Source organism: Roseovarius sp., assembly GCF_040223625.1.
In the GTDB taxonomy this organism is placed as follows: Bacteria; Pseudomonadota; Alphaproteobacteria; order Rhodobacterales; family Rhodobacteraceae; genus Roseovarius.
In genome coordinates this window covers 1-56,148 of record NZ_JAVKFX010000045.1, presented here as the reverse complement: position 1 = coordinate 56,148, position 56,148 = coordinate 1, and the positions used below count along the sequence as shown (strand labels likewise).

Below are 56,148 nucleotides of genomic sequence, written 5' to 3'. Positions count from 1 at the left end.
TGCTTCGGATTCAACTGCGTTAATTCCCGGAAAGGTTTTCTTAACTTCTGACATGGATAGTCGACATGACGGAAAGAACAAGTCTGAAGGTCTTTCGTTGATGACAGGAAGAATTCTGATTGTCGACGCGCTGGCAACCAACCGGATCGTGTTGAAGGTGACGCTCTCGGCGGCGTTCTACCGCGTGATCCAGGCCGGCAGCGGCCATGACGCGCTCGGGCTGGCCCGCCGGGCCCGCCCCGACGTGGTGATCGCCGGCGACCTGCCCGACATACCCCTGGCCGAATTCGCCACGGCGCTTCAGGCTGCCACCGGCACGCCCGCACCGCCCCTGGTGGCCCTCCTGCCAGACGATCACGGCGGCCGCCGCATCGGCGCGCTGCGGGCGGGCGCCGCCGACGTGATCACCAAGCCCTATGACGAGAACGTGCTGCTGGCCCGGCTCCGCTCGATCATGCGGCACCGCCAGATCGACAGCGATCTCGGGATGCCGGCCGACACCTTCGACGCCCTCGGCTTTGCCGAGGAACCGGCGGCGTTCCAACCGCGGCAAAGCGTTGCCGTCCTCGCCGCCACCCGCCCGCAGGCCGAGGCGCTGCGCGCCCGCCTTGCCGCCGGCACCGCCCATGACATCATGGCGCTCGGCCTCGACGAGCCCGGCACGGCCAAGGCGCTTCGGCGCCGGCCGGACGCCATCGTCCTGCAGGTCGGCTCCCGCAACACCCGCCCGGGCCTGAGCCTCCTGGCCGAGCTTCAGGCCGCGCCCAGCACCCGGCGCGCCCGCGTCCTGGCCCTGCTCGACCCGGATGTGATGCACCTTGCCGCGCCGATCCTCGACATGGGCGCGCATGACGCCCTGCCCGACACCACCGACGACCTCGAACTGTCGCTCCGCCTGTCGTTCCAGCTCTCGCAGAAATCGCGCGGCGACGCCCTGCGCCACAAGCTCGAGGACGGGCTCCAGGCCGCCGTCAGCGACCCGCTCACCGGCCTCTACAACCGCCGTTACGCGCTCAGCTACGTCAAGCGGATGCTCACCGCCGCACAGGACACCGGCCAGACCTGCGCCGTGCTCGTCGCCGATCTCGACCACTTCAAGTCGGTCAACGACACCCACGGCCACGCCGCCGGGGACGCGGTGCTGGCGCAGGTCTCGGCACGGATGCGCGCCGCCCTGCCCGCCGACAGCATGATCGCCCGGATCGGCGGCGAGGAATTCCTGATCGCCCTGCCCGGCACCTCGCTCGCGGAGGTTCGCGACCTCGCCGACCGCCTGCGCCGGGTCGTGCGCGACACGGCGGTGCCGCTGGCCTGCGGCGGGCCGGTGCGGGTGACCGTCAGCATCGGCGCCTCGCTCGCCACGCCGGGTCCCGCAGGGCCGAAGACCGATGTCGCCAAGCTGGTGGCCGAGGCCGACAAGGCGCTCTACGGCTCCAAGAACGGCGGGCGCGACACCGTCACCGTCTGCCGCCGCCCGGCCGCCTGACGTACGGCTCAGTCGCGCTTGTGCCGCCGGTCGCGGCGCTCGGCCAGCCGGTCGGCATAGTCCGCGCGCGCGGCATCGTCCATCTCGGTCAGCCGCTCGATCAGCAACGACTGGCCAAGGCTCAGCCGCTCCTGGAACAGCCCCTGGATGCGCGCCAGCCGCGCCTCCACTGCCGCCGGATCGAACGGCACGGCCTTCAGGTCGGCGATCAGCCCGTCGAACTCCTGCCGGTGCCGGTCGCGCGAGAACGACCCGTCCTTGTAGGATTGCCGGATCTTCACGCCGATGGCGCGCCGGTCCTCGTCGCTCAGCGCGCGGGTCAGCGGCCCGCCCACGGACTCCAGCCGCGGCGGGCCCTTGTGATGCCACTTGCCGCCCGAGAAGAACGCCCCCGCCACCGCGCCCGCCACCAGCAGGTTCAGCCCCAGCGACACCACCAGCAGGATCTTCACCCAGCCGCGCGTCCGGCCCTTTGCCTCGTCAGTCATCACATGCCTCCATCGGCCAGCATGAAGGTCGCGTCGGGGTCGAGGTCGATCAGGTAGGCCGCCTCGCTGCCCGCGATCACCTCCTGCGCCATCCCGGTCAGCCCGGCCGGCGCGCTCACCCCGATCCAGAGCCCGGCCACCGTCGCCGCCGCCAGCCCCGCCATCGCCGGCCAGCCGCCCAGCGCCTGCGCCAGCCGCACCGGCCAGCCGCGTCGCTCCGGCGCCGACACCGCGGCCGGGGCCTTGGCCCGCTCGGCCTGAACCCTGTCGGCATCGGCCATGATCCGCGCCATCAGCGCATCGCCCGGCTCGGGCCGCGCGGCCTTGCCGGCGTCGAAATACGCCGTCAGCGGATCGGTGTTCTCAGGTTCATCCATCATCCGTATACCCCAGGTCATCGCGCCGGGCGGACAACTCCGCCGCCAGCGCCCGTTTTCCGCGTGCCACCAGGCTTTCCACCGCCTCCACGCTGATCTCCATGATCTCGGCGATCTCGGGATTCCCGAGCTCCTCGATATGGCGCAGGATCACCGCCTCGCGCTGCCTGTCCGGCAGCTTGTCCAGCGCGTCCTGCAAGGCATCCGCCCGCGCCCGCTCCTGCAGGCCCTCGGCCGGGCCCGGCCGCTCGTCCTCCGGTTCCGGCGCCTCGTCGAGGCCCACGCCCCGCGCCTTGCGAAAACGGTCGGTGCACAGGTTGGCGGTCACCCGGTAGAGCCAAGTCGTCACCTTCGCCTCGCCCTGCCGCCACTCCGGCGCGATCCGCCACAGCCGCAGCATCGCCTCCTGCGCCACGTCCTCGGCCTCGGCCCGGTTGCCCAGCAGCCGCTGCGCCTGCGCCAGCACACGCGGCACCAGCCGGGCCGTCAGAACACGCGCCGCCACCGCGTCGCCGTTGGCATACAGCACCAACAGCGCCTCGTCGGGAGCGGAACTCTGGTCGTCAAGCGGCATGGTCATCGTCCGGGGCGCGCGCGAGCCTCATGATGGCGGTCGGGGGACAGCCCCCCGCTGCAGCGATGGTGGCCGGAGCGCCCGCCATTGGCAAGGGCGCCCCGGCCTCTGCCCGGTCAGTCCTGCCCGGTTTCCACGTCATCGCCGCGCTTGTGCTTGCCGTGACGCTTGTGCATCCGCTCCTTCATCGCGTCGAACTCCTCGCGCGAGACATTGCCGTCGCCATCCTGGTCGACCTTGGCGAACATCCGGTCGGCCCGGTCGCCGCGCATCTCTTCCAAGGTCAGCGCACCATCGGCATCGGCGTCCTGGCGCTCGAACATCCTGTTCAGGAACCGCTCCCGGCGCTCCGAGGCCCGGGCCTCCATCCGCGCCGACATCTCCTCGCGGGTGATCCTGCCGTCGCCATCGGCGTCGGCCTCGTCGAACCGCGCCTGCATCCGCGCCTGCATCTCCTCGCGGCTCACGACACCGTCGCCATTGGCGTCGAGCTCTTCGAACGAGGGGCGCTTGCCGTGGTGGCCCTTGTCCGAATCGTCGCTCGCGGCAAGGCCCTGCGTGGCGGCAGCCGCCAGGATGGCGGCGCTCAGGCTGGCCATCAGAATACCGTTCTTCATCTCTTCGTCTCCTAAAGATCTGACCTGTATTAGCTCCTGCAACCGGCCGTCCTTTCCGACCGCTTGCATACCCTGAACGGCTGTGCCCGGCCTTTCCGTCGCCGGCAGCGAAAGAAATTCCCGGCAGCCGCCTTTGCGACATCCGGCCGCAAGGACAGACTGCACCCTTCCAATTCCCGCCCCCATCGCCCAATTCTGGAAGTATCGCGAACGAGGCCCCTCATGACGGACAAGACGATCACCACCGAAACCCGGGAACTCTGGCCGGCGCTGCGCCGCGGCTTCCGGCGCAAATGCCCCAAGTGCGGCTCCGGCCCGATCATGGAAAGCTATCTCAAGGTGCGCGACACCTGCACCGTCTGCCGCGAGGATCTCAGCCATCACCGCGCCGATGACGGCCCGGCCTACCTGACCATCCTGATCGTCGGCCACCTGATGGCGCCGCTGCTGCACGTGTCCTTCACCATGTTCCGGCCCGAGCCGCTTGTGCTCTTCACCATATTCGCTATTGGCTGCGTCGGGCTCTCGCTCTACCTTCTGCCCCGGCTCAAGGGGGCGGTCGTCAGCTTCCAGTGGGCCCGCCACATGCACGGCTTCGGCGAAAAGGCGTAACGGTCCGGTCCAGGGGCCCCGCGCCGCAGGACAGGGACACACGCATCACATGACCGTCGACAAGACCGCCATCCGCGACGCCGCCACCGTGATCGTCCTGCGCGACCGGATGACCGCGCCCAGCGTGCTGATGGGCCAGCGCGGCGCCAAGGCGGCGTTCTTCCCGTCGAAATTCGTCTTCCCCGGCGGCGCGGTCGATGCCGACGACGCGGGCGTGCCGCTGGTCACGCCCCTGTCCGAGACCTGCCGCGCCCGCCTGCGGGACGAAAGCCCCGCCGACCTGTCGCACGCGCTGGCCACCGCCGCCATCCGCGAGCTGTGGGAGGAGACAGGCCTCCTCCTGGGCGAGCCCGGCCAATGGCCCGGCACGCCGCACCCCGACTGGGAACGCTTCGCCGACACCGGCTACCTCCCCTCGGCGCTCGGCATGCAGTTCTTCTTCCGCGCCCTCACGCCCCCGGGCCGGCCCCGCCGCTTCGACGCGCGCTTCTTCCTCGTCGATGCCGACCGGATCGAGGGCGACCTCGACGACTTCTCCGCCGCCTCCGAGGAACTCTCGCATCTGCAATGGGTGCCGCTGGCCGAGGCCCGGGCCCTCGACCTGCCCTTCATCACAGAGGTGGTGCTGGCCGAAATCGCCGCCAGCGCCCGCACCCTCACGCCGCCGCCCTCGATCCCGTTCTTCAAGAACGACGACGAGGAAAGCCTGTTTCTCAGGCTCCGCGGCGTGGCGCCGGTGGACTGAGCCCGCCGCTCAGCGCGGCATCAACCGTTCCAGCCCGGTGCCGTTGTCCCATGTGCCATGCAACTCGGGCCCGGTGACCACGTAGATGATCGGCGTCGCCGCACCCCAGTCCACCGTCACGATCCGCCCCTGCACGTTGCCGCGCCCCTGGTAGCTGCGCCCCTCGATGGACCAGTAGATGTCCACCTCGCTGCCCTGCTGGACGATCTCGGCCACCCCGGCATAGGCGCGCCCGTCCGGGTAGCGGCCCTGCGCGGTGTATTGCCCCGCGATGTCGAGGATCTGGGCATCATGCGCCGTGGTGGCGGTGCCCAGCGTGGCCAGCACGGCGGCGGCGAAAAGGCGGCGGGTAAGCATGGCGGGCGTCTCCGGTTACGTCGGGGAAGCCTAGCCGCGCCGCGCCACCCTGTCCATCGCCCTCAGGCCCCGGACCAGATCGCGCGGATATGGTCGGGCAGGCCACGGGCGGTGACATGGGCCTCGCGCACGAGGTGGTCGAAATGGGCGGTCAGCGCCTGCACCCGCTCGGTGTCGCGGAAGACCATGTAGTTCTGCCCGATATAGATCGCCGCCAGCAACGGCCCGAAGATGGTGACCGGCGCCGAATAGAGGCGGCGGGCGTCGAAGAGGTAGATGCGCATGCGCGGGTAGAGCTGTTCGATCACCTCGAGGAGGTTGTGCACCTGTTCCTCGCGCACCTCGCGGGGCAGGCCCGCGTAATAGCCCTCGCCGCGCACGAAGGCGTCGATCTCGAAGAGCGGCAGGGCGATCTCGTAATCCGACTGGGTGCGGCGCATCCACGACAGGCGGTCCTCGGAGGCGCCGATGGCCTGGTCGATGCTGCGGCCGAGATGGGGGGCATATTCCCATTCCAGCATGGCGCGGGTCTTGAGCATGTCGGGCAGGCCCGCGGGGACGTGACGGATCTTGTAGCCCGCGGCCTCCTGGTGCCAGCGGAAGATCTGCTCGTCGACCAGCGCCCGGGGCGCCTCGGTCAGCGAGAGGGTGTTGGCGAGGATGTCGGCGGCGGTCTCGGGCCGGTCGGTGAGGCCCAGCAGCCAGTCGGCGGAGACGCCGAGCGCTGCGGCGCATTCGCCCACCACCTGCGCGTTGGGCAGGCGGGCGCCCGAGCCCTTGATGAGCTGCGAGATGGTCGAGCGGTCGACCCCCACGGCCCGGGCCAGCCCGGATTGCGTGGTGCCACGCTCGCGCATCGCCTCGGCAATCCGGTTGCGAAACAGGGTGGCGCGGTCGCGCTTGTCTATGGTTTCCCGCATGTGTTGATAAATATCACCATTGCAGAAAAATGTTAACCGTATTCGGAATATCCTGCTGACATCTTCTGACGTAACGTTTCCGTGAATTGGGGAAAATCCGGAGTATCGAATGGAGACGCGAGCGCGGACGCTTGTGAAAGCTGTGGTGTGGAATGCGATCGGCCTGGGGGTGATGAGCCTTGTCGGCCTCGCGATGACCGGCTCGGCCGCCGTTGGCGGCGCGATGGCCGCGATCAACACCGGCATCGGGCTTACATGCTATTTCGTTTACGAGCGCGTCTGGTCCCGCATCAACTGGGGGCGCGCGCATGGCTGAGACTGTTCGCAGGGAAACCGGCGTCGAGTGGCCCACCATCGGGCTGATGGTTGCCTGTTACGGCGTTTGGGTGGTTGCGCTGACATGGGCGGCGGCGGCCTGGCTGCCGCTGGGCATGGCGCTGGCGGCCCTGGCCATCGCGCTGCATTCCTCGCTCACGCACGAGGCGTTGCACGGCCACCCGTTCCGGAACGAGCGGCTGAACGAGGCGACGGTGTTCCTGTGCCTCGGCCTCTTCATCCCCTACCGGCGGTTCCGCGACCTCCACCTCGCCCACCATGTCGATTCGATCCTGACCGATCCCTATGACGACCCGGAATCGAACTACATGGACCCCGATGTCTGGGCCCGGCTGCCGCGCTGGGGGCAGGTGATCCTGCGCCTCAACAACACGCTGGCCGGGCGGATGCTGTTCGGCCCGGCCCTCTCGGTCTGGACGCTGTGCCGCGACGACTGGCGCGCGGTGCGCAGCGGGGATGGCAAGGTGCTGAACGCCTGGCTGCTGCACCTGCCGGGCGTGGTGCCGGTGGTGGCGCTGGTGATCTGGGCGCCGATGCCGGTCTGGGCCTACCTAATCTCGGCCTACGGGGCGTTCTCGGTCCTGAAGATCCGCACGTTCCTCGAACACCGGGCGCATGAACGGGCGAGCGGGCGGACCGTGGTGATCGAGGACAAGGGGCCGCTGGCGCTGATCTTCCTGAACAACAACCTGCACGTGGTCCACCACATGCACCCCAAGGTCGCGTGGTACCGCCTGCCGCGGCTCTTCGAGGAGAACCGCGAGAAGTACCTCAAGCGCAATGACGGATACTATTACCGCTCCTATGCCGAGATCTTCGCGCGGCATTTCCTCAAGCCCAAGGACCCGGTGCCGCACCCGCTCTGGCCCGCCCCCGGGGGCCGACCGGACCAGCCGGCCGAGTAGCACCGCAACAGCCCCGAAGGAAACTTCGGGGCTTTGTCTTTCCTGACAGGACCTATCAGCAGGGCGGCACCGGGGCCGGAACGCACGGGGCCGCGGGGCGTTTGCCCGCTGACCCCTGTGAAAGGACAGACCATGGATTTCTCGGGCAGAACGGCACTTGTCACCGGTGGCACGCGCGGAAACGGCGAGCGGATCGCCGAACGGCTGTTCCAAGGCGGTGCCACCGTCGCGCTGTGCAGCCGGAACGGGGACGAGGCGGCGGCCGCGGCGGCCCGGCTCGACCCCACGGGCGAACGAGCCCTGGGGCTCGCCTGCGACGTGCGCGACGAAGATGCCGTGCAGGCCATGATCGGCAAGGTCTGCAAGCAGTTCGGGGGGCTGCACCTCGCCGTGAACAATGCCGGCGGACCGCGAGAGGCGCCGCTGCCGATTTACGAGAAATCGGCAGAGACCTGGGCCGAGGTGATCGGCACCAACCTCACCGGGTGTTTCCTGTGCCTCAAGCACGAGATCCCCGCCATCGAGGCAAGTGGCGGCGGGGCGATCGTCAACATGGCCTCGGCCAACGGCATGGTGGGCATGGGCGGGCTGGCCGACTACACGGCGGCAAAGCACGGGGTGATCGGGCTGACGCGCGAGGCGGCGCTGGATTGCGCGGAGATGGGGATACGGGTCAATGCGGTGGCGCCGGGCTTCGTCGATACGCCCGCGATGCGCGAGATGCCGGAAGAGGCGCATGACCAGCTGGCCGCGCTGCACCCGCTGGGGCGGATGGCCCGACGCGACGAGGTGGCCGCGCTGGTGGCGTTCCTTTTGTCCGACGCGGCCGGCTTCGCGACCGGTGGGGTCTATCCGCTGGATGGCGGCTATACCGCGCGCTGAGCCATTGTACGGGGTACAAGCCCTCGCTGGTCTTTGCCGGGAAAACCCGGCATAGGCCTTTGGCATGGACGCCTGGATCTACCTTTCCATCATGGCCGCCGCGTTCCAGACGCTGCGCTTCATGCTGCAGAAATCGCTCAGCATGGGCACGCTCTCCGCGGGCGGGGCCACGTTCGCGCGGTTCTTCTACGCCGCGCCCTGCGCCTTCCTGCTGGCGGCGGGTTACCTGCTGTGGGGCGATGTCACGCTGCTGCCCCTCGGCGGGCTGTTCTGGGCCTACGCGCTGACCGGCGGGCTGGCGCAGATCCTGGCGACGTGGTGCGTGGTGCTGCTGTTCGCCCAGCGCAATTTCGCGGTCGGCATCACCTTCAAGAAGACCGAGGTGATCCAGACCGCGCTGGTCGGCCTGATCGTGCTCGGCGACACTGTCAGCATACCGGGGCTGGTGGCGATCGTCGTCGGGCTGACCGGCGTGCTGGTGCTGTCCGACACGCCCGATCTGCAGGGCGGGCGGCTGAAGCGGCTGATGAACCGGGCGGCGGGGCTGGGCCTCCTGTCCGGCGCGCTCTTCGCGGTCTCGGCGGTGACCTATCGCGGCGCCACGCTGGAAGTGGCGAGCGACGATGCCTTCCTGCGCGCGGTGGTGACGGTCTCGGCGGTGACGCTGTCGCAGACCCTTGGCATGATGCTCTGGCTGCGCTGGCGCGAGCCGGGACAGGTCGGCCGCGTCTGGGCGGCCCGGCGCCGCGCGATCTGGATGGGCGTGGCAAGCCTTGGCGGCTCGGTCGGCTGGTTCACCGCGTTCACCCTGCAGAACGCGGCCTACGTGTTCGCCGTGGGCCAGGTCGAGGTTATCTTTTCGTTGATGGCCTCGGTGCTGGTCTTCCACGAAACCATCACCCGGCGGGAGCTTGCGGGGATCGCCCTGCTGACGGCCAGCATCCTGGCCCTCGTTCTGGTGGGATAGGCCAGGAGCAGCCGGGCAGGCCCCCGGCCCGCCCGGAGGCCGTCAGAACGGCATCGGATGCGCCCGGTGCGCCGCGTCGATATCGTCGAGCACCTCGTCGCCCAGCGTGATCGCGTCGCTGCCGATCGCCGTCATGAGCTGCTCCTGCGTCGTGCAGCCGAAGATCACCGAACACATGAAAGGCCGCGTCATGCACCAGGCCAGCGCCATCTGCGTCGGGTCCAGCCCGTGCTTCTCGGCCACCGCCACATACGCCTCGACCGCGTCATACGCCCGGTCCAGCACCCGCCCGCCCAGCGTCGGGTTCAGCTCGATCCGCGAGCCCTCGGGCTTGCGGCCACCCCGGTACTTGCCCGTCAGCAGCCCCTGCGCCAGCGGCGAGAACGCCAACAGCCCCACATCCTCGTTCACGCTCATCTCGGCCATGTCGGTATCGTAAAGCCGGCACATCAGCGAATACTCGTTCTGCACCGACGCCACCCGCGGCCATCCCCGGTCCTCGGAGATCCGCAGCCATTGCGACGTGCCCCACGCGCTCTCGTTCGACAGGCCGAAATGGCGGATATTGCCCTTCTCCACCTGCTTCTGCAGCGCCTCGAGCGTATCCTCCATATGCGCGACCGTCCCGGCCCGGTCCTGCCCCGAGGGGTCGAACGTCCAGTTCTTCCGGAACATGTAGCTGCCCCGGTTGGGCCAGTGGAACTGGTAGAGGTCGATGTAATCCGTCTGCAAGCGGCGGAGCGAGCCCTCCACCGTCTCCGGAATGGTCTTCGAGGAGATCGGCGCGCCATCCCGCACCATCTTCTGCCCCTCGCCCGAATGCTTGGTGGCCAGGATCACGTCCTTGCGCCGGCCCGTCCTGGCAAACCACGTCCCGATGATCTCCTCGGTCCGGCCGATGGTTTCGGGCGCGGTGGGGTTTGTCGGGTACATCTCGGCAGTGTCGATGAAGTTGATCCCGTGATCGAGCGCGGTGTCTATCTGCCCGTGCCCCTCGGCCTCGCTGTTCTGCGTGCCCCATGTCATCGAGCCCAGGCAAAGCGCGCTCACCTCCAGCCTCGTCCGTCCGAGCGGGTTCATCTTCATGTCCCGTATTCCTTTTCCTGTTCCGGTGTTGCCGGGACCCTAGAACAGGATGGCGGGAGGGGGAAACCGCAATATCGGCCCAATATGGGACGGGCGCCATCCTCTCCGCCACGCATCGACGGACCGTGGCGCGGCGACCCGACGCTGGTGTTGGGCAGTTAATGCCGACCAAATACATCCATCATTCGTGCGTGGTGCTCCGATTGCCAAATCGCCGTGCCGTCGGTGCGGCCCACCTCTCGGCGATTGCAGGCAATCGCCTGCCGGCCAGCGGTCGATGCGCGGCGGCGCGCCCTTGGCGCGCCTTTATTCCGCGCAGTCCACCTTCAACCCCCATTGAGAACAAACCACGAACGCACTATTCTTCCCCCATGACCACCGCGCTTCTCACCCGCCGCACCCATCGCACCCCGACCCGCCCCGACCTCACCGTTTTGGGCGCGCTCACCCTGCCGCTGGCCCGCCTGCACGAGCTTTGCGGCCCGGCCCGGCACACGCTGGCCATGCTCATCGCCGCCGAAACCGAGGGCCCCGTCTTCTGGATCGCCCCCGGCTGGTCCACCGATACGCTCAACCCCGACGGCATGGCGGCCTTCGCCCAGCCGAACCGCTTCACCTTCCTCGCCCCTCGCCGCGGCGAAGACCTGCTGTGGACGCTGGAAGAGGTGTTGCGCAGCGGCCTCGTTCCCCTCGCCATCGCCGAATTGCCCGAACCGCCCGGCATGACCGCCGTCCGCCGCCTGCACCTCGCCGCCGAAACCGGCGCGGCCGAGGGGCACGGTCCGCCGCTCGGCCTGATCCTCACCCCGGGCGACGGCGGCGCGCCGGGGATCGAGACACGCTGGCACATGGCCCAGGCCCACAGCCCCGGCGCCCCCGGCTGGGCCCTCACCCGCCGCCGCGCCCGCACCCTGCCGCCGAAAGGCTGGCACCTCGCCGGCCGCCCCCGCCGCTGGCGCCTCTCCCCCGGCTGACACCGGCGCAACCGCCACCCCGGCGGGCAAAAACCCGCCCCCCTTGCCGAAAACGACCGCCCCCTGTCGAATATGCGCTTTCCCTCAGGCCCCAACCTGCCAAGGTAAGCGCATCATGCGCCTGATCATTTCCTTCGCGGCCCTCTTCCTTTCGGTCATTCTTCTCCAGCTCTCCTCCGGCGGGGTCGGCCCGCTCGACGCGCTCTCGGGCATCACGCTCGGCTTCACCACCACCCAGATCGGCCTCCTGGGCTCGGCGCATTTCGTGGGCTTCTTCATCGGCTGCTGGTGGGCGCCCCGGCTGATGGGCAGCGTCGGCCATTCCCGCGCCTTCGCGGCCTTCACGGCGGCGGGCACGATCGGGCTGCTGCTGCACATGCTGATCATCGACCCCTGGGCCTGGACGCTGATGCGCGTGGCCACCGGCTGCTGCGTGGCGGGCTGCTACACGATCATCGAGGCATGGCTGCAATCCAAGGTCACCAACGCCACCCGCGGCCGCACCATGGGCACCTACCGGATCGTCGACATGACCGCCTCGCTGATGGCCCAGCTCGTCATCTCCGTGCTCGAGCCCGCCTCCTACGTCTCCTACAACATCCTCGCGCTGTTCTGCTGCGCGGCGCTCATCCCGCTCACCCTGACCCGCGTGCGCCAGCCGGAAACCCCGGCGGCGCCGCGCCTGAGGCCGAAACTCCTCATCGAATGTTCCCCCCTCGCGGCCGCCGGCGTGCTGGTGGCGGCGGTCTCCAGCGCCTCCTTCCGCATGGTCGGGCCGCTCTATGGCGAGGAGGTCGGCCTCGTCACCGACCAGATCGCCTGGTTCCTCGCCTCCTTCGTCCTCGGCGGGGCGATTGCCCAATACCCGGTGGGCTGGCTCGCCGACAAGTACGACCGCCGCCACGTCCTCATCGGCCTCTCGGTCGCGGCCATCCTGAGCTGCATCGTCACCGCTTCGGTGCAGGAGCTCAGCCCCACCGGCGTCATGCTCACGGCCTTCTTCTTCGGGCTCACCTCGATCCCGATCTACTCGGTCTCCGCAGCCCACGCCAACGACTTCGTCGACAGCTCGAAACGGGTCGAGCTGTCGGCGGCGCTGATGTTCTTCTTCGCCACCGGCGCCATCGCGGCCCCGCTCCTCGCCTCGTCGCTGATCGACCTCTTCGGCCCGGCGGCCATGTTCACCATGATCGCGGTCGCCCACGCCATCCTCATCGTCTACGGCCTCCTGCGGATGCGCCGCCGCAAAGCGCCCGACCGCCGCACGCGCTACGTCTGGTCGCCCCGCACCAGCTTCATCATCGGCCGGCTCACGGGCTCCGACCGCGACCGCAACGGCGACTGATCCCGCGCCCTCTGGCCCTGCCCGCCAAGCTGCGCTAAAGGGGGCGCGCAGCCAACCAAGGGGCAGGACATCACGCCATGGCACGTCACCTGATCACATCCGCGATCCCCTACATCAACGGGATCAAGCACCTGGGCAACCTCGTGGGCAGCCAGCTGCCCGCCGACCTCTACGCCCGCTACCTGCGCGGGCGCGGCCACGAAGTGATGTTCCTCTGCGCCACCGACGAACACGGCACGCCTGCCGAGCTGGCAGCCGCCAAAGCCGGCAAACCGGTGGCCGAGTACTGCGCCGAGATGTGGCAGGTCCAAAAGGACCTCTCCGACGGGTTCGGCCTCTCCTTCGACCATTTCGGCCGCTCCTCCTCGGCCCAGAACACCGCGCTGACCCAGCATTTCGCGGGCAAGTTGCACGAGGCCGGGCTGATCGAGGAAGTGACCGAGAAACAGGTCTATTCCAACGCAGACGGCCGCTTCCTGCCCGACCGCTATATCGAGGGCACCTGCCCCAATTGCGGCTACGACAAGGCCCGCGGCGACCAGTGCGAGAACTGCACCAAGCAGCTCGACCCGACCGACCTGATCGACCCGCGCTCGGCCATCTCCGGCTCGACCGATCTCGAGGTGCGCGAAACCAAGCACCTCTACCTCCGCCAAAGCCAGATGCGCGACCGGCTCAACGACTGGATCGACGCGCAGAAAGACTGGCCGATCCTGACCACCTCGATCGCGAAGAAATGGCTCAACGACGGCGACGGCCTGCGCGACCGCGGCATCACCCGCGACCTCGACTGGGGCATCCCCGTCAAGCGCGGCGCCGAGGACTGGCCCGGCATGGAAGGCAAGGTCTTCTACGTCTGGTTCGACGCGCCCATCGAATACATCGCCTGCGCCGGCGAATGGGCCGAGGCTTCCGGCCGGGGCGAGGCCGACTGGCAACGCTGGTGGCGCACCGACAAGGGGGCCGACGATGTCCGCTATACCCAGTTCATGGGCAAGGACAACGTGCCCTTTCACACGCTTTCCTTCCCGGCCACCATCCTCGGCTCGGGCGAGCCGTGGAAGCTCGTGGATTACATCAAGTCCTTCAACTACCTCAACTACGATGGCGGCCAGTTCTCCACTTCGCAAGGCCGCGGCATCTTCATGGACCAGGCGCTCGAGATCCTGCCCGCCGATTACTGGCGCTGGTGGCTCCTCTCGCACGCCCCCGAAACCTCCGACGCCGAATTCACCTGGGAGAATTTCCAGGCTTCGGTGAACAAGGACCTCGCCGACGTGCTGGGCAATTTCGTCTCCCGCGTCACCAAGTTCTGCCGCTCGAAATTCGGCGAAGAGGTGCCCTCGGGCGGCACCATGGGCGAGCATGAAACCGCCCTGATCGAGGAACTGACGACGAAACTCCGCACCTACGAAGCCCACATGGACGCCATCGAGGTCCGCAAGGCCGCGGCCGCGCTGCGCTCCATCTGGGTCGCGGGCAACGAATACCTGCAGGAAGCCGCCCCCTGGGCGACCTTCAAGGAAGCCCCCGAAACGGCGGCCATGCAGATCCGCCTCGCCCTCAACCTCATACGCGTCTACGCGGTGCTCTCGGCCCCCTTCATCCCCGACGCCTCCGCCCGGATGCTGTCATCGATGAACACGATGGAGACCGGCTGGCCCTCCGACCTGCAATCGGCCCTCGCCACCCTGCCCGAGGGCCACGCCTTCACCGTGCCGGACGTGCTCTTCGCCAAGATCACAGACGACCAGCGCGAAGACTGGGCCACCCGCTTCGCCGGCACGCGCACCTGACACCCTTGCGCGGGCTACGACGCCGGAAATGAGTATTTGACCCAAGAAGAAGCAGGGACCACACCTCTGCTTCTTCTGGCGGGAAATATCCCGGGGGGCCGGCATTGGTGCGCCATTGGTTCAAGCCCAATGGCGGCGGGGCAGCGCCCCCAAGACCTGCGTGGCCCGAACGCAGACCAACCGGATGCGCCGCAGGGCGCACCTGCGGGGCTCAGCCCCCCTCGCCCAGCTCGATCTCGATCTCCCGCGCCTCGCCCTCGCGGCTGAGGCTCAGGCTCACCTTATCCCCCGGCCGGTGCGCCTCCAGCGCCGCCAGCAGGTCGTCGACCCCGCCCACGGGCTCGCCCCCCAGCCCCGTCACGATATCGCCCGGCAGCAGCCGCCCGTCCCCCGACAGCCGCGCCGGCTCCAGCCCCGCGCGCGCCGCCGGTGAGCCCGGCTCGACCCCCAGCACCAGCACCCCCTCCAGCCCCTCGCGCCGGGCCATCTCGTTCACCCGCGGATCATAGCGGATGCCCAGCGCCGGCGGCGCGTAGCGCCCCGTTTCGATCAGCTCCGGCACCACCCGGTTGACCGTATCCACCGGCACCGAGAACCCGATCCCCGCGCTGGCGCCCGACGGGCTGTAGATCGCCGTGTTCACCCCGATCAGCCGCCCCGCGCTGTCCAGCAAGGGCCCGCCCGAATTGCCCGGGTTGATCGCCGCGTCGCTCTGGATCAGCCCGGTGATCGGCCGTCCCGCGGGCGACGGCAGCTCCCGGTCCAGCGCCGAGGCGATCCCCCGCGTCAACGTCCAGTCCAGCCCGAACGGGTTGCCTATCGCCAGCACCGTTTGCCCCACCTGCAAGTCGCCGCTCTCGCCCACCGTCACCGGCGCCGGCAGATCCCGCGCCTCGATCCGAAGCACGGCGAGGTCATGCGACGGGTCGCGCCCCACCAGCTCGGCCGGATAGCTCCGCCCGTCGGCCAGCCGCACCGTCGCGGCCGAGGCGCCTTCGATCACATGCGTATTGGTCACCACGTGGCCCCTGTTGTCCCACAGGAACCCCGACCCCGTCCCGCGCGGCTGCTCGTAGACATTGCGCGACCACGGATCGCGGACCCGCTCGGCGGTGGAAATGAACACCACGCTGTCCCGCGCCGACTGGAAAAGCTCGATCGTCGCCTGCTCCTCGGCCGCCAGGTCGCCCCGCGCCGTCACCACGCGCGGCTCCGCCTCCGGTTCCAGATAGGCCATCCTCAGCGCCGGCATCACCTGGTAGGTGGCCACCACCAGCATCGCGGCCAGCGTGATCATGAGCAGCCTGACGGTAAATCTGTAGGTCATGGAAAACGCACTCCCCCGGCAATGCAATAACGCAGTACGTGGCGCCGGGCGGTGGCGGTTTCAAGCCGCCGCGATGTCCGCGGTGGCGGCGAGGCGGCACCTGCGGGCGGCTTCAAATCCATCGAATGGACCCTGTTTTGCCATTGACCGACCTCAATCAGGGGCAAGGCTTGGCAACGGGGGACATCGTCGGAGGCTGGTTCCATGTTTCGCTGGCGCCAGAACAGAGAGCGTCGCAGGCTCGACATCGTCTATGACAATCCGCGTGCCGCACGGCCGCGGCCGGTTCAGCATCCCTGGACACGACATGGCTACCTCCGCCGCGTCCTTCGCGAAGCCGCCGGAAAGCTCTGCATCCTCGCCTTGCTGCTGATCGCCCTGCTGGCTGCGCGCGGCATGAGTTGAGGCGTTTGCCGCGCCCGATCCGGACCCGCCGGACCGATAAGTACCATGCGCGGGAAATCTGCATGAACGCATAAGCAACCGCTGGGTTTCACGCGATTTGTACGTTGTGCGGCATTCCGCCTTCGCGCCCGCCGGGTTTGGGCTGAAACCTGCCGCCACGTCAGCCGATCCGCCGGCGGCGGTTGCAACCCGGGCCGCGGCCCCATTTCTGTCTCCAGCCTGGGCAACCACTCGCCCCGGCTGAAAGAAATGGAACAAAGGTGAGCTCAATGAAACTCAGATCACTCGCACTCACGACCGCACTGGCCGGCGCGCTGGCCCTTCCCGCATATGCCCAGGGCGTCGGCGGCGTCGGGGCCGATGCCGGCGCCGGCGCGGATGCCGGTGTCGGCGGTGTCGGCGGCGTCGGCGCGGATGCAGGCGTCGGCGCGGACGCCGGTGTCGGCACGGATAGCGCCAGCGTGGGCGCGGACGCCAGCGTCGGCGCCGATGCCAGCGTCGGCAGCGTCACCGGCGACGAGAGCGACACGGCCGACAGCACCGCCGCCAGCACCCTCGAGGAGGACAGCACCACCTCGGCCGCGACGGCATCGGTCGCCACCCAGGCCACGGGCGAACTCAACTCGACGGTCGCCACCGGCGCGAGCGTGATCTCCGCCGATGGCGAGGTGATCGGCCAGGTCAGCGGCCTGCGCACCGACGAGAAGGATGGCAGCACCCAGGCCGTCATCGACCTCGCCGCCGACCTGCAGGGCCCGCTCAGCAAGGTTGCCGTCGAAGCCGCCAACCTCTCGACCGAGGCCGACGGGCAGGTGAGCTACGGCATGACCAAGGCCGAGCTGCAAAGCCACATCGCCGCCGCGGGCACCGCCCGCACCGGCATGTCGAACTAAGGGTCTCTTCCCTGCCGGGCCGCCCGTCCCTCCGCGGTCCGGTCGCGCTGGTCCCGCCTGTCTCCCGGGCGGGGCCGGCCACCTTTGACGGTCGACGCCACCCGGATCAGCCACCAGGCTGCAACAGCGCGCCCCGCTCGAGCCAGAGAAGCAGCCGGTCGACGATCCCGTCCACCGCTTCTGACCGCGCCTGACCGCCCTTCTGCTCCGACAGATCGCTTCCCCCCAACGTAATTGTCTCGTCCTCGACACCCGCCCGCACCCGTGCCGCCAGTGCCGCCCGGTCAAGCGTGCCGTCTAGAAGCGCCACGATCCCGGCAAGCCCCGGCTCGAGGCTCTCGGGCCCGTGCCGGAGCGAGGATAGCCAGGGCTGCCCCGCACCTGCCTCGCACCGCGCCAGCGGCCACACCTCCGGGCGCATGTCCGACGCCCGCCCGGTGCGCAGCGGAACCGACGAGACCTCCACCTGCCCGCCCGCCACCAGCCGGAACAGCGCCTCGCGGATGCCCTCTTCAGCAGGGCCGCCCGCCGCGCCGCCCCCCGACGCCATGCCATCCACAAGCTCGCCCAGCGCACATGTCCCCGGAAACGCCCCCTCCAACCTGTCCAGCAAAGCCGCCGACAGCGGATCGCTCACCGCAAACGCCTGACCGCCCGCGATGAAGACATCCCTGCCCGCCCCGCCCTCCGCCGCATCCCGGCGCCACACGGTCGAGAAATGCAGCCCATCGAGGTGCTCCGCCCCCACCCGCCGGGCCGCCTGCCCCCCGGCCCTCACCAGCAGCGACTGGATCGGCCCCGCGCGCCCGTCACGCCCCGCAGCTTGTCGCAAACCGATGCGCTTTGCCAGCCGCCCGTACTTCCGGGCCACACCTGCCCAAATCTCGCCACATTTCCCGACAAACAGGCTTCCCGTGTGTGTCAATAGTCGATAACATTCGTAGGAATTGTATTGCCCGGCCCGACCAACATCCGGACAGCACCGGGCAGTGTGCCGCGAAAGACCGTCCTTAAGCGGCGGCGCGGCACGGTGTACGAGGGAGGGTGAGATGCGTTTCGTCACGGTGCCGCACGCGCATAGCGACCGGCCTCTCCCCTTCGCATCAGAGAAGATCGAGAGCAATTTTTTCGGCCCCGGCACCCTATGCCGCGGGCCAAGGACGGGCATCCGTTGAGCGGTGGCAGTTGAATTCAGACCTTTCCCGTGAACGTGCCGGCGAATTGAACGCGGGGCCGCCTGGCCCCTGACCTGAACACGGCGATCCGGGCGGATCGCTCTGATGGAGGACGGCACGTGACACATGTGGGTCAGCCCGCAACGGCGGGGTCGAAGGCAGGCGCAACCCGGCACACGGGAACATTGTCCTTCAGGCACAAGGCCGGCACCTCCACGGCCGTCTCGGCCATCGCGCTCGCCGCCGCCCTCGGCGTCGCCCCGGCGCCCGCATACGCCGCCTGCGACACGACCACGCCCGCGAGCGGCGCCACCGTCACCTGCGATGCCGTCACCACCGAGACAGACGCCATCACCGCCCCCGGCGCCACCGACGTGACGGTGAACTTCGACCCCAACGCCACGCTCCAGACCGACACCAGCCCCGCCATCGACCTCGGCGGCGGCGCGCTGATCGACATGTCGGACGGCGCCCGGATCTCCGATTTCGACCCCGCCACCCTGCCGGCCCCCATACTCGACACCATCGAAGGCGACTTCGCCGGCATCACAGACCAGGCCACGCTCGGCGCCCTCTACGACTCGCTTCAGGCCGAAAGCCCCGTCCGGCCCGCCCCCGGCGCGGCCACGATCGAGCTTGGCGCCGGCGACCCCGAGGCGCTGCAGACATCGATCCATGAAATCACCGCCAAGGTGACGGTCAACAAGGCCAAGATGGCCGACCTGACGATGAACGCGATCAACGCCTATATCGACGGCACCGGCCCCGATCCGCGCACCCCCTCCGGCCCCGCCACACCCACCCCGCCGGCCTCGGCGACCGGCCGCAACACCGTCTTCATCGACGGCGGCACCGTGCTCTCGGCCGGGGCGGCCGGCGTCCGGGCCCCGGATGCGCTGGCGGTCATCATCACCGGCGACGGCGCCATCTCCACCCTGACCGAGAATGCCCCTGCGATCCTCGTCGAAGGCCCCGGCGCGCTCGACGTCGTGCTGGCCGACGGCTCGGTCTCGACCTTCTTCGACGGCTCGGCGGGCCTTGCCCTGCCGTCCGACAATTCGGCCATGAGCGTCATCATCTCCGGCGACTCCCGCATCACCACCGCCGGCGACAACGCCCCCGCCATTCTCGGGCCGGGAGCGAACAGCGTCTTCAACCTCGAGATCGACCGCACCGCGACCGATGCCGTCCCGACCATCGCCACCTTCGGCGACGCCTCGCCCGGCGTCCTGGTCCACGGCACCGGCGGCTCCACTGCAACCCTGCAATTCGTGGGCGACGGCCCCGGGCCCAACCCCGCCTTCCAGACCAGCGGCATAGACTCATCGCTGATCGACATCGACCTGGGCGTCAACTCCAGCCTGAACCTCACGGCCGAGGCGCTCAGCTTTGGCACCTTCGGCGACGGCTCCGGCGTGTTCGACCTCTCCGCCGGCGATAACAGCGACCTCCTGGTCTTCCTGCTCGACACCAGCCTCACCTCCGAGGGCGACAACGCCACGCTTCTCGAAACCTCCCGCGGGGAAAGCGCGATCTCCAACCTCGCCGTGATCGACAGCACCCTGACCACGGAAGGCGACGGCGCCGCCGGCATCGTCAGCCGCGTGACGAACGGCGGCGACACATCGAGCGACACGTACTTCCTCGCCAACGTCACCATCGACACAGGCGGCGACGATGCCCCCGCCTTCCTTGTCGAGGAGGGCGGCGAGGCATCGACACGCACGCTCACCATCGACGACAGCAGCTTCACCACGGACGGAACCGACAGCCCGGCCGTGTCCCTGTCCGGGTTGGGCGACGGCTCGGCAGTTGAAACGACGATCACGAATACGACCATCTCGACCACCGGGACGAATGCCGGGGGCCTTTTCGTCGGCGGCGCCGGCGAGAGCTCTGCCTGGAGCACCACCCTCTCCGATCTCACGGTCACCACGACGGGCGACGGCTCCGGCGCCATCACCCTCCTGGGCGTGGCAAACGACAGCAGTGTCGCCTCCTTCGACGCCGCGAACCTGACCCTGTCCACCGAGGGAAACAATTCCGTCGGCCTGCTTGCCGTGCCGCTGCGCGGCCCCGGCAGTCTCAGCACCACTGTTGTCGACCTCCTCGATATCTCGGTGACCACCCAGGGGACCGGTTCGTCGGGCATCATCATCGGCGATGCAGCCCTATATGACGGCGCGGCCCCGAATATCGACCAGACCAGCCTTGCCTACGCCGTCTCGGACCTGACCATCGAGACGGAGGGCGACGCGGCGGACGGTCTCGTCCTCTATGGCCTCGGCGCCGGCGCCACGGACAGCGACGCGACCTTCGCGGTCACCGACGTCACCGTGACCACCACCGGCGACCGGGCGCGCGGCATCGTGCTGGACATCGGCAGCACCGGCGCCACCGGCAGCGTGTTCACCACGGCCGCCGAGAACCTGTCCATCACCACCTCCGGCACCGAGGCGCATGGCCTTGTCATCGGCGAGGGGCTCGGCGCCGACATGTCGGAAATGGGCACCGACAGCGTGCTGGCCGTGAGCGATATCACCTCCACCACCACCGGCGCCGGCGCCGCCGCGCTCCTGCTGAAAGGCGGCACCATGGTCGCGCCGGAAAACAGCGCCTTCTCGGCGTCTGGTATCGGCGCCCATGCCGTGCTGGGCCAGCTCGAGGCGGGCCAGACCGCCGAGATCACGGCACTCGCCAGCACCTCCTACGAGGCTACCGGCCCCGGCGGCTCCGGCATGGCGTTCGAGGGCTCCGGCCCGGATGCGTCCGGCATCGTCACCGTGGCAGAGGGCGCCATGGTCAGCGGCGCGGAAAACGCGCTCATGTTTGACGGCGCCATGGCCTCCGTGCTCGTCGCCGGCACCATCACCGGCGACAGCGGCGTCGCCGTGCAGTTCGACGACCTCGACGACCGGTTCGAGCTGCACGCCACCCACGTGGTCAACGGCACGGTCGAGGCCGACGCCGGCACCGACACCTTCGTGCTGGGCGGCACCGGGGCACAGACCTTCGACCAGGAACTGCTCGGCACCCGGTACAACGATTTCGAGATATTCGAGAAGGAAGACGCCTCCACCTGGACGCTCGCCAACCTCTCCTCGATCCCGCTATGGGAGGTCAAGGAAGGCACGCTCGTCCTCCAGAACGAGTTCATCGACCCGATCGCCCGCGGCTTCACCGTCCGGTCCGGCGCCACGCTGACGCTGGCCAACACCGCCCCCGCCGGCGCCGATACCGGCGCCGACAACCGGTTCGAGATCCACCCTGGCGCCATCGTCAACGGCAATGTCTTCGCGGGCACCGGCACCGACACCTTCGTGCTCGGTGGCCCGGGCACCGACACCTTCGACGTGGCCCTGATCGGCACGAAGTACAACGGCTTCGACAGCTTCCTCAAGGAAGGCGCCTCCACCTGGACCCTGACGGGAACCAACACCCTCGCCGCCCCCTTCCTCGTCAGCGGCGGCACCCTGGTCAACGACGCCACCCTCGCCAACATGATGATGACCGTCGGCCCCGACGGCCGCCTCGAAGGCATCGGCACCCTGGGCGGGCTGACCGTCGACGGCACCGTCGCGCCGGGCAACTCCATCGGCACCATCACCGTCGCCGGCGACGTGACCTTCAACACCGGCTCGGTCTACGAGGTCGAGCTTGCCGCGCCCGACCAGGCCGACCTGATCGCCGCCACCGGCACCGCCACGATCAACGGCGGCGAGGTGCAGGTCACCAAGCTCAGCACCGAGGAAAGCTACCGGGGCGGCCAGAGCTACCGGATCATCACCGCCGACAGCGTCGTCCGGAACGGCGATTTCACCTACGACAACCCGTTCCTCTTCCTCGACTCGGATATCGAGTACGGCGACACCTATGTCGACATCCTGCTGACGGCCGAGGGCATCGGCATGGATTTCACCTCCGTCGCCCGGACCTTCAACCAGGTCCAGTCCGCCACCGGCCTCTCCGACCTCGAGCAGAGCGGCGACGCCCTCACCGTCTACAACGAGCTGCTCTTCCTCACCGACGAGGTCGAGGCGCGCCGCGCCTTCGACCTTGCCTCGGGCGAGGTCCACGCCTCCAGCCAGCACGTGATCGACCAGGCCTTCTCGCTCTTCTCGCGCACCATGGGCCGGCAGGCCGCGGCCGGCCTGACCGGCGTCGGCCCCGGCGGACAGGGCGCAGTCACGCGGCTTTCCTTCGCCGCCGTCGACGACACGTCCTTTCCGGCCCGCAGCCCCAACCTCTGGATCGCCCCGCTCGGCGGGCGCGGCTCGGTCGATGCCAACAACAACGCCGCCAAGCTCGACTGGTGGACGGCCGGCATCGCCGGCGGCTACGAGGGGCCGGTCGACACGGCCAACGGCCACGCCTGGCTCGGCTTCGGCCTCGGCTACCTCTACAGCGAAAGCAACGTCGACGCCCGGCTCTCCAGCGCCGATGCCGACAGCTACAATATCGGCGTCTACGGCGGCTGGTCCGACGGGCCGCTCTCCCTCACCGGAAGCCTCGGCTACATGGCCAGCCGGGTCGAAACCCGGCGGCAGATCGTCTTCGGCGGGCTCAACCGCACGGCGGCGGCCGATTACTGGACCCACACGCTGGGCCTCTCGGCCGAAGCCGCCTATGCCTTCAGCGTCGGCCCCCGCGCACCACCCTCTCGCCCGTCGCCACGCTCGACGCCGGCTGGTCCCGCCAGGACGGCTTCACCGAAACCGGCGCGGGCGCGCTCAACCTGACCGCCACCTCCGAAACCTGGGCACGGCTCGACACCGGCCTCGGCCTCGCCCTCGCCCACACCATGCCCACCCGGCACGGCGAGGCGGTGCTGCAAGTCCGCGCCATGTGGGAGCACGCTTTCGCCGACGTGGTGCCCAGCCAGACGGTCGCCTTCGCCGGCAGCCCGACGGCCTTCACCGTCAACGGCTCCGACGCCGGCCGCGACCGCCTGCGCCTCGGCGCCGGCATCGCCTGGGACGTCTCCGAAACCATGAGCCTCAATGTCAGCTATGACGGCCTCTTCTCGGACAGCCAGCAAAGCCACACCGCCAATATCGGCATCAACATCAGGTTCTGACGTGCAGCATTTCTTCCGCCCCGCCCGCCTGCTCCTCGCGGCCGCCCTCGCCATCGGCGGCGCCTCCCTCTCCGCCGCCCAGGGCCTCCCCGGCGGCGCGTCCTCGCTCAACGAAACCCATGGCGACTGGCGCGTGACCTGCCAGTCCGCCAACGACGCGGTGCGCTGCGCCATCGCCCAGACCCAGGTGCGCGGCGAAGACCGCCAGCGCGTGCTGACCATGGAACTCTCCGCCAGGGAGGACGGCACGGCCGCCGGCGGGGCGTTGCTCCTGCCCTTCGGCCTGAACCTCGACGCCGGCATCACCCCGGCGATCGACGACGCCGCTCCCCTGCCCACGTGGCGCTTCGCCACCTGCCTGCCCCAGGGCTGCCTCGTCACGCTCGACTTCGACGCCGCGACGGTCAGCGCCCTGCGCACCGGCACGGCGCTGCAGCTCCGCGCGGCAGCACACGACACCGGACAGGAAGTGGCCTTCTCGATCTCCCTCTCGGGCTTCGGCTCGGCCCTCGACCGCCTCGCCGAACTGACCGGGTCCTGATCCTGTTGGAGACGGTGGTGGTGCCGGCACACCACCCCCTGCTCAAGTAGCGCCCCGCGCGATAGCACACTAACCCGTGCTCAAGTAGCGCCCCGCGCGATAGCACACTAACCAGCGCTCAAGCAGCGCTCCGCGCGGTAGCACAAGAAAATTGGTGCGGACGGTGGGACTCGAACCCACACGGCACAAGGCCTTCGGATTTTAAGTCCGATATGTCTACCATTCCATCACGTCCGCCAGGGAAGGTGCCCAACATGTGTCACAACCCCGGGCGCATGTCATCACCCCAGCGCGCTACGGCCGCAAGCTTTGTCCCGGGCGCAACATCCCCCGCCTAAAGCTCCTCTTCCTCCGCCTCCAGCACCGGAAGCAGCGCCCGCTCGCCCAGCCACGGGTTCATCTCCAGCGCCTCGCGCAGCACCAGCGCGGCCTCCGCCTTCCGATCGAGCGCCGCCAGCGTCAGGGCCTGCCCCGTCATCGCCGCGATATGGCGCGGCGACAGCGCCAGCGCGCGTTCCAGATCGGGCAGCGCGCCCTCGTAATCCTGCCGGATGAAATTGACAAAGGCCCGCTGGTTGTACCCCTCCGCATAGTCCGGGCAATAGGCGATCAGCGCATCGAAGGCCACGACCGCGCCCTTGAAATCATAGGCCTCGCGCCGGCTCATCCCCTCGTCCAGCAGTTCCTGCGCGCGCTTGTCCGGCGCATCGGCCCACAACTCCCACATCTCGTTGGAAATCAACTTTGCCGACCGCTCGTCGGGCGCCGCCTGCACCCGTTCAATCAAGCCGGTCAGCGCATCCGCGTGATCCGGCGCCGGCGGGCACTCGGCCCATCCCGGCCCCGCGGCCAGAACCCCGGTCAACACGGCGGCGGCAAGCTGTCTCATGCCCACCATTATGGCCCGCCGGCCGCGCAAATCAAATCACGGTTGGCAGCGTGCTCTCCTTCACCGCCTCCATCGCCACGTAGGTCGAGGTGTTCGCCACATGCGGCAGGGTCGAGACATGCTCGGCCAGGATGCGCCGGTAATCGGCCATGCTCTGGGTGCGGATCTTCAGCAGGTAGTCGAAATTCCCCGCGATCATGTGCGCCTGCTCGATTTCCGGCACCTTGAGCACGGCGGCGTTGAATTCCGCCAGCGCCCGCTCCCGCGTGTCGTGCAGCCGCACCTCGACGAAGCTCACGTGATCATGGCCCAGCCGGATCGGGTCGACCAGCGCCCGGTAGCCGGTGATCACCCCCGCCGCCTCCAGCCGCCGAAGCCGCGCCTGCGTGGGCGATTTCGACAGCCCGATCTCCCGCGCGAGGTCGGTGATCGAGATCCGCCCGTCCGCGGCCAGCACGCGAAGAATCGCCCGGTCGAACCGGTCAAGCTGTGCATGTTCATCCTGCATGGTTTCCGCCCGTTTTTCTTCCCATATCGACTGCGGCTTTGAGATTTTCGGGAAAAACTTTAAATCAGGCAATGATAAAATGGGATAAATCACTTCTGCCTTCAGGAGACAGCCTTGCCCTACGACAGCGACACCCGCCGCGCCATCGACCTTGCCACCTATGCCGACGAGGCCGAGACGCTCGACCGGCTGACGGCCCTTGCCGCCCTGTCGGAAGAGGACCGCGCGCGCATCTGCGACCGGGGCGCATCACTCGTCCGCGACATCCGCAACCAGTCGAACCCCGGCCTGATGGAAGTGTTCCTCGCCGAATACGGCCTGTCAACGGAGGAAGGCATCGCGCTGATGTGCCTGGCCGAGGCGCTGCTCCGCGTGCCCGACGCCGAGACGATCGACGCGCTGATCGAGGACAAGATCGCCCCCTCCGACTGGGGCCGCCACATGGGCCATTCCACCTCCCCCCTCGTCAACGCCTCGACCTGGGCGCTGATGCTCACCGGCAAGGTGCTGAAGGACGAGGATCCGGGCCCCGTCAAGGCCCTGCGCGGCGCCATCCGCCGGCTGGGCGAGCCCGTCATCCGCACCGCAGTCGGTCGCGCCATGAAGGAAATGGGCCGCCAGTTCGTCCTCGGCGAGACCATCGAAAGCGCCATGGCCCGCGCCGCCAACATGGAGAAGAAGGGCTACACCTATTCCTACGACATGCTGGGCGAGGCCGCGCGCACCGATGATGACGCGATCCGCTACCACCTCGCTTATGCCCGCGCCATCTCCGCCATCTCCGCCGCCTGCACCAACCGCGACATCCGCGACAATCCGGGCATCTCGGTCAAGCTCTCCGCCCTTCACCCCCGCTACGAGGTGGCGCAGGAAGACCTCGTGATGAACGTCCTCATGCCCCGCCTGCGCTCCCTCGCGCTGCTGGCGAAATCCGCCCGCATGGGCCTCAACATCGACGCCGAGGAGGCCGACCGCCTCTCCCTCTCCCTCGAAGTCATCGAGGCCACCCTCTCCGAGCCCTCCCTCGCCGGCTGGGACGGCTTCGGCGTCGTCGTCCAGGCCTACGGCCAGCGCGCCGCCCCCGTGCTCGACCACCTCTACGACATGGCCCAGCGCCTCGACCGCCGGATCATGGTCCGCCTCGTCAAGGGCGCCTACTGGGACACCGAGATCAAGCGCGCCCAGGTCGAAGGCGTCGACGGCTTCCCCGTCTTCACCTCCAAGGCGGCCACCGACATCTCCTACATCGCCAACGCCCGCAAGCTCCTGTCGATGACCGACCGGATCTACCCCCAGTTCGCCACCCACAACGCCCACACCGCCGCCGCCGTGCTCGACATGGGCAAGGACCAGAAGGACGAGTTCGAATTTCAGCGCCTCCACGGCATGGGCGAGTCCCTCCACACCCTCATCATGAAGGCCGAGCACACCCGCTGCCGCATCTACGCCCCCGTCGGCGCCCACCGCGACCTCTTGGCCTATCTCGTCCGCCGCCTGCTGGAAAACGGCGCCAACTCCTCCTTCGTCAACCAGATCGTCGACGAAGATGTCCCGCCAGAGGAGGTTGCCCGCGATCCCTTCAACGCCGTCAATGACATGGCCGCCCGCCTTTCCCGCGGCCCCGAACTCTTCCTTCCCGAACGCCCCAATTCCAAGGGCTTCGACCTCACCCACCAGCCCACGCTCGACCTCATTGCCGCCGAGCGCGGCCCCTTCGCCACCACCACCTGGGACGCCGCCCCGATCCTCGCGGGCCAGGCGGCCCCCAACGCGCCGCAACCGGTCACCAACCCCGCGGATCCGGCCGACAGCCCCGGCACCGTCGCCACGGCCAGCGAGGCCGATATCGAAACCGCCCTCGCCCACGCCGAACCGTGGGACGCCCCGGCCGAGGAGCGCGCCCGCATCCTCAACCGCGCCGCCGATCTCTATGAAAAGAACTTCGGCGAGATCTTCGCCGTCATCGCCCGCGAGGCCGGCAAATCCCTGCCCGACGCCGTCGCCGAACTGCGCGAGGCGGTCGATTTCCTCCGCTACTACGCCGCCAACGTCCCCGAGGCGCCACCCGTCGGCACGTTCACCTGCATTTCCCCGTGGAACTTCCCCCTCGCCATCTTCACCGGCCAGATCAGCGCGGCACTCGCCGCCGGCAACGCGGTCCTCTCCAAACCGGCCGAGCAGACCCCGCTCATCTCCCACCTCGCCATCCGCCTCCTGCACGAGGCCGGCGTGCCGCAGACCGCCCTCCAACTCCTCCCCGGCGCGGGCGAGGTCGGCGCGGAGCTCACCTCCGATGCGCGCGTCGATGGCGTGGCCTTCACCGGCTCCACCGCGACCGCGATGAAGATCCGCCAAGCCATGGCCGAGAACCTCGCCCCCGGCGCGCCGCTCATCGCCGAAACCGGCGGGCTCAATGCCATGATCGTCGACTCGACCGCGCTCCCCGAACAGGCGGTGCAGGCCATCGTCGAATCCGCCTTCCAGTCCGCCGGCCAGCGCTGTTCGGCGCTCCGCTGCCTCTACGTGCAGGAGGATATCGTCGAGGGCTTCACCGAAATGCTCACCGGCGCGATGGACGCGCTGATCATGGGCACGCCGTGGCACCTCTCCACCGACGTCGGGCCGGTGATCGACGAAGACGCCCGCTCCACCATCGCCGAACACATTCAGCAGGCCCGCGCCGAGGGCCGCCTGATGCACGAGCTGAAAACCCCCAATTCCGGCAGCTTCATCGCCCCGACCCTGATCCGCGTAAACGGCATCGCCGATCTCGAACGGGAAATCTTCGGCCCCGTCCTGCACCTCGCCACCTTCAGGGCCGACGAGCTGGACGCCGTCATCGACGCCATCAACGCCACCGGCTACGGCCTGACCTTCGGCCTGCAGACCCGCATCGACGACCGCGTTCAGCACGTCACCGACCGGATCGAGGCCGGCAACATGTATGTGAACCGCAACCAGATCGGCGCCATCGTGGGCAGCCAACCCTTTGGCGGCGAAGGGCTTTCCGGCACCGGGCCAAAGGCCGGCGGGCCGCATTACCTGCCCCGCTACACCCTCGCCCCGGCCCCGCAACAGGGAAGCGACTGGTCCGGCACCATGCCCCGGTCCGACATCGAAAAGGCCCTCAGCCAAGCCAATACTGGCCGCGACAAGCGCCTCGCCGACCTCGTCCTGCCCGGCCCCACCGGCGAATCGAACCGCCTCGGCAGCTACCGCCGCAACGCCATCCTCTGCCTCGGGCCGGGCGCCGACGCCGCCAAGGCCCAGGCCGAGGCCGTCCGCGCGCTTGGCGGCGCCGCGGTCGAGGCGACGGGCGACATCTCCCCCGACCTGCTGACCACGCTCGACGGCCATGCCGGCGCGCTCTGGTGGGGCGACGCTGAAAAGGGCCGCGCCTACGCGCAGGCGCTGGCCGTCCGATCCGGCCCGATCCTGCCGCTGATCACCGGCCAGCCCGACCACGGCCATGTCTGCCACGAGCGTCATGTCTGCGTCGACACCACGGCCGCCGGAGGAAACGCAGCCCTGCTGGGCGGAGCCGCTTGACGCCGCCCGGCTTTCGCCGCAGCGTAAGCCCATGTTCCCCATCCGCGACCATAACCCGTCGGGGCGCACGCCCTATGTGACCTATGCCCTGATGGCGGCCAATATCGTGATTTTCCTCGCGTATTGGCCGTATTTCACCGATCCGCGCGAGCTCAACGCCTTCTTCTACGAATGGGCGATGGTGCCGGCCATGGTCACGCAGGACGGCACCTACCATACCGTCTTCACCTCCATGTTCCTGCATGGCGGGGTGATGCACCTTCTGGGCAACATGCTGTTCCTGTGGATCTTCGGTGACAACATGGAAGACGAGATGGGGCACCTTGGCTATCTCGCCTTCTACCTCGCCTCGGGCATCGGCGCGGGCCTGGCCCATGTCCTCGCCGCGCCCTATTCGCCCGTGCCCACCGTCGGCGCCTCGGGCGCCATCGCAGGCGTCATGGGCGGCTACCTGCTGCTTTTCCCCAAGGCCAAGGTCGACATCCTCGTCATCTTCATCGTCTTCTTCCGCATCTTCACCATTCCGGCGTGGATCATGCTGGCGCTCTGGTTCGGCATCCAGCTCTTCGCGGGCTTCGGCGCCGACCCGCTGCAGGGGGGCGTGGCCTACTGGGCCCATGCCGGCGGCTTCATCGTCGGCGCGGTGCTGACCCTGCCGGTCTTCCTCGCCCGCGGCGGCACGGCCTTCTGGCAGCGCACCCATGGCCACCCGCCGCACCCGGACGCGGAATACAAGTATGTCCGAAGCAATGTGCCGAAGGTGGGGCGGCGGCGATGATCACCAGGGCCACCTGCCATTGCGGCGCGGTCGAGCTGCGCGTCGACCTGCCCGAGGGCGCGCTCGACAATCCGATGCGCTGCGATTGCAGCTTCTGCCGCCGCCGCGCCGCGCCCAATATCAGCGTGCCTGTGGCCAATCTGGAAATCGTGAAAGGCGCCGAGGCGCTGACGCTCTACCAGTGGAACACCGGCACGGCCCGGCACTGGTTCTGCTCGGTCTGCGGGATCTACACCCACCACCGCCGCCGCTCCGACCCCAATGAATACGGCGTCAATCTCGGCTGCCTCGACGGTGTGAACCCGGCCGATTACGAGCCCATTCCATGGAATGACGGCGTCAATCACCCCTCCGACGCCTGAGCGAGGCCAGCCTGCAAGGGCTGGACGAGCGGCGCGTCACGCGTCGCGGATGATGCCCGCGAACTTGTCGAAGATCGCCTCGTTGGCACAGACCACCTCGCCATGGCCAAGGATGTCGCGATCCTCGCGCAGCGGCTGCACAAGGCCCCCGGCCTCGCGCACGATGATCACGCCCGCCGCAAGGTCCCACGCGTTCAACCGCCGCTCCCAGAACCCCTCGTACCGGCCCGCGGCCACGTAGGCCATGTCGAGCGCCGCCGACCCCCAGCGCCGCACGCCGGCACAGGCCGGCATCAGCCGCGCCAGGTCCTGCAGGGTCTGCGGCAGGTCGCCCCGCCCGCCGAAGGGCACGCCGGTCGCGAAGATCGATTCGATCATCTTGCCCCGGTTCGACACCCGCAGCCGGCTTTCGTTCAGCCACGCGCCCTCGCCCTTCTCGGCCCAGTACAACTCGTCCTTGGCGGCGTCGAAAATGACGCCCGCCACGACCTGCCCCTTGTGCTCCAGCCCGATCGAGATCGCCCAGTGCGGCAGCCCGTGCAGGAAATTCGTCGTCCCGTCCAGCGGATCGACGATCCAGCGGCGGGTGGGGTCCTTGCCCTCCTCCTCGCCACCTTCCTCGGCCAGCCAGCCATAGGTCGGCCGCGCGCCCATCAGCTCTTCCTTGAGGATCTTCTCGGCCGCGATATCCGCCCGGCTCACGAAATCGCCCGCGCTCTTCATCGAGGTCTGGAGGTTCTCCACCTCGCGGAAATCCTTGACCAGCGACCGCCCCGCCTTGCGCGCGGCCTTGATCATGATGTTGACGTTTGCGCTGCCATGCATGGGCGACGATCTCCTTGTATCAGGCCGGGCGTATACGCCGCACGGCCCTGGGTGACAAGGGGCGCCGCCTGCCCCTTTACGCCGCCGCCCCCCGCGCTCTACCATGGGCCGCGACACGCCACATGCCAAGGGAACCCGCCGCCATGGACAAGGTCAGCTTCACCCAGATGAAGGACGGCACCAGGGAAGACTACGAATTCCTCACCGCCCACGAGATCGACCACACCAAACACACCGCCCAACGCCTCCTCAAGGCGCTGGTCGAGCTTGACCAGGGCCTCTCCGGCTACCAGATCACCCGCCTCGGCCACTCGCTCCAGTCCGCCACCCGCGCCTGGCGCGACGGCGCCGACACCGACTGGGTCGTCGCCGCCCTCCTCCACGACATCGGCGACATCTACGCGCCCTACAACCACGACGAATACGCCGCCACCATCCTCAAGCCCTTCCTGCGCGAGCAATGCACCTGGGTCGTCCAGACCCATGGCGACTTCCAGATGATCTATTACGGCCACCACCTCGACGGCGCCGACCCCAACAAGCGCGACCGCCACAAGGGCCACCCCTATTTCGACGACAACGTCACCTTCTGCGAACGCTGGGACCAGGCAAGCTTCGACCCCGACTACGACACCCTCCCGCTCGAGTTCTTCGCGCCCCTGGTCGAGGAGGTCTTCGCCCGCCCCGCCTATGACCCCGCCGTCATCCGCCCCGGCGCCCGCGAACCCCTGACCGACGCGGAGGTTGCCGCAAGCCGCGCCGCCTGACGCCATTCCCGTCTTTCCCTTCGCCCTGTCATTGGGTATGCCGATCCTCGACTGGAAGTAAGCAGCGCGGGGACCGCGACAGATGGCGATGGACAAGACATTCGACGCGACAGAGGCCGAGGGCCGCATCTACGACGCCTGGGAAAACGCCGGCGCCTTCAGGGCCGGCGCCAATGCACGCGAAGGGGCCGAGACCTTCTCGATCATGATCCCGCCGCCCAACGTGACGGGCTCGCTCCACATGGGGCACGCCTTCAACAACACGCTGCAGGATATCCTGACCCGCTGGCACCGCATGAAGGGCCACGACACACTCTGGCAGCCGGGCCAAGACCATGCCGGCATCGCCACCCAGATGGTCGTCGAACGCCGCCTCGCCGAGGAGGGCAACGAATCCCGCCGCGACATGGGGCGCGAGAAATTCCTCGAAAAGGTCTGGGAATGGAAAACCCAGTCCGGCGGCACCATCATCAACCAGTTGCGGCGCCTCGGCGCCTCCTGCGACTGGTCGCGCAACGCCTTCACCATGTCCGGCGCCCCCGCCGCGCCCGAGGGCGAAGAGGGCAATTTCCACGACGCCGTGATCAAGGTCTTCGTCGACATGTACGACAAGGGGCTGATCTACCGCGGCAAGCGACTGGTCAACTGGGACCCGCATTTCGAGACCGCCATCTCCGATCTCGAGGTCGAGAATATCGAGACGCATGGGCACATGTGGCATTTCAAGTACCCGCTGGCGGGCGGCGAAACCTATACCTATGTCGAGCGTGACGAGCACGGGAAAGTCCTCTTCGAGGAAGAGCGCGACTATATCTCCATCGCCACCACGCGCCCCGAAACCATGCTGGGCGACGGGGCGGTCGCCGTCCATCCCTCGGATGAACGCTACGCGCCAATCGTCAGAAAACTCTGCGAAATCCCCGTCGGCCCGAAAGAGCATCGGCGCATGATCCCGATCATCACCGACGACTATCCCGACCCCAATTTCGGCTCCGGCGCGGTCAAGATCACCGGCGCGCATGACTTCAACGACTACGGCGTCGCCAAACGCGGCAACATTCCCATGTACCGCCTGATGAACACCAGCGCCCAGATGCGCTCTGACGGGGCCGACTACGCCACCTGCGCCACCCGCGCCCAGGAAATTGCCAATGGGTCCGACTTCACCATCGAGGAGGTCGACACCCTCAACCTCGTGCCCGACGATCTGCGCGGTCTCGACCGGTTCGAGGCCCGCAAGAAGGTCGTCGAACAGATCACCAGCGAGGGTCTGGCCGTCGAAGTTGTAAATGATCAAGGCGAACCCGAGCCCTTTGTGGAAAACAAGCCGATCATGCAGCCTTTTGGCGATCGCTCGAAGGTCGTGATCGAGCCGATGCTCACCGATCAGTGGTTCGTCGACACCCATAAAATCGTCGGCCCGGCCATCGACTCCGTCCGCAAGGGCGAGGTCAACATCATGCCCGAGCAGGACCGCAAGGTTTACTTCCACTGGCTTGAAAACATCGAGCCCTGGTGCATTTCGCGCCAGCTCTGGTGGGGTCACCAGATCCCGGTCTGGTACGGGTTCGACCTATCCAGCCCCGGCTTCCACGATGACGAGGGCGACGGCACGCTCGACCTCGTCGAGATGCTGCGCCTGCTGAACGAGGGGCACAGCAGCTACCTGATGGAATGCGCGCCCGATTTCGATGGGATCACAAAGGCTTATCACGACAAGCTCGCGTCGCTTCCGGTGCCGCTGCATTCCATGCAGGTGGTCGAGGTCAAGTCGCGCGACGAGGCCCTGCACCGCCTCGCCGAAAGCCTGGCCGAGTACACCGCGTCGCAGGATCCCACGCATCTCGTCTACCCCGTCTGGCAGGACCCCGACGTGCTCGACACGTGGTTTTCCTCCGGCCTCTGGCCGATCGGCACGCTGGGCTGGCCCGAGGACACGCCCGAGCTGCAAAAATACTTTCCCACCAGTGTCTTGGTGACCGGCTTTGACATCATCTTCTTCTGGGTCGCCCGGATGATGATGATGCAATATGCCGTCGTGGGCCAACGCCCCTTCGATCACGTCTATGGTCACGCCCTCGTCCGCGACGAGAAGGGCAAGAAGATGTCGAAGTCCTTGGGCAACGTGCTCGACCCGCTGGAGCTGATCGAGGAATACGGCGCCGACGCCGTCCGCTTCACCCTCACGGCCATGGCCGCCATGGGCCGCGACCTGAAGTTGTCGACGCAACGTATTGCCGGCTATCGGAATTTCGGCACCAAGCTCTGGAACGCCGCCCGTTTTGCCGAGATGAACGGCGCCACCGGCTCCGACGGTCAAATCCCGCAGCCCACCGCTACGGTGAACCGCTGGATCGTTGGCGAAACCGCCAAGGTCCGGGCCGAGGTCGATACCGCGCTCGAGCAATTCCGCTTCAACGACGCCGCCAACGCCCTCTACGCCTTCGTCTGGGGCAAGGTCTGCGACTGGTACGTGGAATTCTCCAAGCCCCTCCTCCTCGACGGGGACGAGGCCACCAAGTCCGAGACGCAGGCGACCATGGCATGGGTCATCGACCAGTGCCTTGTCCTCCTCCACCCGATCATGCCCTTCATCACTGAAGAACTGTGGGGAACCCTCGGAAAACGCGAGAAAATGCTGGTTCACGCCGAGTGGCCGACCTATGGCGAAGAGCTGATCGACCGCGACGCCGACCGCGAGATGAACTGGGTCATCGACCTGATCGACTCGATCCGCTCGGCCCGTGCGCAGGTGCACGTGCCCGTGGGCCTGCATATCCCGATGCTGGTCACCCAGATCGACCCCGCCGCCCAGGCCGCGTGGGACCGCAACGAGGTGATGATCAAGCGCCTCGCCCGCATCGACAGCCTGACGCCGGCCGACAGCCTGCCCAAGGGCTGCATCACCGTGCCCGCCGACGGCGCCAGCTTCGGCCTGCCGCTGGCCGACGTGATCGACGTGGAGGAAGAGAAGGCCCGGTTGGAAAAGACCCTCGACAAGCTCGAAAAGGAACTGGGCGGCCTGCGCGGGCGGCTCAACAATCCGAAATTCGTCGAAAGCGCGCCCGAGGACGTGGTCGAGGAGGCCCGCGAGAACCTCCGCGCAAGGGAAGAGGAAGAGGCCAAGATCCGCGCCGCGCTTTCCCGGCTGGCGGAACTGGGCTGAGGTCGCACCGACGTAATACCGACAAAATACCGACGTTATACCGACGTTGGATTTTGCCTAATTGAACTCGGGATCGCGGCCCGCCATGTTGGCCGCGATCACCTCCATCTGGTCTGCCTTGCCCATCAGACTGGCCTGCTCCCGGCTTTCCTCCAAAAGCACCTCGTCCTCGCCCGCGCCACTCTCGGCAAAACCGATCAACCGCTTCGCCGCCCGCATGGCAGACGGGCTTTTCCCCGCAATCTTCTGCGCGATTTCCTTTGCCCTTTCAAAGGGTTGCTCGTTGATCTCCGTCACCAACCCCCAGCGCTCGCCCTGCTCCGCCTCGATCGGCTCGGCGGTATAGGTCAGCCTCCGAATGACATCCGACCGCGCCAGCTTCGGCAGCAAAACCATCCCGCCCATGTCGGGAATCAGCCCCCATTTCATTTCCATGATCGCCAATTTCGTCCCCGGCGCCGCAATCCTGACATCCGCCCCCAACGCCAGTTGAAACCCGGCCCCGAACGCCACCCCCTGCACCGCCCCGATCACCGGCACCGGCACCTTCCGCCAGACCATGGCAACCTCTTGAAATAGATTGGTATTTCCGTGTGTCCGCGGCATGATTCTGGCCTCCGGATCGCCCGCCGCATGCTTGGCGAAACTCATCACATCCAGCCCCGCACAAAACGCCTTCCCCGCCCCCGAAAGCACCACCGCCCGAATATCCGCCTCCACCAAACTCTCCCCCGCCTCGACGATCCCCTCGGCCATTTCCATGTCGACGGCGTTCATCTTCTCGGGCCGGTTGAGGGTAACAAAGGCAATCTTCTCAATGGTTTCGACGGTCACACGCGGCATGGGGGATCTCCTTCTTCCGCTCCCATCAAACCCCGATTCCCCTCCTGCCGCCATCGAAACGTGACGGCATCCCGCCCTTGCAACCCCGCCAAGTCTGGTCTTATCTCCCGCCATGACAGGACCACGCTATACCGACCTCGTAACCTCCCTCCCCGCCAACGTGCCCTTCGTCGGCCCCGAGGAACAGGAACGCGCCCGCGGCGCCCCCTTCCGCGCCCGCCTCGGCGCCAACGAAAGCCTGTTCGGCCCCTCGCCCAAGGCGGTCGCCGCCATGCGGGAAGAGGCGGCGCAGAGCTGGAAATACGGCGACCCGACGAGCCATGACCTGCGCGTTGCCGTGGCGGCGCATCACGGGATCGGGCTGGATAACGTGCTGATCGGAGAAGGCATCGACGGGCTGCTGGGCTACCTCGTGCGCCTGCTGATCGAACCCGGCGATGCGGTGGTCACCTCCGAGGGCGCCTACCCGACCTTCAACTACCACGTGGCGGGCTTCGGCGGCGAGCTGCACAAGGTGCGCTACCGCGACGATCATGAAGACCCCAACCGCCTGTTTTCCAAGGCGAAAGAGACGGGCGCCAAGCTGGTCTACCTCGCCAACCCCGACAACCCGATGGGAAGCTGGCACAGCGGCGAGACCATCGTGAAAGCGCTGGATCACCTGCCCGAAGGCTGCCTGCTGCTGCTGGACGAGGCCTATGTGGAATTCGCCCCCGAAGGCACCGCCGCGCCGATCGCGGCGGATGACCCGCGGGTGATCCGGATGCGAACCTTTTCAAAGGCTTACGGCATGGCCGGCGCCCGGATCGGCTATGCCATCGGCGCGCCGGACCTGATCCGCAGCTTCGACAAGATCCGCAACCATTTCGGCATGAACCGGGTGGCGCAGGCCGGCGCGCTGGCGGCGCTGAAGGATCGCGGCTGGCTCGATTACGTCTGCCGGAAGGTGGACGAATCGCGGCACGAGATCGCGCGCATCGCCTCGGAAAGCGGCATGGCGGCGCTGCCGTCGGCCACGAATTTCGTGGCAGTCGATTGCGGCCGCGACGGGGCGTTCGCGACGCAGATCCTCGAGGCGCTGGTGACGCGCGGGGTCTTCGTCCGCAAGCCTTTCGTCGCCCCGCAGGACCGGTGCATCCGCATCAGCTGTGGCCGGCCCGAGGACATGGCAGTGCTGGCCGAGGCGCTCCCCGAGGCGCTGGCCGAGACGCGCGGATAACCGCCATCGCGGATTATTGACTCTGACAGGTTTGAGTCGCGCAGTAAGCTTCGGGCCATGAAAAAGGGTACGCTGCCAGAAGCCCCGAATTACACCAATGCCGCGCTGATCATGGCACTGGTCAATTTGCTTTGGATTTTCATGGTCTTGTGGGCCGTCTTTGGCCTGCCCGTGGTGCTGGCGATCAGCTACGGCCTGAACCTGCTGATTACCCGGATCGGGCACCGCGCCTAAGACTCACCCCGCCGCCAGCGTGGCCGCCGCGGCCTCGACCGCGCCCGCCCCGTGGGGAATGTCGAGGGCGGTAAGCCCCGCCTCCATCGTCGCCAAGACGCCGAGGACCATGTGGGCGTTGACGTGGCCCATGTGACCGATGCGACAATAGCCGTCGCCCTTCGGATCCGCCTCCGTGCCCATGCCGAGCCCGATGCCCAGCGTGACCCCGGCCTCCGCCTCCAGCCATTGCCGAAGGCGCGTGCCGTCGGGCGCATCGAGCGCCAGCGAGGTGACGGCATGGCTGCGATGCGCCCGGTCGGCCACGTTGAGCCGCAGCGCCCCCGCCTGCCCCCATGCCTCGCAGGCGCTCCAGATGGCGCGGGCCAGCTTCTCGTGCCGGGCCCAGACGGCCTCGATCCCCTCGCCATGGATCATGTCGAGCGCGGCGCGCAGCCCGTAGACGTGGTGCGTGGGGGCTGTGCCGCCGAAATACTGGTAGAACATCTCCGGTTCCGCCCGAAGCCGCCAGTCCCAGTAGCGGGAGACCCGCGGCAGGGCCGCTCTCGCCTCGGCCGCGCGGGGATTGAAGAACACGAAGCCCAGCCCGGGCGGCACCATGAACCCTTTCTGGCTGGCGGCGACGGCGACATCGACACCCCACGCGTCCATCTCGAACCGGTCGCAACCCATCGAGGCGATGCAGTCGGCCATCAGCAGCGCCGGGTGGCCGGCCGCGTCGATCGCCTGCCGCACGGCGGCGATGTCGTTGCGGATCGAGGTGGAGGTGTCGACATGGGTGGCCAGCACCGCCTTGATCCGGCGGTCGATATCGGCGCGCAACGCCTCCTCGACCCGGTTGGGGTCGATCGGCGTGCGGCGGCCGAAATCGATCAGGTCGACCTCCACCCCCAGCGTCTCGGCGATCTCCGCCCAGCCCAGGCCGAACCGCCCGGTGGCGGGCACCAGCACGCGGTCGCCCGGCGCCACCACGTTGGCGAGCGAGGCCTCCCACGCGCCGTGTCCGTTGGCGATGTAGATGGTCGCGTGCCCTTCTGTCCGCGCCACGCGCCGCAGGTCGGGGATCAGGCTGTCGGTGACGTCCACCACTTCGCCCGCGTAGATGTTGGGCGCGGTGCGATGCATGGCGCGCAGCACCTCCTCGGGCATCACCGAGGGGCCGGGAATGGCAAGGTAGGGGCGGCCGCCTGCATCGCTCATGTCACTCTCCTTCAAGCGTCGGCGGGACTTTACGCCGCGCGCCGGGGGCGTCAATCGGCGATCACACGGGTTGCCTTGCGGTCAGGTTGCCCCTAGATGAACGCGGCCCCCGGGGGCGAGACCCACGGGCAGGACAGGAGAACGGAGCGCACGGACCCTCATGAAGCTGATCAAACGGATTTCCGACTGGGAGCGGGATCTGCGCGCCTACTACAACACCGACCTGTCGACGCCGGAAAACCGGCGGCGGGCAAATATCTACAACCTGTGGTTCGATCATGCGGTCCTGCGCAAGGTGTGGACGAATTTCTTTCCCGTGGCGCCGGATGTCTACCGCTCGAACCAGCCGACGCATGAGCGGTTCGTCAAGCTCAAGGCGATGGGGATCAGGTCGATCCTGAACCTGCGCGGAGCGGGCGGTGCGGCGCATTACCTCGTGGAGGAGGAAAGCTGCCGCCAGTTGGGGCTGAAGCTGGTGAACGTGACGTTTCACGCCCGCTACGCGGCCCCGCGGGAGGATATCCTGAAGGTGATCGACGCGTTCCGGACGATCGAGAAGCCCTTCGTCATGCATTGCAAATCCGGGGCTGACCGGGCCGGTTTCGCCTCGGCGATCTACCTGATCGTGATCGAGGGGCGCCCGGTGTCGGAGGCGCGCCGGATGCTGACGGCCAAGTATATCCACTTCCGCTGGACCAAGACCGGCGTGCTCGATTACATCCTCGACCTCTACGAGGCGCGGCAGGCCGAGACGGGCATTTCCTTCGAGGACTGGGTGCGGTCGGAATACGAATTCCAGGACGTGCAGAAGACCTTCAACGAGACAAAACGGACCTTCTTCTGAGGTCAGTACCGGCGGGCGAGACGTTCCGGCTTCGCGCCCGACAGGTATCGCAACAGGAGCGAGAGATTCCTCGCCCCGCGCCGGAGCCAGCCGTCGCGGCGGTATTTCTCGGCGCTGGTGGTCACCGTGGCGGGCAGAACCGTCAGGCGCCGTCCGAGTGTGCGAGCCAGCGCCACGTCTTCCATCAGGGGAATGTCCCGATAGCCGCCTGTGGCCTCGTACTCGGCCCGCGAGATCAGCAGGCCCTGGTCGCCATATGGCAGGCAAAAAAGGCGCGAGCGCAGGTTGGCCCAGCCCGCCACCATCGCGGCAGCCGTGCCGGACGTATCGAACTGCAGCCGGAAATGCGCGGGCCGTCCGGTGGGCAGGTGGGACAGGACGAGATCGGCCCAGCCCGGCGGCAGCACCGTATCGGCATGGAGGAACAGCAGCCACTCCCCCCGCGCCGCCTCCGCCCCGCGCCGCAATTGTCCGCCACGCGAGGCCGGGCCGGTGACAACCTCCGCCCCCGCCTCCTCGGCGATGGCCAGGGTCGCATCGTCCGAGCCGCCATCCGAGATCACCAGCTCGCGGATCAGCCCCGCCGACAACCCCTCGGCCAGCGCCGGCAGGCTGCGCGCCAGCGCCGCCTCTGTGTTCAGGGTCGGCATGACCACCGACAGTTTCGCGCGCATGACTCTCCCCTGTTGTCGTGGCCGGTGGCACCTATATTACACAAGGGAAAGAAACGGGAGACGCGATGACACGCGCAATCTATGAGATCACCGGCAGCGATGCCGAGCCTTTCCTGCAAGGCCTCGTGACCAACAATGTCGAGAAACTGGGCGAGGGGCCGGTCTATACCGCGCTCCTGACGCCGCAGGGCAAGTATATCGCCGATTTCATCCTGCTCCGCCGGGGCGAGGCAATCTTGCTGGATGTCCACGACTCGTTGGCCGAAGACCTCGTGAAGCGGCTGAGGATGTACAAGCTGCGCAAGGACGTGACGATCGAGGAAAGCCCGCTGAAAGTGTTCCGCGGCACCGGGCCCGCGCCCGAGGGCGCCCTGCCCGACCCGCGCCATCCGGAACTGGGCTGGCGGCTTTACGGCGACGAGGACGGCGATGACGGCACCGATTTCGATGCCATCCGCGTGGCCCACTGCATTCCCGAGACGGGGGTGGAGCTGACGCCCGACACCTTCATCCTCGAGGCCGGGTTCGGCCGGCTGAACGGCGTGGACTTCCGCAAGGGCTGTTACGTCGGGCAGGAGGTGACCGCCCGGATGAAACACAAGACCGAGCTGAACAAGGGGCTGGTGCCGGTCAAGGTGGAGGGCGAGGCACCGGTGGGCGCCGAGATCACCGCCGATGGCAAGCCCGCCGGGACGCTCTACACCCAAGCCGACGGGCGCGGCATCGCCTACCTGCGGTTCAACCGGGCGAAGGGCGAGATGCAAGCGGGCGAGGCGACCGTCACCTACGCGGAATGAGCCTTCAGACGCAGGTCGAAGCGGCACTCGGGCGGCGTGTTGCCCGGATGGCGCCCCTGCACGGCGGCGATCTGTCGGACGTGGCGCGTGTGGAGCTTGAGGGCGGCGGGCAGGTGGTGGCCAAGACCGGGCCAATGGTCGACTGCGAAGCCCGAATGCTGCGGACGATGCAGGAGGCCGGCGCGCCGGTGCCCGAGGTCCTCTACGCCGAACAGGGGCTGATCCTGCTGGACTATCTCGAGGAAACGCCGCCCGGGCCCGAGAACTGGCGTGCGCTGGGGGCGGCGTTGGCGCAGCTGCACGAGGCCGAGGGCGAAAGCTATGGCTGGGCCGAGGATTACGCCTTCGGACCGGTCGAGATCCGCAACGGCTTCCAGGACACATGGCCCGCCTTCTGGGCCGATCACCGCCTGCGGCCGTTCCTTGACGCGGCGCCGAGGGAGATCGCGGCGCGGCTGGACACCCTGTGCGCGCGTCTGCCAAAGCTGCTGCCGGACCGTCCTCGCCCTGCCCTGCTGCATGGCGATATCTGGACCGGGAACGCGCTTTTCTCGGGCGACACAGCCTATCTCATCGACCCGGCCTCCTACTACGGCGACGGGGAGGTCGACCTCGCGATGCTGCACCTGTTCGGCCAGCCCCCGGCCGAGTTCGCAAAGGGTTACGGCGCCCTGCGTGACGGGCACGAGCGCCGCCAGCCGATCTACCAGCTTTTCCCGGCGCTGGTGCACCTGCGCCTTTTCGGCGCAGGCTATCACGGGCTGGTCACGCGGCTGCTGGATCGCGCGGGCGTCTGAGGGTCAGGCGCGCTCGGCGTATTCCATCGTCTCGGTGTTGACGACGATATCCTCGTCCGGCCCCACGAAGGGCGGCACCATCACCTTCACGCCGTTGTCGAGCACCGCGGGCTTGAAGCTGTTCGCCGCCGTCTGGCCTTTGACCACCGGCTCGGTCTCGACCACCGTGCACACCACCTTCTGCGGCAGCGTGGCGTTCAGCGCCTCGCTTTCATAGAATTCCACGGTGATGGTCATGCCATCCTGCAGGAACGGGCGGCGTTCGCCTAGGATGTCGGCGGGAAGCTCGATCTGCTCGTAGCTTTCCGCATCCATGAAGATCAGCATCCCGTCGTTTTCATAGAGGAATTGCTGATCCTTCTGCTCGAGGCGTACCCGCTCGACCTTGTCGGCGCTGCGGAAGCGTTCGTTCAGTTTCGAGCCGTTGCGCAGGTTGCGCATCTCGACCTGCGCAAAGGCGCCGCCCTTTCCGGGTTTGACATGTTCGACCTTCACGGCGCTCCACAGACCGCCGTTATGCTCCAACACGTTGCCGGGGCGAATTTCGTTTCCGTTGATCTTGGGCATCGTGACTTTCCCATGTCAAAAGGTTGATCATATTTGGCACATCCCTATATCTGGGGATGCAAAGGTGGGCAAGACGACGAAATCTCGTGCTGCAGGTGCAGAATGATATGCAGAAATTGCAACCAAGCTATGCAGCACAGGGCTATCCGAATCGAACAAACTTCGTCATAACCATCGCCACGCCGAAAAGACAAGAGCAATAAAAGCAAGGACGAATCATGAAAGATTTCGTTGACGGCACGGCCTTCAATGCCGAACAGGGCAACCGTGCTCGCAAACTTTTCGCGGCTGTCGTACTGGCCGCGCTGGACGATGCCATTTCTGACGACAAGAAATATGGCAATGGTCCGGAACAGATCGCCCGGTGGGCGCGCTCGCGCGACGGGCGCGAAGTGCTGAGCTGTGCCGGCATCGACCCCAACGAGCGGGTCGTGACCGGCCTCATGGAATTCGTGTCGAAAGGTGTTCGCACCTCTGTCGCGCTGTCGCGCGAGGAAAGCGAACGCCGCAATGCTGCCGCGGCCCTGGCCGCACATGCCGAAGCTGCCTGACACTTCTTTTTCCTGATTTGACGAAAAGGCCCTGCCCCTGCGGCAGGGCTTTTTCATTTCCGGCCCGCATTCCGTGACGTCAGGCGTGCAAGCACCGGTTGCCCACCTAAGGCCGAGCGGCGGGCGGCCTCGCGATCATGGCTTCCCCCGCGCAGTTGCGCCTAGTATCACGGCACGGCGCAGGATGAGGGGGCGGCATGGCGAAATCGATCATGATCCAGGGCGCGGGCTCGAATGTCGGCAAGTCCATGATCGTGGCCGGGCTCGCGCGGGCCTGCGCCAATCGCGGGCTGAGCGTCGCGCCGTTCAAGCCGCAGAACATGTCGAACAACGCCGCCGTGACCGTGGACGGGGGCGAGATCGGGCGCGCGCAGGCCTTGCAGGCGCTGGCCGCCCGCAGGCCCGCGCATACCGACATGAACCCGGTGCTGCTGAAACCCGAGACCGATACCGGCGCGCAGGTCATCGTGCAGGGCAAGCGCTTCGCCACGCTGAGGGCGCGGGATTACGCGGCGCGCAAGCCAAGCCTTCTCAACGCCACGCTGGAGAGCTTTCGCAGGCTGAGCCTCGATACGGATATCATTCTGGTCGAGGGCGCCGGCAGCCCCGCCGAGATCAACCTGCGGGCCGGTGACATCGCCAACATGGGCTTTGCCGAGGCGGCGGGCGTGCCGGTGATCCTTGTGGGCGATATCGACCGCGGCGGGGTGATCGCCCAGATCGTCGGCACCCAGGCAGTTCTGGAGCCGGGCGATGCCGGGCGGATAAAGGGCTTTGCCATCAACAAGTTCCGCGGCGATGTTAGCCTGTTCGACGAGGGGCTGGCCGAGATCGAACGACGCACCGGCTGGCCATCGCTGGGGGTCCTGCCGTGGTTCGGCGACGCCTGGCGCCTGCCGGCCGAGGACGTGATGGACCTCAAAAACCGCCCCGGCGGGCGGTTCAAGGTCGCCGTGCCCCGACTGGGCCGGATCGCCAATTTCGACGACCTCGACCCGCTGTCGGGCGAGCCGCATGTCACGGTCGAGATCATCGAGCCGGGCCGCCCCCTGCCCGGCGACGCCGACCTGGTGCTGATTCCCGGCAGCAAGTCGACCATCGCCGACCTCGCCCATTTCCGCGCGCAAGGCTGGGATATCGACCTCACCGCCCATATCCGCCGCGGCGGGCACGTGATGGGGATCTGCGGCGGCTACCAGATGCTGGGGCAGACGGTGGCCGACCCCGAGGGGATCGAAGGCGCCCCCGGCGAGGTGGCAGGCCTCGGGCATCTCGACGTGGCCACGGTAATGCGGCCCGAGAAGCACCTCTCGCTCACGCGGGCCACCTATCGCCCGACCGGGGGCGCGGTGGAGGGCTACGAGATCCACCTGGGCGAGACCACGGGGCCCGATTGCGCGCGGGCGTGGCTCGACATCGGCGGGCGGCCCGAGGGGGCGGCCAGTGCGGACGGGCGCGTGCGGGGCTGCTACCTGCACGGGCTGTTCGCGTCGGACGGGTTCCGGGCGCAGTACCTGGAAGAGCTGGGCGCACCTTCGGAGCTGTCCTTCACCGACAGTGTCGATCAGGCGCTCGACGCCCTGGCGCGCCATATCGAGGCGCATTTCGACGTGGATCTGCTGCTGAAACTGGCCGAGCCGGTAGGGGCCGACGCCTAGTCGATGCCCTGGGTCATCAGCGCGCGATGGATCTCGCGGCGGACCAGCTTGCGGACGTTGCGGGTGATCCGCTCGCCCAGCGCGCCCTGAAGCTCCTGCCGGACAATCTCGCTCACCATGTCGCGCAGAGCATCCTCGTCTAGGACGGCATCGTCGGAATACCAGCCGGCATCGTCCCCGGCGCCTTGCGGGGCCTGACGGCGCTCCTCGAGGCTGTCGGGCTCGGTCGAAGCGGCCGGCGCCTCTTCGAACCGGTCCTGCGCCAGCGGCGCCTCGGGCTCGAGCTCCGGCTCCGGGTCATAGGCATAGGCCGACAGATCCTCTGCGGTCTCGTCCTCCTCGACATCCTGCCAGGGAAGGGGCGACTGCGGGGCGGCGGCATAATCGTCGTCCGACGCGCCGTCGGGTTCCCACTGATCGTCCTTCTCGGCCACCGCGGTCTCGAAGCCGGCGATCCGCGCTTCGAGCTCCTTCAGGTCGATCTCGTCCTCGGCATCGTCGGCGTCTTCGAAATACTCGGTGTGCGCGCCTGCCGCCTCGCGATCATCCTCGGGCTGCAGGCTGTCCGTCAGCGCCGCCTCGTCCTCGGCATCGTCCCAGTCCTCGCGCAACTCCGCGTCGGTGTCAGCCGGGGCCGCGGGCTCGTCTTGCGACAGGGCCTCTTCGCTCGTCCCCTGCCCCGATTGCGGCGCGCCCGGATCATCACGCATCCCGCTGCGGATGAACTGCGGCAGGTCCTTCAGGATCTCGGCATCCGCATCCTCGCCCCTCGAGCGGGCCTCGACGATCTCGGCATCCTCGATTCCGTCGAACCGGCTCTCATCCTGCTGACGGGTTTCGGGCGCCTCGATATCCATGTCGGCCGCCGCCTCATCCTCCTCCGGCTCGTCCACCCGCTGGGCCGGGGTCAGAACGAGGCGCGCTTCCTGCTGGCGCGGTGCGGCCTGGGTCGTCTGGCGATGCTGCGCCGCGTCACGGTCATCCGCGGACACGAGACGACGGATGGAAGACAGAACGTCTTCGATTTCGACATTCGTTACAGGGTCTGACATGCTCAATTACCATTCTTGCCTGCGGGCAGTTTACCGCCCGGGGCCATTTCGCACAACAATTTAGGGAGGATTCTATTCTTTCCCTAGCGCGCGCAACACACGGTCGAGTTTCTGGCCCTGCGGGCTGATCGGCACCGGGGCGTCCTTCACGAGGTTGTAATAGGTCGCCGGGTCATAGGTGCGGACGTTCAGGCGCAGGTCCTTCGCCGTCAGCTCGCCGATGGTTTCCAGCACGGTATAGGCCGCGATATAGACATCCGTCTCGGCCGAAATCAGGCCCGCCTGCGCGTCGAGCAGCTCCTGCTCGGCGTCGAGCACGTCGAGCGTGGTGCGGGCGCCCAGCTTGGCCTCCTCCCGCACGCCGCGAAAGGCGACACGGGCCGCGCGCACCTGTTCCTGGCCGGCCTGCCGGCTGGCCCGGGCGGCGCGGAGGATGGCATAGGCGTTGCCCACATCCTCGACCACCTGCTTGCGCGCCACGTGCAGCGCGCCGCGCAGCGAGTCGGCCTGCGCCATCGCCTGCCGCTTGGCCGAGCTGAGCAGACCGCCCTGGTAGATCGGACCCGAGACGGTCACACCGACACTGCCCGAGCGGGTGTAATCGGTGCCGTCGATCTCCTCCCCGACGCCAAGCCGGGTGGTCAGGCTGACGCTGGGCTTCATCGCGGCCTCGGCCGCGGCCACGGTCAGGTCGGCGGCGGCCACGTCATACTGAGCCTTGCGCATGTCGGGATGGTTGCGCACGGCGACGGCCTTGGCCGCCTCGATGTTGCCGGACAGGTTCGGCAGGCTCTGCGGCGCGCGCAACTGGCCCGGGTCGCGGCCCACGGCGTTGCGGAATTCCTCGACCGCCTGCGTCAGGTCGCCCTGCGCCGTGGCCAGCCCGCTCTGGGCCGAGGCCAGCCGCGCTTCGGCCAGCGCCACGTCGGTGCGGGTCACCTCGCCCACCTCGAACCGGTCGTTGGCGGCGCGCAGTTCCTGCCGCAGCAGGCGCAGGTTGTTCTGGCGCACCGAGACCAGCTCGCTCGTGCGGCGCACGTTCATGTAGGCGGCCACGGCCCGCAGCAGCACCTGCTGTTCGATGTTGCGCAGCGATTCCCGCGTGGCGAGCACGGTTTCCTTGGCCGCCTGCATGCGCAGGTTGGTGCGGCCGAAATCGAACAGCAGCAGGTCGAGCGAGATGCCGAGGTTCAGCTCGTTGCTGTCGGCCCCGCCGGTGATGCCGCCCGAACGGGTGGTGCCGAAGGTGCGGGTGATGTCGGCGGACCAGTTGATGATCGGCCGCAGCTCGGCCACGATCTGGGCAACGTCTTCATCGGCCGCCCGGAGCAGCGCCCGGTTCTGTTCCAGCAGGCCGCTGTTTTCGTAGGCGCTCACCAGCGTGTCGGCCAGGGTTTCCGCGCTGGCGGCCAGCGGCTGCACCAGCCCGATCATCACCGCCGAGACGGCACCGAAAACGCGCGATCTGAACGGGATTTTCATATCAGCGCACTCCTGCCGTCATCGATAAGGTCAAAGTGTGAACGCGGTGTGACGTTCGAACCCCGGCAGCACGGGGGCGCCGGCATTGAAGGCGAAACGCCACGTCATCCGGCCGTCGATCTTGTAGCCGATGCGGACGGCGCCCAGCGTGCCTTCCATGAAGAGACAGGCGATGCGGCCGCCATCCTTCAGCTGGTCGGTCAGGGTCTCTGGCAGGTGCGCCACGGCACCCTGCACCACGATCACGTCGAAGGGGCCGTGCTCGGCGGCGCCTTCGGTCAGCGGGCCCTCGTGCACCGCGACGTTGTCGGCCCCGAGCTCGGGCAGAAGCGACTGCGCCTCCTCCGCCATGTCCTTGTTTTCCTCGACGGCGACGACGGCCTGCGCCATGTGGGCCATGACCGCGGCCGAATAGCCCAGCGCACTGCCGATATCGAGCACCAGCTCATCCTGCCGGATGTCGAGCGCGTCGAGAATCTTGGCCAGGGTCCGCGGGTCGAGCACCACGCGGTTGCCGCCCAGATCGACATTGTCGCCCATGTAGGCGGCCTCGCGCAGGTGATCCGGCACGAACGCCTCTCTCGGCACGGACAGCATGGCGTTGATGATCGGGAACTTGGTCACGTCGGACGGCCTGACCTGGGTGTCGACCATCATCGTCCGGCGGGCTGCATAGTCAGTCATGTTGCTAAACTCTTGCGTTCAGTCCTGTCCTGAACGTTCTGACACATATCCCCCCGCCCGACAATGTCAATCAACCCCGAAACCCGCGCTGACGGCCCTTGCGAAAGCCGGATCGATCATATAACTCGATGCAACCACTTGAGAGACGGCGAGTTGGCGGAGTGGTGACGCAGCGGATTGCAAATCCGTGTACACCGGTTCGATTCCGGTACTCGCCTCCAAATAAAATCAACAACTTAACCCCCAAAGATGACTGCGCGGCCCCGACGGTTTACAGGACCGTTTACAGTTTTGTTCATGATCTATCCTTTTTCGCGCTTGCCAATTTGACCAGGACAGCATCGGTTTCACCCGGAGACACGCGCGCGTAGTGTTCGATCACATTTGCCGCGTGCCGAAGCGACCACCCCATGTGACTTGCAATCTGCGAGAGACTGAGTCCGGCATCGAGAAGCCTTGTCGCCGCTGTTCCCCGGCAATCCTGCAGGCGCAAGTCGCGACTCAGTCCCGCCTTGTCGCGCCACTGTCTCAACCCTTCCGATGCGCGATGCTCGGTCAACTGCCGTCCGCTCGCATTCGCAAGTATCAACATCCGGTCCCGCGGTGTGCTGTCGATCACATTGGCCAAGGCGGGCGTGATCGGAATATGAGCCACGCGACCGCGTTTGCTGGTTCGCACCCTCAACCGTCGTCCTTGCGGTGTCTCTTCAACCGAGTTCCGCGTGAGCTTGATCAGATCCCCTGGCCGCAATCCTGTTTCGCAAGCGGCACATAACAGCCTTCGCACCCATTCCGGGGCCTTTGCATCGATCGCTTCCCGATCTGACTGGGTCCAAACGACCTCGGAGCGATCGACATCGTAGAGCCTGGGCAGCTTGTGACAATGATGTTCAGACAGGTGGCCCTCTTCGACAGCCCAGTTCAGCACACGTACTGCGTGCGTTCCCGCCATGTCATGCTGTTTGGGAGAATGTTTCCATTGCGCACGCCAGACATTGACTTCCCCTCTGGAGGCGCGCTCTTCGAATATGATGGCCGGCGCATCATGAAAATGCGTTGCAAATCGCTGAAGCCATTTGCGCTGATCGGCGAATGACCGCGGGGACTTTGCCCGGGCTGCACTTGACAAGAACTGATCCACCATGCTGGCCGTCGTCAGCGTTGCGGGTTTGGGCCGATTGATTGCCTCGGCGAATGCCAAATGGAAATCCGGGTCTTTCGGCATGGGGATCTCGTCGACCCAGAACCTCGGACCGCCCCTCCAAGCATAGAAATGATAGCGGCTCCTGCCGCTTGCCAGCTTTCGCCGGACACGGTGTACGCCCTTAGGAAGCGGCACGTCCCGCCTTCCATTTCTCAAGCGGCGTTACATTCTCGCCGCCCTCGCCTTTGCCGACGGTGATGGAGACATGTCCGTCCGGCGTTGTCTCGATGCAGAAGGACGCGAAACCTTCGGCTCTGAGCAGCCTCGCAAGGCCGGCAACGTCTTCAGCTTTTGGCAGATGTGGGCGGGGCATCAGGCACCCTCCGTGACATCATAGATCCATTTCAAGACCGGTCCACGGATGGAGGCTGTAATCACCACCGGCGGTCGGGCGGTTCTTTTCTTTTGGAGCGGTTTCAATTCTTCAAACCAGGCGAACCCGAGCTTTCTTTTCTCCAGTTCCCAATCATAGCTTATTTCAGGCGGCCCACCTCTCTCGATAGAAAACAGCACCCGTTCAGCTTCCAGCCTGTCTTCGCCGAGCCACCGTGCCACTTCACACAGGACCACAAAAAAGTTTCTTCCGTAGAGATCTTTCTCCTCTTCTCCAAAATCACTTCCAAACAATGGCTTACATTTCTTTGTAAGTTCGTACTCGTCATCTGGAACTGCGTCCGGACAATACTGTTCCAAACGCGTCACCTCTTCCGCGGCATCGGTCAGCTTTTCTACACCAGCCCAGGCGCAGACGATCTGTATTCCCTCCACCAGGTTGATATCAGGGCGCGACCGACCACGTGCAATCTGTCGAAGCCCGCCCTTTGCCAATGCCCGGTCCACCGTGGCAAGCTCGGTCCGCTCCACTTTCATTGCCAAAGCTAGGCCAGAAACAAATTCCACCGGGGTCAAAGCGCGTATCCTTCAATTCGACCTCACTAGGATATAACTTTTTCACTCCAAGTCAACCACGGGAAATGAACATGCCGAATTCCTACGCCATGTGAGGAAGCAGCAAGTCTGCCCCGCTCGCCTCCATCCTGCCATCGGCCGAAAGGACCGGGATACGTTCGCTTCAGATTGCAGGAGCGATCGAGAAGGAAGTGCGCGAAAACGCAATCGCCAGGCCTGTCGGTCAGCCAGAACATCGCCCGGCGCCCGAAGGGCAGCTATCGCCCCGATGACGAATAAACGCGGAGGAACTTAGCAACCCAGAGAGATGGATGCTTGGTGAGCGACCTCCATGGGGGTTTCGTCCGAGATTTGGTCAGACGGCCGGCACACATCGGAGCGGGTAAACAGCGCGTAGACAACAGCGATTGGAAGCAGAACAGCTATGACCTTGGTCAAAGGCGCATCAGGTTTCATAGTTGTCTCCGGTCTACTATCGCTCCTCCCTTGCAAACGCATCTTTTGACCATCCGGCCAAAAAACAAGATCCGCAGAAATACTAGGCTTTTACTTGACGTCAAGGTGGAATTTTCTGGATCCGTGGACAATCAAGCTTTTCTTCCGGTCTGATGTTTGTTTCAAGCATCCAAAATGGAGGTTTGAGTTGAGTGACCAGCGGATGGTGGTGACGGATAGGGTGTGGCAACGGCTCGAAGGGCACGTGCCGGGGAAGGCCCTCGATGCCGGAGCAACCGCAAAGGATAATCGCCTGTTTCTGGAAGCGGTCTTCTGGCGTGTGCGGACGGGATTGCCCTGGCGCGACCTGCCGCGTGAGTTCGGGAACTGGAACAGTCAGTTCCGGCGATTTCGGCGATGGGCAGAGTCGGGCATTTTTGAGGGTCTTTTTGATGCAATGCGCGATGATCCGGATTTCGAGTATGCGCTCATCGACGGCACCATCGTTCAAGTCGACCAGAAGTCCGCAGCCGCAAATGGAGGCCTCAGGCTCAGGCCGTCAGGCGCTCGCACGGTCGGCTAACAACCAAGATCCTGGCGCTTGTGGAGGCGCTTGGCATCCTCGTGCGGCTCCTGTTGCCACCAAGACAGGCGCTGACTGAAAGGGGCAGTTCCGCTGATCAGGGATGCTCCGGTCGGCGCGTTACTGGCAGAAAGTGGCATTTGACGACAACTGGTCGTTGGGGCACCGGGAAGCGCGTGGCGGGACTGCGGCAATCCTACCGAAGTTAAAGCGAAAGCATCGTCAAGACCATGATGCGGACGTCTTTGAACGCTGGCATTCGGTAGAGTGCCACTTCATTGCAAAATGGGCAGCACCCCCCCAAGTCAAAACGCTCTTGAGCCGACGCGCAGTCTTATCGCGGCATCTGTTCAAGTTGCGATTTCACCTTCGACCGCAACACGTCCGGCTCGATCGGCTTTGACAATATGACCGCCGCATTTTCTCCAAGCGACGCATACTTTTCCAAATCTCGCGATCTCGCACTGAGGAGAAAAACGGGAATCTGCTCAAATGCCGCCATTTGTCGTAATTCGTGGACGAACTCCAAGCCGCCCTTATCGGGCATCATGATATCCGTAATGACAAGATTGGGCGCGACGTCTTCAATCGAGGCAAGCGCATCTCTTACGTGTTTGCGAGACACAACTTGGTACTTCTCCTCATGCGCGAACACGGCCTGCACGAAATCACGGAATACCGAGTCGTCATCTACATGGAGAATTCGAAAGGTCACGGGGGCACCCAATCATAGCTTACAGCATTTGTGGCTTTCCTCAGAACACCAAGCCAATGAACGGCATGTAGCATGAAGACAATTCAACTCAATGCAACCATGTTCTCTGTTTTGCCCGGTCCACCTTGGCGAGCTCGGTTCGCTCCACGTCCATGACCGAAATCAGGCCAGACACGAATGCCACAGGGGTCAAAGCGCGTATCCTTCAATTCGACACCGATAGGATAAAAAGTTTTCATTCCAAGTCAACTGCATCAATCTGCGTGGCCCAAATATTTCGAAGCGCGCAGGGAACCAGAAGCAGCGGGAACCAGGGGTGATGACATGGTATGAAGGCTTGGAACTATCCGCTACGCTTGGAATAACTGCATTAATCAAGGCTGTTCCCAATGACGCCCACTTTACTGTCGCTTTCCTTGCGTGCCCGAATTGGTGTGTTCTCATTGGTGGCCTTGACCTTGTTCGGTGTCTTGGCACCGGCAAACAGCCAAACGTGTTCGTCTCACGCTCAACTGATGAACTTCAATCGACAGGACCTCCAGAGTGTGACCCCCTGCGACCTGATGGGCGCAGCATTTCTTTGGGGATGGGGGGCGGAACGCACGGTCTACACCGAAAGGTTGCCGGTCGATGACAGGTATCAGTATTACTACCTGATCCGCACCCACCTCGGGAACACGGTCAAGAAGAGAGGGGTCATGCGTGCCGAGGACGTGGGTCTTCTCCTCGCGACCATGTCCATGTTACCCGATCTGGACGGGCCGGCAGGTCAGCGAGCCGCCTATTACAGAGCATTTGTTCTGAAAGAATTCCTGGACGCCAAAAAGGAGGATATGGAACGCATGAAATTCACGCTCAGCGATCTGATCGTGTTCTTTCTGCGCGACGGACCTTTCGATAGGTATTCGGAACTGGATTGTTTCATTCGATCCGATATTCCGACCGTTCCTTTAAAGGAGGTCCTGGCCAGCCATCTCTACAAGGACTGCGTGAAGCCGAGATAGCGGATCCCAAGATCCAAGCGCTCTCGAGCCGCCGCGCAGGTCTATCGCTGCTTCTATTCCAGTTGCGCCTTAACCTTCCATCGCAACACATCCGGCTCGATCGGCTTTGACAATATGACCGCCGCATTTTCTCCAAACGACGCATACTTTTCTAAATCTCGCGATCTCGCACTGAGGAGAAAAACGGGAATCTGCTCAAGTGCCGGCATTTGTCGTAATTCGTGGATGAACTCCAAGCCGCCCTTATCGGGCATCATGATATCCGCAATGACAAGATCGGGCGCGACGTCTTCAATCGAGGCAAGCGCATCTCTTGCGTTTATGCGAGACACAACTTGGTACTTCTCCTCATGCGCGAACACGGCCTGAACAAAATCGAGGAATACTGCGTCGTCATCCACATGGAGGATTCGAAAGGTCATGGACGCCCCCACTCATAGCTTACAACATCTGTGGCTTTTCTGAGAACACCAAGCCAAGGAACGGCCCATAGCATGAAGACAATTCAACTCAATGCAATCATATTCTCAGTTTTAACCGGTCCACCGCCCTGGCGAACTCGATTCGCTGTACATGCACTGCGAGGACCAGTTCAAAAACAAATTCGATCGGAGTGACTTCGCGCACGCTTCAATCCGAAGCGCCTTGGGGCAAACTCTCTCAGCCGAAGTCCATAGGAATGAGAACTCGCCCAAAGCGACATAGGGGTGGTTAACCCATTCTGCAGACCGTTGAAGAAGAATTTGAACATCCGGTGGCTCGACGTGAGGCTTGGAAGGATGACGCCCGCCCCTCAATGCTGGATAATTCCTCCAGAAAAACGCCAATCCGCTGTTGAGCTAATTGCCGTTTCTCAAAACGACACAATGCGCACGTCCATGCAAGAACCAAAGATTGCCAAGTCGATCCAATCAAGTTCTTCTCAAGGTTTAGGTGGCAGCATTCATTTTGTTTTCGTTTCCAGGAGTATGTTCATGCCCAGTTCGATATTTAGGGGGTGCGGTGGCACCTTGGCTGAAGCAGACAAGACGGATGGTCTAGCATGCGGCCCTTCAGTCAACCTCGACGTCAGTCCTGGAGATGACCGGCCTTTCGGTACTTCGTTACCGCCCGCTGATCCTGTTGAACCGCCCCGAACATACTGCTTTCGCGCGTTTTTTGCCTCTGTTTGAAGTTGCTCACAATTGACATGACATACACGAGAAGGCCCGTTGATACCATGTGCCCCTTTCGACTGAGATTGCTATCTTTCCTGATCGGATATCTGTTCCTTGTTCCGGCCGCATATGCGCAGGTCGAAGGACTGCCACCGCGTGAGGCGAGCCCGCTTTTCATCCGGCAGATCCACAGTGGCCACAGCCTGACGGATACCTATATGAGCCATCCCTGGCCCGGCCGTCTTATCTTGGCGACACAGGCGACCCCGGGCGGTGGAAATGCCTATGACAGGATCGCAAAATCCACGATACCTGGTTCCCCCCTGCACTGGCGGTGGACGCATGCCCCCGGTTACGGTGACCCGGACGCCCGTTCAGACATCGGAAATTTCGAGCTTCTTGTGACGACGGAAGGGTCTCCACTCAGTCCCGATACGGAGGAACTCGGGGCAACCACTCTCGAGCATATCGAAAAATGGGTCCGGAACACGTGGGAACACGGCAATGGCGGGCGAGGCGCGGAACTCATGCTCTACAGCACATGGGTACATTGGCGATCTCCGGAAGAAGAATCTACAGGTGCCGAAGACAGACTGCCGTTTCGCCGGTATCTCGAGGTCGAAGGCCGAAAATGGGAACAGATGCAAGACCATGCGAATGCCATCCGCCCGACAGGGATGCCGCCTGTCTACATGATTCCGGGCCACAGGCTTTTGATGCGCGTCTATGATGATATTGAAGCCGGACGCGCGCCGGGGCTTGATCATATCAGCGACGTTTTTTCCGACGACATCCATTTGAACGACCTGGGGCAGTATGCAATAACCTGTCTGGTCTACACGGTAATTTACCAACTGGATCCGCGGGAGCTGCCGGACAAGCTGGCCGACCCGGAAGATACCCTGAGCCAGGAACAGGCCCGTTATTTCAAGAAAATCGTCTGGGAGGTTGCCACAGAATATGATCGTGCGGGAATGCAATGAACCGCAGCGAGCGTCATTTCTCCTAGAAAAACCGGTTGCCTGCCAGTTTCGCTTCCCAACGCCGGGGCGCAGGGATGCAGCTTTTTCCAGCCCCGAAAGAATTCAGACTTCACCTCTGGAAAGGGTTCAAACAGTTCTTCCTGCTGGCAGGTTGATTTTGGTCGTGTAGTAAACGACAGAAGGGTCGGAGGCAGATACCTGAGGATCAACAATGTCGACCTGCTCAGTACTCAAGAGCATCGATTCATTCCCCGATTTCTCATAGCCCTCAATCGACCAGCCAGACAAGCCCTCACCGGTGACGCAGCAATGATGGCAATTCCCAAAATTGGGATTGAAAGCGACGTTTTCTGGCAATGTTTATGCCCGCGCCCTCAATACGCTTGTTTTGCAAAAGGATAGCCGATCACCTCGAAAAAAGTCCCTTCGATGGTCTTTGAAGAAAGCAGTGGAATGCCTGCGTCTCTTGAGATTTTGCGTCACCGGCACCGTCGACCGGTTTCGACTTCTCAGCTTCGCAACCTACCACTCAACGCCAATCGTAGATCGGTCATTAATCGAAACATCGGTTTTCAGGTCGATAGCGTGCAGGCTTGCCGTGCGAAACCAGATTTCGCCTGGATCGACCTTGTGCATCGCTAACCCTCATTCTGCAGGAAAAATCTATCCAGTTAGTGAAACGCTCTCACGGGGTCACCCTCCCCTTTCAGGGTTCAATACGGTCACAGATTCTATCCTAGAATCCTCTGAGCGATGAACTATCAGCCCGTCACCTTCGACAACGCTCTGACGTCGCACGTGGGACAGGGCACTGTTCATAATCGACCTATTGTCAAAAACCAAAGGAACATAGTCTCGGGAAAACGCTTCGGCTTCTGTAAATCCTGAAGCTGCAGCAAAGTTAATCTCTCCAAATATGAAGTGAGGTTGCCGGTCTTCAAAAATATACTCTTCTAGAAATGCGCGGTTCGCCATATTTTTAGCAATCTTGCGATCAACAAGCCCGCCCAAATCAACCAACCTGATTGAACGATCATAGCTGATCCCACCAGCATCATGATGGGCAAGAACCGGGTCTTCAATATCCAACAATTCCGCTACTCGCGCAAACTCCGAACCAATTTCTGACACCACAGCCAATGGCGTCGTCGGACGCGCTTCAAAACTGTCAATTTGATCCACAGAAAAAATTACGATCACAATAGAAAATAGCGCGCCAGCCCAATTCCTTGGAGTATGAAGCGGTATTTTCGACAGCCCGAATGCGGTCAAAATTGCGACAATAGGGAGCACTGGCATCAAAAAGCGGAACTGCCCCATCCAGTCTCCATCCGCCCAAAGAACAAAGATGACGTGACCTGTTAACACTGCGGCCAGAGTAAGACTAATCCTTGCAAGCTTGTCGGAAAAAGCGAGACACACAAGGGGTATGGCCATTACCATTCCCGATGCTCGCAAGCCATCGAGGATGTAGCTCCAACCTGCACCAAATGGATTGAGGATACCCGCGAAATCAGAGCCCGACGCTTTTGCATAGTAAGGATTTGGCAACAAATCGCCAAAGTAGATGCTCCTCCAGACAAGGAGCGCCACGAAAAAGAGAAACGGAAGTAGCGCAACTTCTAAGTTTCGCAGGATACTGAAATGGCCGTCCCTGAACCAGGTCAACATCATTACGGCAGCATAGTGTTAGTTTCCGCTGAGAAGTGACCCGGTAGGCTTCAAATTTTTCACTGAGAATTGACCCATGTGAACACCTTTCCCTGACGGGTTTTGTCGGGGAGACATGGAGTGATCGACATGGGATTTTTGAGTGTCATTCGACGT

General features: G+C 65.7%; 54 protein-coding genes, 2 tRNA genes and 1 pseudogene (1 of these 57 only partly in view). 31 read left to right on the top strand and 26 right to left on the bottom strand.

Translation table 11 applies throughout. The features are described 5' to 3' along the window. Positions 1–14 carry the 5' end (the start) of a DUF3572 domain-containing protein gene (locus RLN94_RS13605; RefSeq protein WP_350124116.1) on the bottom strand. 271 nt of this gene lie to the left of the window's left edge, so only the first 14 of its 285 coding nucleotides appear in the window; the start codon lies at positions 12–14; the stop codon falls past the left edge of the window. Between the two features lie 86 nt (positions 15–100). On the opposite strand from RLN94_RS13605, the gene RLN94_RS13600 reads away from it, so the two are divergent. Further along, positions 101–1,486, top strand: coding sequence for a diguanylate cyclase (locus RLN94_RS13600; RefSeq protein ID WP_350124112.1), 1,386 nt, complete (start codon positions 101–103; stop codon positions 1,484–1,486). Between the two features lie 8 nt (positions 1,487–1,494). Here the strand turns inward: RLN94_RS13600 and RLN94_RS13595 are convergent, their stop codons facing one another. From RLN94_RS13595 to RLN94_RS13580, 4 genes are all read right to left on the bottom strand, one after another. Beyond that, positions 1,495–1,974: a periplasmic heavy metal sensor gene (locus tag RLN94_RS13595; RefSeq protein ID WP_350124108.1), complete on the bottom strand. Its 480-nt coding sequence runs from the start codon at positions 1,972–1,974 to the stop codon at positions 1,495–1,497. Continuing rightward, entirely contained in the window at positions 1,974–2,354 is a 381-nt protein-coding gene (locus RLN94_RS13590) for a hypothetical protein (protein WP_350124105.1), read from the bottom strand. The genes RLN94_RS13595 and RLN94_RS13590 overlap by 1 nt, the downstream gene beginning before the upstream one ends. Next, complete coding sequence (locus tag RLN94_RS13585; RefSeq protein ID WP_350124102.1) at positions 2,344–2,931, bottom strand: RNA polymerase sigma factor; 588 nt, start codon at positions 2,929–2,931, stop codon at positions 2,344–2,346. Before RLN94_RS13585 ends, RLN94_RS13590 begins: the two co-directional genes overlap by 11 nt. Before the next feature lie 110 nt (positions 2,932–3,041). After that, complete coding sequence (locus RLN94_RS13580; protein ID WP_350124099.1) at positions 3,042–3,542, bottom strand: EF-hand domain-containing protein; 501 nt, start codon at positions 3,540–3,542, stop codon at positions 3,042–3,044. Positions 3,543–3,764: 222 nt separating this feature from the next. Here RLN94_RS13580 and RLN94_RS13575 point away from each other — a divergent pair, with 222 nt between their 5' ends. Continuing rightward, a complete protein-coding gene (locus tag RLN94_RS13575) occupies positions 3,765–4,154 on the top strand; it encodes a DUF983 domain-containing protein (RefSeq protein WP_350124096.1) in 390 nt (129 codons plus the stop codon). Between the two features lie 49 nt (positions 4,155–4,203). After that, positions 4,204–4,899: an NUDIX hydrolase gene (locus tag RLN94_RS13570; RefSeq protein ID WP_350124093.1), complete on the top strand. Its 696-nt coding sequence runs from the start codon at positions 4,204–4,206 to the stop codon at positions 4,897–4,899. Positions 4,900–4,908: 9 nt separating this feature from the next. On the opposite strand, the gene RLN94_RS13565 is transcribed toward RLN94_RS13570, so the two are convergent. Both RLN94_RS13565 and RLN94_RS13560 read right to left on the bottom strand, forming a co-directional pair. Further along, a complete protein-coding gene (locus RLN94_RS13565) occupies positions 4,909–5,256 on the bottom strand; it encodes a hypothetical protein (protein WP_350124090.1) in 348 nt (115 codons plus the stop codon). 62 nt (positions 5,257–5,318) lie between these two features. Then, positions 5,319–6,176 carry a helix-turn-helix domain-containing protein gene (locus RLN94_RS13560; RefSeq protein ID WP_350124087.1) on the bottom strand — a complete coding sequence of 286 codons (858 nt, stop codon included), beginning with the start codon at positions 6,174–6,176 and terminating at the stop codon, positions 5,319–5,321. A gap of 109 nt (positions 6,177–6,285) precedes the next feature. Here RLN94_RS13560 and RLN94_RS13555 point away from each other — a divergent pair, with 109 nt between their 5' ends. The 4 genes from RLN94_RS13555 (at position 6,286) to RLN94_RS13540 (ending at position 9,266) form a co-directional block, all read left to right on the top strand. Further along, positions 6,286–6,492 (top strand): DUF2061 domain-containing protein, encoded by a 207-nt coding sequence (locus RLN94_RS13555; protein WP_350124084.1) that lies wholly within the window; start codon positions 6,286–6,288, stop codon positions 6,490–6,492. Next, positions 6,485–7,417: a fatty acid desaturase gene (locus RLN94_RS13550; protein ID WP_350124081.1), complete on the top strand. Its 933-nt coding sequence runs from the start codon at positions 6,485–6,487 to the stop codon at positions 7,415–7,417. Before RLN94_RS13555 ends, RLN94_RS13550 begins: the two co-directional genes overlap by 8 nt. A gap of 132 nt (positions 7,418–7,549) precedes the next feature. Further along, on the top strand, positions 7,550–8,299 hold the full coding sequence (locus RLN94_RS13545) for an SDR family NAD(P)-dependent oxidoreductase (RefSeq protein WP_350124077.1): 750 nt from the start codon (positions 7,550–7,552) through the stop codon (positions 8,297–8,299). Between the two features lie 64 nt (positions 8,300–8,363). Next, positions 8,364–9,266: an EamA family transporter gene (locus RLN94_RS13540; protein WP_350124075.1), complete on the top strand. Its 903-nt coding sequence runs from the start codon at positions 8,364–8,366 to the stop codon at positions 9,264–9,266. Positions 9,267–9,308: 42 nt separating this feature from the next. Here RLN94_RS13540 and RLN94_RS13535 read toward each other — a convergent pair whose 3' ends face one another. Then, entirely contained in the window at positions 9,309–10,352 is a 1,044-nt protein-coding gene (locus RLN94_RS13535) for an aldo/keto reductase (protein ID WP_350124072.1), read from the bottom strand. A 371-nt stretch (positions 10,353–10,723) separates the two neighbouring features. On the opposite strand from RLN94_RS13535, the gene RLN94_RS13530 reads away from it, so the two are divergent. From RLN94_RS13530 to metG, 3 genes are all read left to right on the top strand, one after another. Continuing rightward, on the top strand, positions 10,724–11,326 hold the full coding sequence (locus RLN94_RS13530; protein ID WP_350124069.1) for an ImuA family protein: 603 nt from the start codon (positions 10,724–10,726) through the stop codon (positions 11,324–11,326). Between the two features lie 115 nt (positions 11,327–11,441). Then, the gene (locus RLN94_RS13525) at positions 11,442–12,671 is read left to right on the top strand and encodes an MFS transporter (RefSeq protein WP_350124066.1); all 1,230 of its coding nucleotides are present in this window, start codon (positions 11,442–11,444) and stop codon (positions 12,669–12,671) included. Positions 12,672–12,748: 77 nt separating this feature from the next. Continuing rightward, on the top strand, positions 12,749–14,467 hold the full coding sequence (metG, locus tag RLN94_RS13520; protein WP_350124063.1) for a methionine--tRNA ligase: 1,719 nt from the start codon (positions 12,749–12,751) through the stop codon (positions 14,465–14,467). 211 nt (positions 14,468–14,678) lie between these two features. Here the strand turns inward: metG and RLN94_RS13515 are convergent, their stop codons facing one another. Next, entirely contained in the window at positions 14,679–15,794 is a 1,116-nt protein-coding gene (locus RLN94_RS13515) for a S1C family serine protease (protein ID WP_350124060.1), read from the bottom strand. 204 nt (positions 15,795–15,998) lie between these two features. On the opposite strand from RLN94_RS13515, the gene RLN94_RS13510 reads away from it, so the two are divergent. Further along, positions 15,999–16,199, top strand: coding sequence for a hypothetical protein (locus RLN94_RS13510; protein WP_350124057.1), 201 nt, complete (start codon positions 15,999–16,001; stop codon positions 16,197–16,199). A gap of 269 nt (positions 16,200–16,468) precedes the next feature. Continuing rightward, the gene (locus RLN94_RS13505; RefSeq protein ID WP_350124054.1) at positions 16,469–17,092 is read left to right on the top strand and encodes a hypothetical protein; all 624 of its coding nucleotides are present in this window, start codon (positions 16,469–16,471) and stop codon (positions 17,090–17,092) included. A gap of 106 nt (positions 17,093–17,198) precedes the next feature. On the opposite strand, the gene RLN94_RS13500 is transcribed toward RLN94_RS13505, so the two are convergent. After that, complete coding sequence (locus RLN94_RS13500) at positions 17,199–17,963, bottom strand: hypothetical protein (protein ID WP_350169105.1); 765 nt, start codon at positions 17,961–17,963, stop codon at positions 17,199–17,201. A 762-nt stretch (positions 17,964–18,725) separates the two neighbouring features. Between RLN94_RS13500 and RLN94_RS13495 the strand changes: the two are divergent. The 3 genes and pseudogenes from RLN94_RS13495 to RLN94_RS13485 all read left to right on the top strand — a co-directional run. Next, positions 18,726–22,898 (top strand): annotated as a pseudogene (locus tag RLN94_RS13495) (autotransporter domain-containing protein); the annotation flags it as partial. Then, positions 22,856–23,344 carry an autotransporter outer membrane beta-barrel domain-containing protein gene (locus RLN94_RS13490; RefSeq protein WP_350124295.1) on the top strand — a complete coding sequence of 163 codons (489 nt, stop codon included), beginning with the start codon at positions 22,856–22,858 and terminating at the stop codon, positions 23,342–23,344. The pseudogene RLN94_RS13495 and the gene RLN94_RS13490, both read left to right, overlap by 43 nt. 1 nt (position 23,345) lies before the next feature. Then, positions 23,346–23,885 carry an invasion associated locus B family protein gene (locus RLN94_RS13485; protein ID WP_350124049.1) on the top strand — a complete coding sequence of 180 codons (540 nt, stop codon included), beginning with the start codon at positions 23,346–23,348 and terminating at the stop codon, positions 23,883–23,885. Between the two features lie 152 nt (positions 23,886–24,037). Here RLN94_RS13485 and RLN94_RS13480 read toward each other — a convergent pair. The 3 genes from RLN94_RS13480 to RLN94_RS13470 form a co-directional block, all read right to left on the bottom strand. Next, positions 24,038–24,122 (bottom strand) — tRNA-Leu (locus tag RLN94_RS13480). A gap of 97 nt (positions 24,123–24,219) precedes the next feature. Further along, positions 24,220–24,774: a tetratricopeptide repeat protein gene (locus tag RLN94_RS13475; protein ID WP_350124046.1), complete on the bottom strand. Its 555-nt coding sequence runs from the start codon at positions 24,772–24,774 to the stop codon at positions 24,220–24,222. Positions 24,775–24,805: 31 nt separating this feature from the next. After that, positions 24,806–25,282, bottom strand: coding sequence for an Lrp/AsnC family transcriptional regulator (locus RLN94_RS13470; protein WP_350124043.1), 477 nt, complete (start codon positions 25,280–25,282; stop codon positions 24,806–24,808). Between the two features lie 114 nt (positions 25,283–25,396). Here RLN94_RS13470 and putA point away from each other — a divergent pair, with 114 nt between their 5' ends. Genes putA through RLN94_RS13455 form a run of 3 tightly spaced genes read left to right on the top strand, consistent with a single transcriptional unit; the run spans position 25,397 to position 29,971 of the window. Continuing rightward, positions 25,397–28,831, top strand: coding sequence for a bifunctional proline dehydrogenase/L-glutamate gamma-semialdehyde dehydrogenase PutA (gene putA, locus RLN94_RS13465; protein ID WP_350124038.1), 3,435 nt, complete (start codon positions 25,397–25,399; stop codon positions 28,829–28,831). Positions 28,832–28,862: 31 nt separating this feature from the next. After that, a complete protein-coding gene (locus RLN94_RS13460) occupies positions 28,863–29,609 on the top strand; it encodes a rhomboid family intramembrane serine protease (protein WP_350124034.1) in 747 nt (248 codons plus the stop codon). Beyond that, positions 29,606–29,971: a GFA family protein gene (locus RLN94_RS13455; protein ID WP_350124031.1), complete on the top strand. Its 366-nt coding sequence runs from the start codon at positions 29,606–29,608 to the stop codon at positions 29,969–29,971. The genes RLN94_RS13460 and RLN94_RS13455 overlap by 4 nt, the downstream gene beginning before the upstream one ends. Before the next feature lie 36 nt (positions 29,972–30,007). On the opposite strand, the gene RLN94_RS13450 is transcribed toward RLN94_RS13455, so the two are convergent. Beyond that, positions 30,008–30,796 carry an inositol monophosphatase family protein gene (locus RLN94_RS13450; protein WP_350124028.1) on the bottom strand — a complete coding sequence of 263 codons (789 nt, stop codon included), beginning with the start codon at positions 30,794–30,796 and terminating at the stop codon, positions 30,008–30,010. A 143-nt stretch (positions 30,797–30,939) separates the two neighbouring features. Between RLN94_RS13450 and RLN94_RS13445 the strand changes: the two genes are divergently transcribed. Then, positions 30,940–31,563, top strand: coding sequence for an HD domain-containing protein (locus RLN94_RS13445; RefSeq protein WP_350124292.1), 624 nt, complete (start codon positions 30,940–30,942; stop codon positions 31,561–31,563). An 82-nt stretch (positions 31,564–31,645) separates the two neighbouring features. Next, a complete protein-coding gene (locus RLN94_RS13440) occupies positions 31,646–34,729 on the top strand; it encodes a valine--tRNA ligase (RefSeq protein ID WP_350169102.1) in 3,084 nt (1,027 codons plus the stop codon). A gap of 57 nt (positions 34,730–34,786) precedes the next feature. Here RLN94_RS13440 and RLN94_RS13435 read toward each other — a convergent pair whose 3' ends face one another. Beyond that, entirely contained in the window at positions 34,787–35,572 is a 786-nt protein-coding gene (locus RLN94_RS13435) for a crotonase/enoyl-CoA hydratase family protein (RefSeq protein ID WP_350124022.1), read from the bottom strand. Positions 35,573–35,684: 112 nt separating this feature from the next. Here RLN94_RS13435 and RLN94_RS13430 point away from each other — a divergent pair, with 112 nt between their 5' ends. After that, complete coding sequence (locus tag RLN94_RS13430) at positions 35,685–36,791, top strand: pyridoxal phosphate-dependent aminotransferase (RefSeq protein WP_350124019.1); 1,107 nt, start codon at positions 35,685–35,687, stop codon at positions 36,789–36,791. Positions 36,792–36,848: 57 nt separating this feature from the next. Further along, the gene (locus RLN94_RS13425; RefSeq protein WP_350124016.1) at positions 36,849–37,025 is read left to right on the top strand and encodes a hypothetical protein; all 177 of its coding nucleotides are present in this window, start codon (positions 36,849–36,851) and stop codon (positions 37,023–37,025) included. A gap of 3 nt (positions 37,026–37,028) precedes the next feature. Here RLN94_RS13425 and RLN94_RS13420 read toward each other — a convergent pair whose 3' ends face one another. Continuing rightward, entirely contained in the window at positions 37,029–38,225 is a 1,197-nt protein-coding gene (locus RLN94_RS13420; RefSeq protein ID WP_350124013.1) for a pyridoxal-phosphate-dependent aminotransferase family protein, read from the bottom strand. Between the two features lie 160 nt (positions 38,226–38,385). Here RLN94_RS13420 and RLN94_RS13415 point away from each other — a divergent pair, with 160 nt between their 5' ends. Beyond that, the gene (locus tag RLN94_RS13415) at positions 38,386–39,069 is read left to right on the top strand and encodes a phosphatase domain-containing putative toxin (RefSeq protein ID WP_350124010.1); all 684 of its coding nucleotides are present in this window, start codon (positions 38,386–38,388) and stop codon (positions 39,067–39,069) included. Positions 39,070–39,071: 2 nt separating this feature from the next. Here the strand turns inward: RLN94_RS13415 and RLN94_RS13410 are convergent, their stop codons facing one another. Continuing rightward, on the bottom strand, positions 39,072–39,743 hold the full coding sequence (locus RLN94_RS13410) for a TIGR04283 family arsenosugar biosynthesis glycosyltransferase (protein ID WP_350124007.1): 672 nt from the start codon (positions 39,741–39,743) through the stop codon (positions 39,072–39,074). 65 nt (positions 39,744–39,808) lie between these two features. On the opposite strand from RLN94_RS13410, the gene ygfZ reads away from it, so the two are divergent. Then, positions 39,809–40,540, top strand: coding sequence for a CAF17-like 4Fe-4S cluster assembly/insertion protein YgfZ (gene ygfZ, locus RLN94_RS13405; RefSeq protein WP_350124004.1), 732 nt, complete (start codon positions 39,809–39,811; stop codon positions 40,538–40,540). Further along, entirely contained in the window at positions 40,537–41,337 is an 801-nt protein-coding gene (locus RLN94_RS13400; RefSeq protein ID WP_350124001.1) for a fructosamine kinase family protein, read from the top strand. The genes ygfZ and RLN94_RS13400 overlap by 4 nt, the downstream gene beginning before the upstream one ends. Positions 41,338–41,340: 3 nt before the next feature. On the opposite strand, the gene efp is transcribed toward RLN94_RS13400, so the two are convergent. Beyond that, positions 41,341–41,904, bottom strand: a complete 564-nt coding sequence (efp, locus tag RLN94_RS13395) for an elongation factor P (RefSeq protein ID WP_350123998.1) — start codon at positions 41,902–41,904, stop codon at positions 41,341–41,343. Positions 41,905–42,122: 218 nt separating this feature from the next. Here efp and RLN94_RS13390 point away from each other — a divergent pair, with 218 nt between their 5' ends. After that, the gene (locus RLN94_RS13390) at positions 42,123–42,455 is read left to right on the top strand and encodes a DUF6280 family protein (RefSeq protein ID WP_300894422.1); all 333 of its coding nucleotides are present in this window, start codon (positions 42,123–42,125) and stop codon (positions 42,453–42,455) included. A 197-nt stretch (positions 42,456–42,652) separates the two neighbouring features. Beyond that, on the top strand, positions 42,653–44,113 hold the full coding sequence (locus tag RLN94_RS13385) for a cobyric acid synthase (protein WP_350123994.1): 1,461 nt from the start codon (positions 42,653–42,655) through the stop codon (positions 44,111–44,113). Here RLN94_RS13385 and RLN94_RS13380 read toward each other — a convergent pair. From RLN94_RS13380 to RLN94_RS13370, 3 genes are all read right to left on the bottom strand, one after another. Continuing rightward, complete coding sequence (locus RLN94_RS13380) at positions 44,110–45,165, bottom strand: hypothetical protein (protein ID WP_350158989.1); 1,056 nt, start codon at positions 45,163–45,165, stop codon at positions 44,110–44,112. The genes RLN94_RS13385 and RLN94_RS13380 overlap by 4 nt on opposite strands. A gap of 72 nt (positions 45,166–45,237) precedes the next feature. Next, positions 45,238–46,647, bottom strand: coding sequence for a TolC family outer membrane protein (locus tag RLN94_RS13375; RefSeq protein ID WP_350123988.1), 1,410 nt, complete (start codon positions 46,645–46,647; stop codon positions 45,238–45,240). A gap of 30 nt (positions 46,648–46,677) precedes the next feature. Further along, positions 46,678–47,331: a protein-L-isoaspartate O-methyltransferase family protein gene (locus RLN94_RS13370; RefSeq protein WP_350123985.1), complete on the bottom strand. Its 654-nt coding sequence runs from the start codon at positions 47,329–47,331 to the stop codon at positions 46,678–46,680. 147 nt (positions 47,332–47,478) lie between these two features. On the opposite strand from RLN94_RS13370, the gene RLN94_RS13365 reads away from it, so the two are divergent. Then, positions 47,479–47,552 (top strand) — tRNA-Cys (locus RLN94_RS13365). A gap of 74 nt (positions 47,553–47,626) precedes the next feature. On the opposite strand, the gene RLN94_RS13360 is transcribed toward RLN94_RS13365, so the two are convergent. Then, positions 47,627–48,556, bottom strand: coding sequence for a tyrosine-type recombinase/integrase (locus RLN94_RS13360; protein WP_350123982.1), 930 nt, complete (start codon positions 48,554–48,556; stop codon positions 47,627–47,629). A gap of 291 nt (positions 48,557–48,847) precedes the next feature. Then, positions 48,848–49,444 (bottom strand): hypothetical protein, encoded by a 597-nt coding sequence (locus RLN94_RS13355; RefSeq protein ID WP_350123976.1) that lies wholly within the window; start codon positions 49,442–49,444, stop codon positions 48,848–48,850. 643 nt (positions 49,445–50,087) lie between these two features. Between RLN94_RS13355 and RLN94_RS13350 the strand changes: the two genes are divergently transcribed. After that, positions 50,088–50,462 (top strand): transposase, encoded by a 375-nt coding sequence (locus tag RLN94_RS13350; protein WP_350123973.1) that lies wholly within the window; start codon positions 50,088–50,090, stop codon positions 50,460–50,462. Positions 50,463–50,796: 334 nt separating this feature from the next. Here the strand turns inward: RLN94_RS13350 and RLN94_RS13345 are convergent, their stop codons facing one another. Next, positions 50,797–51,177: a response regulator gene (locus RLN94_RS13345; protein WP_350123970.1), complete on the bottom strand. Its 381-nt coding sequence runs from the start codon at positions 51,175–51,177 to the stop codon at positions 50,797–50,799. A gap of 389 nt (positions 51,178–51,566) precedes the next feature. Here RLN94_RS13345 and RLN94_RS13340 point away from each other — a divergent pair, with 389 nt between their 5' ends. Beyond that, positions 51,567–52,181 carry a hypothetical protein gene (locus tag RLN94_RS13340; protein ID WP_350123967.1) on the top strand — a complete coding sequence of 205 codons (615 nt, stop codon included), beginning with the start codon at positions 51,567–51,569 and terminating at the stop codon, positions 52,179–52,181. A 53-nt stretch (positions 52,182–52,234) separates the two neighbouring features. Here RLN94_RS13340 and RLN94_RS13335 read toward each other — a convergent pair whose 3' ends face one another. After that, complete coding sequence (locus RLN94_RS13335) at positions 52,235–52,603, bottom strand: response regulator (protein ID WP_350123964.1); 369 nt, start codon at positions 52,601–52,603, stop codon at positions 52,235–52,237. Between the two features lie 953 nt (positions 52,604–53,556). Here RLN94_RS13335 and RLN94_RS13330 point away from each other — a divergent pair. Continuing rightward, complete coding sequence (locus RLN94_RS13330; protein ID WP_350158988.1) at positions 53,557–54,321, top strand: hypothetical protein; 765 nt, start codon at positions 53,557–53,559, stop codon at positions 54,319–54,321. A gap of 693 nt (positions 54,322–55,014) precedes the next feature. Here RLN94_RS13330 and RLN94_RS13325 read toward each other — a convergent pair. Further along, positions 55,015–55,995, bottom strand: a complete 981-nt coding sequence (locus RLN94_RS13325; RefSeq protein ID WP_350123958.1) for a DUF8728 domain-containing protein — start codon at positions 55,993–55,995, stop codon at positions 55,015–55,017. Between the last annotated feature and the right edge of the window lie 153 nt (positions 55,996–56,148).

Coding starts and splice junctions, on each gene's coding strand:
- RLN94_RS13580 (WP_350124099.1), bottom strand. CDS start 3,542: ATGAAGAACGGTATTCTGATGGCCAGCCTGAGCGCCGCCATCCTGGCG.
- RLN94_RS13410 (WP_350124007.1), bottom strand. CDS start 39,743: ATGCGCGCGAAACTGTCGGTGGTCATGCCGACCCTGAACACAGAGGCG.
- RLN94_RS13440 (WP_350169102.1), top strand. CDS start 31,646: ATGGCGATGGACAAGACATTCGACGCGACAGAGGCCGAGGGCCGCATC.
- RLN94_RS13555 (WP_350124084.1), top strand. CDS start 6,286: ATGGAGACGCGAGCGCGGACGCTTGTGAAAGCTGTGGTGTGGAATGCG.
- RLN94_RS13525 (WP_350124066.1), top strand. CDS start 11,442: ATGCGCCTGATCATTTCCTTCGCGGCCCTCTTCCTTTCGGTCATTCTT.
- RLN94_RS13360 (WP_350123982.1), bottom strand. CDS start 48,556: ATGCCGAAAGACCCGGATTTCCATTTGGCATTCGCCGAGGCAATCAAT.
- RLN94_RS13430 (WP_350124019.1), top strand. CDS start 35,685: ATGACAGGACCACGCTATACCGACCTCGTAACCTCCCTCCCCGCCAAC.
- RLN94_RS13600 (WP_350124112.1), top strand. CDS start 101: ATGACAGGAAGAATTCTGATTGTCGACGCGCTGGCAACCAACCGGATC.
- RLN94_RS13385 (WP_350123994.1), top strand. CDS start 42,653: ATGGCGAAATCGATCATGATCCAGGGCGCGGGCTCGAATGTCGGCAAG.
- RLN94_RS13450 (WP_350124028.1), bottom strand. CDS start 30,796: ATGCATGGCAGCGCAAACGTCAACATCATGATCAAGGCCGCGCGCAAG.
- RLN94_RS13530 (WP_350124069.1), top strand. CDS start 10,724: ATGACCACCGCGCTTCTCACCCGCCGCACCCATCGCACCCCGACCCGC.
- RLN94_RS13460 (WP_350124034.1), top strand. CDS start 28,863: ATGTTCCCCATCCGCGACCATAACCCGTCGGGGCGCACGCCCTATGTG.
- RLN94_RS13475 (WP_350124046.1), bottom strand. CDS start 24,774: ATGAGACAGCTTGCCGCCGCCGTGTTGACCGGGGTTCTGGCCGCGGGG.
- RLN94_RS13420 (WP_350124013.1), bottom strand. CDS start 38,225: ATGAGCGATGCAGGCGGCCGCCCCTACCTTGCCATTCCCGGCCCCTCG.
- RLN94_RS13445 (WP_350124292.1), top strand. CDS start 30,940: ATGGACAAGGTCAGCTTCACCCAGATGAAGGACGGCACCAGGGAAGAC.
- efp (WP_350123998.1), bottom strand. CDS start 41,904: ATGCCCAAGATCAACGGAAACGAAATTCGCCCCGGCAACGTGTTGGAG.
- RLN94_RS13330 (WP_350158988.1), top strand. CDS start 53,557: ATGAGCCATCCCTGGCCCGGCCGTCTTATCTTGGCGACACAGGCGACC.
- RLN94_RS13550 (WP_350124081.1), top strand. CDS start 6,485: ATGGCTGAGACTGTTCGCAGGGAAACCGGCGTCGAGTGGCCCACCATC.
- RLN94_RS13570 (WP_350124093.1), top strand. CDS start 4,204: ATGACCGTCGACAAGACCGCCATCCGCGACGCCGCCACCGTGATCGTC.
- RLN94_RS13470 (WP_350124043.1), bottom strand. CDS start 25,282: ATGCAGGATGAACATGCACAGCTTGACCGGTTCGACCGGGCGATTCTT.
- RLN94_RS13505 (WP_350124054.1), top strand. CDS start 16,469: ATGAAACTCAGATCACTCGCACTCACGACCGCACTGGCCGGCGCGCTG.
- RLN94_RS13560 (WP_350124087.1), bottom strand. CDS start 6,176: ATGCGGGAAACCATAGACAAGCGCGACCGCGCCACCCTGTTTCGCAAC.
- RLN94_RS13595 (WP_350124108.1), bottom strand. CDS start 1,974: ATGACTGACGAGGCAAAGGGCCGGACGCGCGGCTGGGTGAAGATCCTG.
- RLN94_RS13455 (WP_350124031.1), top strand. CDS start 29,606: ATGATCACCAGGGCCACCTGCCATTGCGGCGCGGTCGAGCTGCGCGTC.
- ygfZ (WP_350124004.1), top strand. CDS start 39,809: ATGACACGCGCAATCTATGAGATCACCGGCAGCGATGCCGAGCCTTTC.
- RLN94_RS13565 (WP_350124090.1), bottom strand. CDS start 5,256: ATGCTTACCCGCCGCCTTTTCGCCGCCGCCGTGCTGGCCACGCTGGGC.
- RLN94_RS13585 (WP_350124102.1), bottom strand. CDS start 2,931: ATGACCATGCCGCTTGACGACCAGAGTTCCGCTCCCGACGAGGCGCTG.
- RLN94_RS13380 (WP_350158989.1), bottom strand. CDS start 45,165: ATGTCAGACCCTGTAACGAATGTCGAAATCGAAGACGTTCTGTCTTCC.
- RLN94_RS13425 (WP_350124016.1), top strand. CDS start 36,849: ATGAAAAAGGGTACGCTGCCAGAAGCCCCGAATTACACCAATGCCGCG.
- RLN94_RS13540 (WP_350124075.1), top strand. CDS start 8,364: ATGGACGCCTGGATCTACCTTTCCATCATGGCCGCCGCGTTCCAGACG.
- RLN94_RS13375 (WP_350123988.1), bottom strand. CDS start 46,647: ATGAAAATCCCGTTCAGATCGCGCGTTTTCGGTGCCGTCTCGGCGGTG.
- RLN94_RS13535 (WP_350124072.1), bottom strand. CDS start 10,352: ATGAAGATGAACCCGCTCGGACGGACGAGGCTGGAGGTGAGCGCGCTT.
- RLN94_RS13390 (WP_300894422.1), top strand. CDS start 42,123: ATGAAAGATTTCGTTGACGGCACGGCCTTCAATGCCGAACAGGGCAAC.
- RLN94_RS13325 (WP_350123958.1), bottom strand. CDS start 55,995: ATGATGTTGACCTGGTTCAGGGACGGCCATTTCAGTATCCTGCGAAAC.
- RLN94_RS13545 (WP_350124077.1), top strand. CDS start 7,550: ATGGATTTCTCGGGCAGAACGGCACTTGTCACCGGTGGCACGCGCGGA.
- RLN94_RS13575 (WP_350124096.1), top strand. CDS start 3,765: ATGACGGACAAGACGATCACCACCGAAACCCGGGAACTCTGGCCGGCG.
- RLN94_RS13515 (WP_350124060.1), bottom strand. CDS start 15,794: ATGACCTACAGATTTACCGTCAGGCTGCTCATGATCACGCTGGCCGCG.
- RLN94_RS13435 (WP_350124022.1), bottom strand. CDS start 35,572: ATGCCGCGTGTGACCGTCGAAACCATTGAGAAGATTGCCTTTGTTACC.
- RLN94_RS13335 (WP_350123964.1), bottom strand. CDS start 52,603: ATGACCTTTCGAATCCTCCATGTGGATGACGACGCAGTATTCCTCGAT.
- RLN94_RS13510 (WP_350124057.1), top strand. CDS start 15,999: ATGTTTCGCTGGCGCCAGAACAGAGAGCGTCGCAGGCTCGACATCGTC.
- RLN94_RS13400 (WP_350124001.1), top strand. CDS start 40,537: ATGAGCCTTCAGACGCAGGTCGAAGCGGCACTCGGGCGGCGTGTTGCC.
- RLN94_RS13590 (WP_350124105.1), bottom strand. CDS start 2,354: ATGATGGATGAACCTGAGAACACCGATCCGCTGACGGCGTATTTCGAC.
- metG (WP_350124063.1), top strand. CDS start 12,749: ATGGCACGTCACCTGATCACATCCGCGATCCCCTACATCAACGGGATC.
- RLN94_RS13340 (WP_350123967.1), top strand. CDS start 51,567: ATGACGCCCACTTTACTGTCGCTTTCCTTGCGTGCCCGAATTGGTGTG.
- RLN94_RS13415 (WP_350124010.1), top strand. CDS start 38,386: ATGAAGCTGATCAAACGGATTTCCGACTGGGAGCGGGATCTGCGCGCC.
- RLN94_RS13370 (WP_350123985.1), bottom strand. CDS start 47,331: ATGACTGACTATGCAGCCCGCCGGACGATGATGGTCGACACCCAGGTC.